This window comes from Streptomyces sp. NPDC058308, from assembly GCF_042880275.1.
Classification (GTDB): domain Bacteria; phylum Actinomycetota; class Actinomycetes; order Streptomycetales; family Streptomycetaceae; genus Streptomyces.
On record NZ_JBHVZA010000040.1, the window covers coordinates 1 to 53,892 of the forward strand.

The following is a 53,892-nucleotide window of genomic DNA, read 5'->3' on the forward strand; positions in this document are numbered from 1 at the left end:
GCCCGGTTACATTCCGAACCCGGAAGCTAAGCCTCACAGCGCCGATGGTACTGCAGGGGGGACCCTGTGGGAGAGTAGGACGCCGCCGAACTAATCTTGATAAGAGCTGGTCCCTGAACTTCGGTTCAGGGACCAGCTCTTTTTTGTTTTGCGTCACTTGCCGTTCACGTTGTGCAGCCAACATCCGAAGGCATGGGGACAGTTGGAATGTTGCGCGCCGCGGGTGTCGGTGCCGGTGACGAGGTCGTCGTGCCGGCCTATGGGAACGCCGAGGTGGCCGAGGACGTGGTCCTCGCCGGTGCGGTGCCCGTCTTCGCGGACATAGATCCGGCCTCGTACTGCCTCGACCCGCAGGCCGTTGCCGCCGTGGTGAGTCCGCGTACGGCCGCCGTCGTCGTCGTGCACCGCTTCGGGATCCAGGCCGATGTGCGCCGCCTGCGGGAGCTGGGGCAACGTCACGGACTGCTCGTCCTGGAGCAGGCCGAGTCGGAGACTTCCCCGCTGGACGGGCCGCTGGACGGACTGACGCTCCGGCGGGCCCATGCCGCGTATCTCAGCGGTCGTCTCAGCGGCGTCGTGACGCCGGACGGCGGCGAGGGGCACAGCTACGAGCAGTACGTAGTGCGGGTGCCCGGGAACGGGCGGCCCGACCGGGACGCCTTCGCGCGCGCCGTACGGGCCAAGGGAGTTGACTGCCGGGTGCCGGTGAAGACGCCTGTGCACCGCATGCCGCGGTTCTGGCGGGACATACAGCTGCCCGAGACCGAGCGGGCCGCGGACGAGACGCTGGCGCTGCCGGCGGGCGCGGCGATGTCGCGGCGCGATCTGCAGCGCGTCGTCTCCGCGTGCAACGCGCTCGGCGGACTTCTCCAGCCGGCGTTCTGATACCTACGGCGCCTTCCTGGTGTGGGACTTGAAGAATTCCCACATGGCGTCCGTCGCATTGATGCCTGCCGTCGGGTCCGACATTCCACCGCCCGCGCCGTTCGGCCAGGAATGGCCCATGTGGGCCAGCCGGTAGACGACCACGTCCGAACCGTCGCGGCAGGTCGAGGTGGTCTTCTTGATGTCGTTCTTGAGCCTTGCGGTCCCTCCTGCCTTGCAGGACAGCCGCTGTTGCCATGTCTTGACGCCTTCATCCAGCGCGGTGTGGTGTTCGTCGAGGGCGCCCAGGAATGTGATCACCGAGACCGGGGTCTTCGGTATGTAGGAGGGGTCTTCCGCGGCGGTGCCGAGATAGCCGCCGCTGACCGGTGCGATGGCCGCGAAGGTGCCCGGGAGTTCCACGGCGAGTTTGTACGACATGTCGGCGCCGTTGGAGATGCCGGTGGCGTAGACGCGGTTCCGGTCGGCGTTCCATGTGCCGGTGAGCCGCTTCGTGATCGTACGCATGAAGCCCACGTCGTCCTCGGTGCCGCAGCAGAGCAGGGCGTTGAAGCCTTTGTCGAGTCCGTCGGGATAGGCGACGAGGAAGTTCTCCTCGTCGGCCTTCGTGTCGAGGCCGCTGATGGCGGCCGCGGCTTTGCCGTCGCCGGGGTAGGGGTGCAGGGCGATGACGAGGGGGAGTTTGTCGGCGGGGGTGAATCCAGGTGGGGCGTGGACGGTGTAGACGCGTTTCTCGCCTTTCCAGGGGATCGTGATCCGCTGATTTCCGGGGTGTGGGGCCTCTGTGGCTGTGGGCTTCCTGGTGGGTGTCCGGTGCTCGGTGCCTTCGTCGGAACCGCAGGCCGCCAGGGGGAGAAGGAGGGCGGCGACGGTCAGGGGAAGGGCATACCGCGTAGGCGTACCGGGGCTGGTCGGCATGGGCGCAGCGTGGCAGTGCGTGCGAGGGCGGTCCAGAGGGCGGGGCGGTTCGAGGCACCTTCGATTTCGGGTATGATCTATTCCGTTGCCGCGGGGAAAACCCCCGAAGGGCAGCAGGCCCCTATAGCTCAGTCGGTAGAGCGTCTCCATGGTAAGGAGAAGGTCAGCGGTTCGATTCCGCTTGGGGGCTCAAGTAATGAAGGCCTCCGCCCAGTTGGGCGGAGGCCTTTGTCGTTGTGAGGTGAAGTCCGGGGCACCGAGTGGTGCCCCGGGACTTTTCAGTCCTTCTGCAGGCCGGGCACGCGCATCGCCAGGATCGCCATGTCGTCGGAGGGCGCGTCCGTCGCGAAGCGCTCCACCGCGCGCATGATGCGCGCCGCGACCGCGCCCGCCGTGAGGCCGGTGCAGGTGGTGAGGACGTCCGCGAGGCCGTCGTCGCCGAGCATGCGGGTGCCTTCGCGGCGCTCGGTGACTCCGTCGGTCACGCAGAGCAGGACGTCGCCCGGGTCGAGCGTCATCGTCTGCTCGTACAGTTCGAGGTCGTCCATGACGCCGAGCAGCGGCTGCGGTTCCGCGTACGGCTCGACCGTGCCGTCCTGGCGCAGGCGCAGCGGCAGCGGGTGGCCGGCGCAGACGACCTTCAGGACCGCCGAGCCGTCTTCCTGGGGCCACAGCTCGCCGTACAGGAGCGTCAGGAAGCGGCTGCGGGCGCCCTCGTCGAGGATCGCGGCGTTGAGGCGCTCCAGGACCGCGGGGCCGCCGAAGCCCTCGCGGGCAAGGAGACGCAGGGCGTGGCGGGCGAGGCCCGTGACGGCCGCGGCCTCCGGGCCCGTGCCGCAGACGTCGCCGATCGCGAAGCCGTACGCGCCGTCGCGGATCGGGAAGAGGTCGTAGAAGTCACCGCCGACTTCGTTGCCCTCGCCGGCCGCGCGGTAGATGACGTCGACCTCGACGCCCGGGATCTGCGGGAGCCCCGGCGGCAGCAGGCTGCGCTGCAGGGACTGGCTGATCGCCATGCGCTCGGAGTAGAGGCGGGCGTTGTCGAGGGCCAGGGCCGCTCGGCGGGATAGATCTTCGGCCAATTCCAGGATCTCTTGGCGGAAGTGTTCATCGGCGGGCTTACCGAGCGTGAGCATGCCGATGACGCGGTTGCGGGCGACCAGGGGGAGGACGACGGTCTCGCCGCCCACCGCGGAGGCGGTGGAGAGTGTCGTGCCGATGCCCGAGCCGAGGGTCATGGGCTCGCCGAGGCCCAGGCTGCGCATGGAGGTGCGCAGGGCGGCCTGGTGCGCGGCTTCGGAGGGGGCCGCCCAGATGCGGGCGCCCGGAGTGGGGACCGGGTCCGGCGGGGCGATCTTGGAGAGCAGGGCCTTGAGGCCGTCGATACGCTCCTCGTCCTCGTGCAGGACGTACGAGAGGTAGGGCTCGGCCGACTGGTCCGCGATCGTGTAGACGGCGCACCAGGTGGCGAGCGTCGGGACCGTCATCTGGGCCATGAGGGCCAGGGTCTGGTCGCGGTCGAGGGTGCCCGCGAGAAGGTCGGAGGCCTCGACGAGGAAGGAGAGCGAGCCGCGGCGGAGCCGTTCCAGCTCTCCGAGGCGCGCGGACTCCACGGCGAGGGCGATGCGGTCGGCGGCGAACTGGAGGCGCAGGGCTTCTTCGTTCGAGTACCGCCCGGAGGCCTCGGCGGCGACGCCCAGGGAGCCGGTGAGGCGGCCCTCCACCTTCAGCGGCACCGTGACGACGGAGCGCATGCCCGTGCCGGCGAGCAGGGGGACCGCGCCGGGGACGACCGTGAGGTCCTCGTGCACGGCCGGCATGCGTGCGGAGCCGTAGCGTCCGGGGGCCGACTCGACCTGGACGCGGGCGAAGCGCTGGCGGGCCGACGGCAGGCCCGTGGAGGCGCGGACTTCCAGTTCCGTCTCGTCGTCGGTGGCCAGGAGCAGGAAGGCCGCGTCGCCGTCGAGCATGTCGCGGGCGCGCTCGACGGTGCGCTGGAGCAGGCCGTCGAGGTCGTCCGGGGCGGGGGAGCCGATGAACACCTCGAAGGGGTCCGTGGCGTGCGGCTCGCTGCGGGTGCCCGGCTCGGGGGGTGCGCCGCGCAGCGGGGTCTGCAGCACGGCGCGCTCGTCGTCGCGTACGAGCAGGCAGACCGTGGAGGGTTCACCCTCGGCGTCGCGGACACGCAGGTGGGAGGCGTAGACGGGGGTCACGCGGCCGTTGGCGCCGCGGACGCCGTAGCTGCCTTCCCAGCGGGAGAGCTGGAGCGCCTCGGCGATGCCGGTGCTGGTGCCCGGGGTGTGCGGCCAGGCGGCGAGGTCGTTGAGAGGCTTGCCCATGACCTGCTCGGCGACGTACCCGAAGAGGTCCTCGGCGTCCTCGTTCCAGGCGGAGATGGCGCCCAGGCGGTCGATCTGGATGACGGCGACGCGGACTCTGCCGTCGGCGATGGGCAGGAGGGCGGCGGGCAGCGAGGGGCCCGCGGTGCGGGTGCCGACGGGGCGGTGGGGCAGGTCGAGCTGGAACCAGACCTGCTTGTGGGTGGGGGTGTAGTCGACGCCCCAGCGGGTGGCGAGTGCCGCGCAGAGCTGGAGTCCGCGGCCGCCCTCGCGGTCGGGGCTGCCCATGTTGACCGAGGACTGCTGGAGCGGGATCTCGCGCTCCGGGTAGTGGTCGGAGACTTCGATGCGTACGGCGTCGTCGCTGCGCAGACACTCGACGTCGGCGGCCGTGCCGGCGTGCACCACGGCGTTGGTGACCAGCTCGCTGGTGAGGACGACGGCGTCGTCGACGATGTCCGAGAAGCCCCAGCCCTGCAGGGTGTCGCGTACGAAGGAGCGGGCCGTCGCGACGGAACGCCCGACGGGTTCGAAGGTCGCAGCCGCGCGCGCGGTGATCACAGCACTCCTCGTACGAGTATCGACAGTGTCGACTGTATCGACGCCCAGTTCTCCCGAACCCATGGTGACGGCCGCCCCTCCGATGCCCGCTTGTTCGTGTACCACCGCCCTGGCCGGGCAGGACCGGGGTGGTTGGACAGCCGGATGCAAGGTTACTTACCTTCGCCGTCCATGCTGATGCCGGTCGTCAGTGTTTCCGCCCGGAGGGTGTGCGGACGGTGTGCGAAGCTGCCGAACTGTTATGGCCTGGTTCGGCCATGGTGAAACACTGGGCAAGCTTCATGGGGACAGCCCAGAGAAACCCGAGCAGTACCGGTCGACCCTTGCGGGAGGGACACAGTGGAGTCTGGCGCAGCGACGCGGGGCACTAAAACGCGCGCGAAAGACGGACAGTCCCTGAACAAACAGCGCAAACCGCGCAACGGGACGACGGCTTCAGTGGATGCGGCGGCTCTGAACAGGCTGCTCGCAGCCCTGGTGGCGATGCGGGACGGCAACTTCCGCAAGCGGCTCACGGTCTCCGGTGACGACGTGATGTCGGAGATCGCGGCTGTTTTCAATGAGGTGGCCGACCGGAATCTGCACCTGACCGGTGAGCTTTCGCGGGTGCGGCGGATGGTCGGACGTGAGGGAAAACTCACGGAGCGCCTTGAGGCGGGAGCGAGCGAGGGCTCGTGGGCCGCGGCGATCGACGCGTCGAACGCGCTCGTCGACGATCTCGTGCGCCCCGTGTCCGAGGTCGGCCGGGTTCTCTCCGCGGTGGCGGAGGGCGACCTGCAGCAGCGGATGGAGCTGCGGGCGCAGGGGATGGACGGGAACGGCCATCCGCTGCGCGGGGAGTTCCTGAAGGTCGGGCGGACGGTCAACAACCTCGTCGACCAGCTCTCCACCTTCACGGACGAGGTCACGCGGGTGGCCAGCGAGGTCGGCACCGAGGGCAAGCTCGGCGGGCAGGCCAGGGTGCGCGGGATGTCCGGGTCGTGGAAGGACCTCACGGACTCCGTGAACACGATGGCGTACCGCCTGACCGCTCAGGTGCGGGACATCGCGCTGGTGACGACGGCGGTCGCCAAGGGCGATCTGTCGCGGAAGGTCACCGTCCACGTCGCGGGTGAGATGCTGGAGTTGAAGAACACCGTCAACACGATGGTGGACCAGCTCTCGTCGTTCTCCTCCGAAGTGACGCGCGTGGCCCGCGAGGTCGGTACGGAGGGTGAGCTCGGCGGCCAGGCGCAGGTGCCGGGTGTGGCCGGCGTGTGGAAGGACCTCACCGATTCGGTGAACCTGATGGCGGGCAATCTCACCGCCCAGGTGCGCGGGATCGCCCAGGTCACGACGGCGGTCGCGAACGGCGACCTGTCCCAGAAGGTGACGGTGAGCGCGCGCGGCGAGGTCGCCCAGCTCGCCGAGACGATCAACCAGATGACCGAGACGCTGCGTACGTTCGCGGACGAGGTCACACGGGTGGCGAACGAGGTCGGTGCCGAGGGGCAGCTCGGCGGCCAGGCCAATGTGCCGGGCGCGGCGGGCACCTGGAAGGACCTCACGGACTCGGTCAACACGGTCTTCCGGAACCTCACCACGCAGGTGCGGGACATCGCGCAGGTGACGACGGCGGTGGCCAACGGTGACCTGTCGCAGAAGGTCACCGTGGACGTCGCGGGCGAGATGCTGGAGCTGAAGAACACCACGAACACGATGGTCGACCAGCTCTCCGCCTTCGGTTCCGAAGTGACGCGGGTGGCGCGGGAGATCGGTGTCGAGGGTGAGCTCGGCGGTCAGGCGCAGGTGCAGGGCGCGGCCGGTACGTGGAAGGACCTCACCGACTCGGTGAACACCGCGTTCCGCAACCTCACGGGGCAGGTCCGCAACATCGCGCAGGTGACGACGGCGGTGGCCAACGGTGACCTGTCGCAGAAGGTCACCGTGGACGTCTCCGGCGAGATGCTCCAGCTGAAGAACACCGTGAACACGATGGTCGACCAGCTGTCGTCCTTCGCCGACCAGGTCACGCGGATGGCGCGCGACGTGGGCACCGAGGGCCGGCTGGGCGGTCAGGCGCGGGTGGACGGCGTGAGCGGTACGTGGAAGGACCTCACCGACTCCGTCAACTTCATGGCGGGCAACCTGACGTCGCAGGTGCGCCAGATCGCGCAGGTCACCACGGCGGTGGCGCGCGGTGACCTGTCGCAGAAGATCGAGGTCGACGCGCGGGGCGAGATCCTCGAACTGAAGAACACCATCAACACGATGGTCGACCAGCTCTCCGCCTTCGCGGACCAGGTGACCCGGGTGGCCCGCGAGGTGGGCACGGAGGGGCGCCTGGGCGGTCAGGCACAGGTGCCCGGGGTGGCCGGTGTGTGGCGCGATCTGACGGACTCCGTGAACGGCATGGCCGGGAACCTCACCGCGCAGGTCCGCAACATCGCGCAGGTGGCGACGGCGGTGGCCCGCGGTGACCTGTCGCAGAAGATCGACGTGGACGCGCGGGGCGAGATCCTCGAACTGAAGAACACCCTGAACACGATGGTCGACCAGCTCTCGGCCTTCGCGGAGCAGGTCACGCGGGTGGCCCGCGAGGTGGGTACGGACGGCATCCTGGGCGGCCAGGCCGAGGTCCAGGGCGTCTCGGGCACCTGGAAGGACCTCACGCAGTCCGTGAACGGCATGGCGAACAACCTCACCCTGCAGGTGCGGAACATCGCCGAGGTCACGACGGCCGTCGCCATGGGCGACCTCTCCAAGAAGATCACCGTCGACGCGAAGGGCGAGATCCTCGAACTCGTCACGACCGTCAACACGATGGTCGATCAGCTGTCGTCGTTCGCCGAGCAGGTCACGCGCGTGGCCCGCGAGGTGGGCACCGAGGGCCAGTTGGGTGGTCAGGCGCGCGTGCCGGGTGTCACCGGCATCTGGAAGGACCTCAGCGACAACGTCAACCTGATGGCCAACAACCTGACCAGCCAGGTGCGGAACATCTCCCAGGTCTCGGCCGCGGTCGCCAACGGCGACCTCACCAAGAAGGTCACGGTCGAGGCGCGCGGCGAGGTCGCGCAGCTCGCCGACACGGTCAACACCATGGTGACGACGCTGAGTTCGTTCGCCGACGAGGTCACTCGGGTGGCCCGTGAGGTGGGCACGGACGGCATCCTCGGCGGTCAGGCGCGCGTGCCAGGTGTCTCCGGTACGTGGAAGGACCTCACCGAGTCCGTGAACTCGATGGCGTCCAACCTGACCGGTCAGGTCCGCAACATCGCGATGGTCACCACGGCGATCGCCAAGGGTGATCTCACCAAGAAGATCGACATCGACGCCCGGGGCGAGATCCTGGAGCTCAAGACCACCATCAACACGATGGTCGACCAGCTGTCGTCGTTCGCCGAGCAGGTCACCCGGGTCGCCCGCGAGGTGGGTACGGAAGGCCAGTTGGGCGGCCAGGCACGCGTGCGTGACGTCGACGGCACGTGGCGGGACCTCACGGAGTCCGTGAACGAGATGGCCGGAAACCTCACCCGGCAGGTGCGCGCCATCGCCAAGGTCGCCACCGCGGTGACCCGCGGAGACCTCAACCTGAAGATCGAGGTCGACGCGGCGGGCGAGATCCAGGTCCTGCAGGACAACATCAACACCATGATCGCGAACCTGCGCGACACGACCCTCGCCAACAAGGAACAGGACTGGCTCAAGGGCAACCTGGCGCGGATCTCCGGTCTGATGCAGGGCCGCCGCGATCTGGAGGACGTCGCCTCGCTGATCATGAGCGAGCTGACGCCGGTCGTCTCCGCGCAGCACGGGGCCTTCTTCCTGGCGCTGCCCACGGACGACGGCCAGGACCTCGGGGGCGATCACGAGGACGCGTACGAACTGCGCATGCTCGGCAGTTACGGCTACTCCATGGGGTCCATGCCGACGTCCTTCCGGCCCGGCGAGACCCTCATCGGGACGGCTGCCAAGGAGCGGCGCACGATCCTCGTGGAGAACGCGCCCTCCGGCTACCTGCGGATCGCGTCCGGGCTCGGTGAGGCTCCGCCGGCGCAGGTCATCGTGCTCCCGGTGCTCTTCGAGGGGACCGTGCTCGGTGTGATCGAGCTGGCCGCCTTCCAGCCCTTCACGCAGATCCAGAAGGACTTCCTCAGCCAGATCGCCGAGATGATCGCCACGAGCGTCAACACGATCAGCGTCAATACGAAGACCGAGGTGCTGCTGAAGCAGTCGCAGGAGCTGACCGAGCAACTGCGGGAGCGTTCGGCCGAGTTGGAGAACCGGCAGAAGGCGCTTCAGGACTCGAACGCGGAGCTGGAGGAGAAGGCGGAGCTGCTCGCCCAGCAGAACCGTGACATCGAGGTCAAGAACACCGAGATCGAAGAGGCCAGGCAGGTCCTGGAGGAGCGCGCCGAGCAGCTCGCGGTCTCGATGCGCTACAAGTCGGAGTTCCTCGCGAACATGTCGCACGAGCTGCGCACGCCGCTCAACTCCCTGCTGATCCTCGCCAAGTTGCTCGCCGACAACGCCGACGCGAACCTCACCCCGAAGCAGGTCGAGTTCGCCGAGACGATCCACGGCGCGGGCTCGGACCTGTTGCAGCTGATCAACGACATCCTCGACCTGTCGAAGGTCGAGGCGGGCAAGATGGACGTCTCCCCGACGCGCATCGCCCTGGTCCAGCTCGTCGACTACGTAGAGGCCACTTTCCGCCCGCTGACCGCGGAGAAGGGGCTCGATTTCTCCGTACGGGTGTCTCCGGAACTGCCCGCGACGCTGCACACGGACGAGCAGCGGCTCCTCCAGGTGCTGCGCAACCTCCTGTCGAACGCGGTGAAGTTCACCGACTCCGGAGCGGTCGAGCTGGTGATCCGGCACGCCAACAACGACGTGCCCAACGCCATCCGCGAACAGCTCCTGGAGGCGGGCTCGCTGCGGGACGCGGACGCCGACTTGATCGCCTTCTCGGTGACGGACACCGGCATCGGCATCGCGGCCAGCAAGATGCGGGTCATCTTCGAGGCGTTCAAGCAGGCCGACGGCACGACGAGCAGGAAGTACGGCGGCACCGGTCTCGGGCTCTCGATCAGCCGGGAGATCGCGCGGCTGCTCGGCGGTGAGATCCACGCCCAGAGCGAGCCGGGCCGCGGCTCCACCTTCACGCTCTATTTGCCGCTGCACCCGAGCGAACTGCCGCCCCAGGGCTACACGCAGCTGGCGCCCGCACCCCAGCCGCGCGAACTGCCCGCCCTGGAGGAGGCGCCCGCGTCCGACGGCACGGCGCAGCAGGAGGCCGCACCGGCGCGCCACGAGGCGTCCGCGGGGCCTGCCGCGCTCTTCCGCAGGCGGCGCCGTTCCGCGCCCGCGCAGGAGCCCACGGGCCTGCCGGGGCAGTCGCCCGCCGGGTCCGCGGAGCAGCGCACCCAGGAGCAGCGGCCGCCGGAGCAGTGGCCGTCCCTGGGGCAGGAGACGCCGGCCGCGGCGCGGCCCGGATTCCACTTCGGCGGCGAGAAGGTCCTGATCGTCGACGACGACATCCGCAACGTCTTCGCGCTCACCAGCGTCCTGGAGCAGCACGGCCTCGCGGTGCTGTACGCGGAGAACGGCCGGGAAGGCATCGAAGTGCTGGAGCAGCACGACGACGTGACGGTCGTTCTGATGGACATCATGATGCCCGAGATGGACGGGTACGCGACGACGACGGCGATCCGCAGGATGCCGCAGTTCGCCGGGCTGCCCATCATCGCTCTCACCGCGAAGGCGATGAAGGGCGACCGGGAGAAGGCGATCGACTCCGGAGCGTCCGACTACGTCACGAAGCCGGTCGACCCGGATCACCTGTTGTCGGTGATGGAGCAGTGGATGCGCGCTCAGTGACCGAGAACCGGCTTCGTCACACGCAGTTGCTGACAGAGTGTGGCCGAGGTCGTGTAGAACGGCGGTATTCGGGGAACCTTCTGGTCTCCCACCGCGTTTCTGCTACGTGCACAGTGACATCGCGGTGACAGGGTGTGGCGACAGGCGGGGTGCGGCTACCATGACCGGCACAAGGACGGGCGACGCTAGGGAGTCGTCCTCTGGGGCGGCGCCCGGTGTTTCGCCGGGGCGAGGAGGGCGGGCCATGGTGCAGAAGGCCAAGATCCTCCTGGTCGATGACCGGCCGGAGAATCTGCTGGCGCTGGAGGCCATCCTCTCTGCGCTCGATCAGACACTGGTACGGGCATCGTCCGGGGAGGAAGCGCTCAAAGCACTACTCACGGACGACTTCGCGGTGATTCTGCTGGACGTCCAGATGCCGGGAATGGACGGTTTCGAGACCGCCGCGCATATCAAGCGGCGGGAGCGGACACGGGACATCCCGATCATCTTCCTCACCGCCATCAACCACGGGCCGCATCACACCTTCCGCGGCTATGCCGCGGGCGCGGTGGACTACATCTCCAAGCCTTTCGACCCGTGGGTGCTGCGCGCGAAGGTCTCGGTGTTCGTCGAGCTGTACATGAAGAACTGCCAACTGCGTGAGCAGGCGGCTCTGCTGCGCCTTCAGCTCGAAGGCGGCGGCAAGGCCGCGGCCGGCGACGCGAAGGAGCCCGCAGGACTCCTTGCCGAGCTCTCGGCGCGGCTCGCGGCGGTCGAGGAACAGGCCGAGGCGCTGTCCAAGCAGCTGGACGACGAGTCGGCGGACGCGGCGGCGGTCGCCACCGCCGCCCATCTCGAACGCAAACTGACCGGCCTGCGCCGGGCCCTTGACGCCCTGGAGCCGGGCACCGGCACCGGAGCTCCCTCGGTCCCCTCGCAGAACTGACGCGGCACGGAGCCTCACTGACGAGGTTTCGTGTCGCGTGAGCGCGGTGAACCCCCGTCAGTTACGCGCCACCGCAAGGGCGACACAAACGGGTGAAGCAGTGGGCACACGTGTCCGCAGAGGTCGACAACGGTAACCTCACACCCATGGCCTCACGTCAGTCCGCAGCCAAGAAGACGCCCGCGAAGAAGGCGGTCGCGCCGGCGAAGGCTCCGGCGAAGAAGGCCGTTGCCAAGCCGCCCGCGAAGAAAGCCGTGGCAAAGAAGGCGCCCGCGAAGAAGGCGCCCGTCAAAAAGGCCGCGGCGAAAAAGCCCGCGCCCAAGCCGGCGCCCAGCCCCACGGGGGGCCTGTACCGGCTCGTTCGCGCGCTCTGGCTGGGCGTCGCGCACGGCGTCGGCGCGATGTTCCGCGGCATAGGGCGCGGCGCCAAGGGCCTCGACCCGGCGCACCGCAAGGACGGCCTGGCGCTGCTGCTGCTCGGTCTGGCGCTGATCGTCGCCGCGGGCACCTGGTCGAACCTGCGCGGCCCCGTCGGCGACCTCGTCGAGGTCCTGGTCACCGGCGCCTTCGGGCGCCTCGACCTGCTGGTGCCGCTGCTGCTCGGCGCCATCGCCGTACGCCTCATCCGCCATCCGGAGAAGCCCGAGGCGAACGGCCGGATCGTGATCGGCCTGTCCGCCCTGGTCATCGGGGTCCTCGGACAGGTCCACATCGCGTGCGGCTCGCCCGCCCGCAGCTCCGGCATGCAGGCGATAAGGGACGCGGGCGGACTGATCGGCTGGGGCTCCTCCACACCGCTGATCTTCACCATGGGCGAGATCCTCGCGGTTCCGCTCCTGGTGCTCCTCACCGTCTTCGGGCTGCTCGTCGTCACGGCGACGCCCGTCAATGCCATTCCGCAGCGGCTGCGGCTGCTCGGCACCCGGCTCGGACTGCTCCAGCCGGAGCCCGAGGCCGACGCGTACCCGCACGACGACGAGCGCTACGACGAGCAGTGGCGCGAGGCGCTGCCCGCGCGCCCCGTGCGCCGGCGCACCCCCGCCCCCGACGCCTACGGCCCCGACGCGTACGGCTCCGACCAGGCGGAGGATGACGCGCTCTCCAAGCGTCGCAGGCCCCGCAGGACGCCGGTGCAGCCGGACATGGACCGGCCGATGGACGCCGTGGACGTGGCGGCCGCCGCGGCCGCCGCCCTGGACGGCGCCGTACTGCACGGCATGCCGCCCTCGCCCCTGGTCGCCGATCTGACGCAGGGCGTCTCGGGGGAGCGGGAGGAGCGCGGACAGCGCGAGGAGCAGGGGCACGCGGCGCCTGTACCGCCCGCGCGCGCCACGGACGCCCCGGTGCCCGGCAAGCTCAGGAAGAAGCCGCAGGAGCCTGCTCAGAGCGTCGTGCAGGACCTCACCAAGCCCGCTCCCGAGCCCGCGCGCGAGCTGCCGCCCCGCGCCGAGCAGCTGCAGCTCTCGGGGGACATCACGTACGCGCTGCCCTCGCTCGACCTCCTGGAGCGCGGCGGGCCGGGCAAGTCCCGCAGCGCTGCCAACGACGCGGTCGTGGACTCGCTGACGAACGTGTTCACCGAGTTCAAGGTCGACGCATCCGTCACCGGCTTCACGCGCGGCCCGACGGTCACGCGGTACGAGATCGAGCTCGGCCCCGCCGTGAAGGTCGAGAAGATCACGGCGCTGGCCAAGAACATCGCGTACGCGGTGGCGTCCCCGGACGTCCGGATCATCTCGCCCATCCCCGGCAAGTCCGCGGTCGGCATCGAGATCCCGAACACCGACCGCGAGATGGTCAACGTCGGTGACGTGCTGCGCCTCGCGGACGCGGCCGAGGACGACCACCCCATGCTGGTCGCGCTCGGCAAGGACGTCGAGGGCGGTTACGTCATGGCCAACATGGCGAAGATGCCGCACATCCTGGTCGCCGGAGCCACCGGCTCCGGCAAGTCGTCGTGCATCAATTGCCTGATCACTTCGATCATGATAAGAGCGACGCCCGAGGACGTCCGGATGGTCCTCGTCGACCCCAAGCGCGTCGAGCTCACCGCGTACGAGGGCATCCCGCACCTGATCACGCCGATCATCACCAACCCGAAGAAGGCCGCCGAAGCGCTCCAGTGGGTCGTCCGCGAGATGGACCTGCGCTACGACGACCTCGCCGCCTTCGGCTACCGGCACATCGACGACTTCAACCAGGCCGTCCGCGAGGGCAAGCTCAAGACGCCCGAGGGCAGTGAGCGGGAGCTGCAGGCGTATCCGTATCTGCTGGTGATCGTCGACGAGCTCGCGGACCTGATGATGGTCGCGCCGCGCGACGTCGAGGACTCGATCGTGCGCATCACCCAGCTCGCCCGCGCGGCCGGCATCCACCTGGTGCTCGCCACCCAGCGTCCCTCCGTGGACGTCGTGACCGGCCTCATCAAGGCGAACGTGCCCTCGCGGCTCGCCTTCGCGACCTCCTCGCTCGCCGACAGCCGCGTCATCCTCGACCAGCCCGGCGCGGAGAAGCTCATCGGGAAGGGTGACGGACTGTTCCTGCCGATGGGCGCGAACAAACCCACCCGTATGCAGGGCGCCTTCGTCACCGAGGACGAGATCCACGCGGTGGTCCAGCACTGCAAGGACCAGATGGCGCCCGTCTTCCGCGACGACGTCACCGTCGGCACCAAGCAGAAGAAGGAGATCGACGAGGACATCGGCGACGACCTCGATCTGCTGTGCCAGGCCGCTGAACTGGTGGTTTCCACCCAGTTCGGGTCCACCTCCATGCTGCAGCGCAAGCTGCGCGTCGGGTTCGCGAAGGCCGGCCGGCTGATGGACCTGATGGAGTCGCGCTCGATCGTCGGGCCCAGCGAGGGCTCCAAGGCTCGTGACGTTCTTGTGAAACCTGATGAGCTGGACGGCGTGCTCGCCGTGATCCGCGGGGAGGCTCACCCATAAGGCCGGACCAGGCTCACCCGTAAGGGATCGGCGGGCAACCGTTTCCCCTCGACACACGTCAAGTTGAGGGAGAGAAGAGCACGATGTCCCACCATCAGGATGTCCGGCCATTCTGATGGCGTACAAAGTCCGTCCGTCCGGTTGCCCCACCCTTTCAAGACCCCCCTAAACTGAACCTCCGGCAGGTGGCTACACGCTCGAAAGGCGCCCCCGTGTCCATCGGCAACTCCCCTGAAGACGACCGAGCTTCAGACGACCGCCTCGACCGCCCCGACCGCGTCGCCGACGAGAGCCCGGCAGACGAGACGCAGGCCGCCGACCGCCAGGCCGACGCCCGGCTCCCGATCGGCCGTGTCCTGCGGCAGGCCCGCATCGACGCCGGCCTGACCGTCGACGAGATCAGCACCTCCACGCGAGTGCGCATCCCGATCGTGCACGCGATCGAACAAGACGACTTCTCCCGGTGCGGCGGTGACGTGTACGCCCGCGGCCACATCAGGACCCTGGCGCGCGCCGTCGGTGTCGATCCGGCCCCGCTGCTCGCGCAGTACGACGAGGGACACGGCGGACGCCCGCCCGCGCCCACCCCGGCGGCGCCCCTCTTCGAGGCCGAGCGCATCCGCTCCGAGCCGCGCCGGCCGAACTGGACCGCCGCCATGGTCGCCGCGATCGTCGCGGTGATCGGCTTCGTCGGTTTCACCGCGTTCAGCGGCGGCGACGACAGCGACAGCTCGAAGTCCGTCGCCGAAGGCTCCACCCCGGCCAACACCAAGCCCGCCGAGAAGCCGAAGCCCACCAAGCCCGCCGACCCCAAGCCCGACCCGTCGGACAGCGCCATCGCGGGCGTCCCGCGCGACAAGGTCACGGTCAAGGTCGTCGCCCCGGACGGCCGCAGCTGGATCTCCGCCAAGGACCACAGCGGCCGCACCCTCTTCGACGGCGTCCTCGAACAGGGCCAGGACAAGACCTTCCAGGACAAGCAGAAGATCGATCTGGTCCTCGGAGACGCGGGCGCGATCGAGCTGTACGTGAACGGCAAGCAGGTCGACAACGAATTCGAGCCCGGCCAGGTGGAACGCCTCACGTACACGAAGGGCGACCCACAGGCCGGCTGACCGACCCCCTACGGGGCGCCTGACCAGCGACGCTCCGCGGGGCGCGGGGTCGGCCTGGTGACGGGCCGGCGACCGTGGGCCGACCGCGCGGTAACCCTGGCGGCCGGTGCCGGGACGGGGACGAAGTAGTCTTGAGACCATGCCCGAACGCCGCACCGTCGCCCTTGTCACTCTTGGCTGCGCCCGTAACGAGGTGGACTCGGAGGAGCTCGCAGGCCGCTTGGAGGCGGACGGCTGGGAGCTCGTCGAGGACGCCGAGGACGCGGACGTCGCCGTCGTCAACACCTGTGGCTTCGTCGAAGCCGCCAAGAAGGACTCTGTCGACGCCCTCCTCGAAGCCAATGACCTGAAGGGTCACGGCAAGACCCAGGCCGTCGTCGCGGTCGGCTGCATGGCCGAGCGCTACGGCAAGGAGCTCGCCGAGGCGCTGCCCGAGGCCGACGGCGTACTCGGCTTCGACGACTACGCCGACATCTCAGGCCGCCTGCAGACCATCCTCAGCGGTGGCAGCGTCGAGGCCCACACCCCCCGCGACCGGCGCAAGCTGCTGCCGATCAGCCCGGCCGAGCGGCAGGACGCCCAGGCGGCCGTCGCGCTCCCGGGCCACGCTGCCGCAGCGCCCGCCGTGATCCCGCAGGACCTGCCCGAGGGTGTGGCGCCCGCCTCCGGACCGCGCGCGCCGCTGCGCCGCCGCCTGGGCTCCAGCCCGGTCGCCTCGGTGAAGCTGGCCTCCGGCTGTGACCGGCGCTGCTCGTTCTGCGCCATCCCGTCCTTCCGCGGCTCCTTCATCTCGCGCCGCCCCTCCGACGTCCTCGGTGAGACCCGCTGGCTCGCCGAGCAGGGCGTCAAGGAGGTCATGCTCGTCTCCGAGAACAACACCTCGTACGGCAAGGACCTCGGTGACATCCGTCTCCTGGAGACGCTGCTTCCCGAGCTGGCCGCCGTCGACGGGATCGAGCGGGTGCGCGTCAGCTACCTGCAGCCCGCCGAGATGCGACCCGGCCTCATCGACGTACTCACGTCGACGGAGAAGGTCGCCCCGTACTTCGACCTGTCCTTCCAGCACTCCGCGCCCGGCGTCCTGCGCGCCATGCGGCGCTTCGGCGACACCGACCGCTTCCTTGAGCTCCTGGACACCATCCGGTCCAAGGCGCCGCAGGCCGGTGTGCGGTCCAACTTCATCGTGGGCTTCCCCGGCGAGAGCGCCTCGGACGTCGACGAGCTCGAACGGTTCCTGACGGGCGCCCGCCTGGACGCCATCGGCGTCTTCGGCTACTCCGACGAGGAGGGCACCGAAGCGGCGACCTACGACGCGAAGCTGGACCAGGACGTCGTCGACGAGCGCCTCGCGCGCATCTCCCGGCTGGCCGAGGAGCTCACCTCGCAGCGCGCCGACGAGCGGCTCGGCGAGACCGTCGAGGTCCTCGTCGAGTCCCTGGACGACGAGGAGGGCCCGCTCGGCCGGGCCGCGCACCAGGCCCCCGAGACCGACGGCCAGATCCGCCTGACAGGCGACATCGGTGGGGACGGCCTGCAGGTCGGCCGTATGGTCGTGGCGAAGGTGGTCGGCACGGAAGGCGTCGACCTGGTGGCTGAGTGTCTCGAGGAGGCCGGCAGATGACAGGAGTCCCGGCACCCGCGGGCGGCTCCGGCGCGCAGGGCGCTTCGAGCGCCAAGCCGGTGCGCGGCGGGAAGCTGGGCGCCGCGGCGGTGAATCAGGCCAGCCTGTGGAACGTCGCGAACCTGCTGACCATGATCCGGCTGCTGCTCGTGCCGGGCTTCGTGATGCTGCTCCTCGGCAACGGCGGGTACGACCCGGCCTGGCGCTCGTTCGCCTGGGCCGCCTTCGCCGTCGCGATGATCACCGACCTCTTCGACGGGCACCTCGCCCGCACGTACAACCTGGTCACGGACTTCGGCAAGATCGCCGACCCGATCGCCGACAAGGCGATCATGGGGGCCGCGCTGATCTGTCTGTCCTGGCTCGGTGACCTGCCCTGGTGGGTGACCGGGGTGATTCTCGGGCGTGAGCTGGGGATCACTCTGCTGCGGTTCTGGGTGATCCGCTATGGCGTCATTCCGGCCAGCCGCGGCGGGAAGATGAAGACGCTCGCGCAGGGCACGGCCGTCGGGATGTACGTTCTGGCACTGACCGGACCGCTCGCGACGCTGCGGTTCTGGGTGATGGCCCTCGCCGTGGTGCTGACCGTCGTGACCGGGCTCGACTATGTGAAGCAGGCCATCGTGCTGCGCAGGCAGGGCATGGCCGAGGCGCGTGCGGCGGCGGAGTCCGCTCGGGAGGCGGCGAAGTGACGTCCCCCGGGCTCTCGGCCGGCGAGGCACCGGTGAGCGGGCTGCTGCGGATCCTGTCCGCGCGCGGCGAGACGCTCGCCGTCGCCGAGTCGCTGACCGGGGGCCTGGTGGCCGCCGAGATCACGGCGACGCCCGGGGCCTCGAAGGTCTTCCGGGGCTCCGTGACCGCGTACGCCACCGAGCTGAAGCGGGACGTGCTCGGGGTCGACGGCACTCTGCTGGACGAGCGCGGGGCCGTGGATCCCGAGGTCGCGCGGCAGATGGCGGCCGGAGTGCGCGAGACGCTCGGCGCGGACTGGGGGATCGCGACCACCGGGGTCGCGGGGCCCGACGCCCAGGACGGGCAGCCTGTGGGGACCGTGTACGTGGCGGTCTCGGGGCCGGATTTCGAAAGCATGCGCGGTTACGCCGATGGCGGAGCCCATGGGAAAGTGGCCGCCCTGCGGTTGAACGGTAGCCGTTCGGAAATCCGTAGGGAGAGTGTACGGAGCGTGCTCGCGCTGCTCCTCGAGCAGCTCTCCGGAGAACGTGCCGAGAATGGGCGGGCACAGGATACGGAACACAACGGGGGGAATTGATGTTTGCAGCCCTGAGTGAACACGACATCGCTCCCCGCACGGCCGCCGCGCGAGGCGGTACGGTGGGGCGTGAAGGATGCGGCTACGCGGTCCGAGGAGGGAGCCACCGATGATTCTGCTCCGTCGCCTGCTGGGTGACGTGCTGCGTCGCCAGCGCCAGCGCCAGGGCCGTACTCTGCGCGAAGTCTCCTCGTCCGCCCGAGTCTCGCTCGGCTATCTCTCCGAGGTGGAGCGGGGGCAGAAGGAGGCGTCCTCCGAGCTGCTTTCCGCGATCTGCGACGCGCTTGACGTACGGATGTCCGAGCTCATGCGTGAAGTCAGCGACGAGCTGTCGCTCGCCGAGCTGGCTGAGTCCGCGGCAGTCCCCGAGCCGGTGCGTGCACCGGTTCGCTCGATGCTCAATTCCGTCTCCGTGGCCGGTGTGCCACCGGAACGGGTCACGATCAAGGCGCCCGCGGAGGCGGTCGACGTCGTCGCGGCGTGACGCTGCGCTGTTCCAGCAGCAGCCCCCAGAAGTGTGTGGAAGCCCCGGCCGGGTACCCGGTCGGGGCTTCTGTGTTGTCCGAGGTGAGCCCCACATGACCGCGCATTCGCGAATCGACCTATTTGGCGCTTGTATGACATGGTTGGTGGGGATTTACCTCATTCGCTCGTGAGTTGGAGGAGACAGATGTACGTCGTGAAGAGCCCGCTGTCCGATGCGGATCTGAAGACGGTCTCGGAGGCCCTGCAGGGCGCGCTCGTGGACCTGGTCGACCTGTCGCTGGTGGCCAAGCAGATTCACTGGAATGTGGTCGGCCCGCGCTTCCGCTCCGTGCACCTGCAGCTGGACGAGGTCGTGGACACGGCCAGGCAGCACTCCGACACCGTGGCGGAGCGCGCCTCCACGCTCGGCGTCTCGCCCGACGGGCGCGCGGCGACCGTGGCGCAGCAGACCGGGATCGGGGCGGTCCCCGACGGCTGGGTCAAGGACGTGGACGCCGTGGGGGCGCTCGTGGACGCGCTCGGCGCGGTGATCACCCGGATGCGTGCACGTGTCGAGTCGACCGGTGAGGCGGACCCGGTCAGCCAGGACATCTTCATCGGGATCACGGCCGACCTCGAGAAGCACCACTGGATGTTCCAGGCGGAGAACGGCTGACCGGCCGATACGTCCGGGCGCCCGGACGTCCCGGCCGAAGGTGGCCGAGGCGCACCGAGGGGCGCTGCCCACGGGTCGGTGTCACTGTCCGTGCGCCGTGCTGCTTCCGGTGACGACGGTGCGCCCTCCCGTGGGGTGAACCCCGGCGCTTAGCGTCGGCCTCGCGTTGGGCGGGAGGTGGCATCGATGGCAGCCGTGAGCGGGTCGGTCGTGCCGTGGCGGTACATACGCTGGGCGCCCGCCCTGGCCTTCGGGGCGCTGTGGTGGTGGGGCGTGCTGCGCCTCGCCCTCGCGCCCGACGCGGGGGCCTTCGAGGGGGCGGTCGCCGCCGGAGGGTGGGGACTGAGCGTGCTGCCCGTGCACTGCGTGTCGAAGGCGCGGGCGCAGGGTGTGGCGGGAGCGGGGGCCGGGGGGCCTCGGCGGGCGGGGAAGCGTACGGGGCCGGTGCGGTGGGGGCGTGGCGCGGCCGTGATGCCGGGGCGGGCACGGGGGCCAGAATTCAAGGCGCGGGCTACCACGGCATGGCGACGCCGCCGTTCGGGCGGAGGATCTGGCCCGTCGTGAAGGACGCGGCGTCGGACGCCAGGTGCAGCACGGCGTGAGCGATGTCGTCCGCTTCGCCGACGCGGCCGAGGGGTGACATGCGCACCATGATCTTCTCCGTGTGGGCCTGGGTCTCCGCGTCGTGCCGGGTCGTCATGGGGGTGCGGATCCAGCCCGGTGCGACGGCGTTGACGCGTATGCCGTGCGGCCCGACCTCCGTCGCCAGGGTCTTGGTGAGCTGGACGACGGCCGCCTTGGCCGCGCCGTAGCAGAGGAGCCCCGGGCCGCCGGTGTCGACGGCGCCCGATGCCATCGTGACGATGCTGCCGCCGGAGCCCGCGTCGATCATGGTGCGGGCCGCGGCCTGGCACGCGTACAGCACGCCCTTGAAGTTGATGTTCAGGACGCGGTCAAGGTCCTCGTCGCGGGTCTCCAGGACCGGGCTGCTGTGCATGACGCCGGCGATGGCGGCCGTGATGTCGAGGCGGGGGTGGGGGCGGGTGCCTGCCGCCGAAGGCCTCGGTGCTGGTGCTGGTGGGGGTGCGGGTGCGGGTGCCGGTGTCTTTGTCGTTGCGGCTGTCGTTGCCGCTGCCGTTACGGCCCGGTCCACCTGTGCTCTGTCGGCCACGTCCAGGGTGTACGTGTGCGCGGTGCCGCCGACCGCCTTGATGAGGGTGGCGGTCTCATGGAGTCCCTGTTCGTCGCGGTCGGCACAGTGGACGGCGGCGCCCGCCTCGGCGAGGAGCAGAGCCGAAGCGCGGCCGATGCCGCTGGCGGCGCCGGTGACGAATGCGGTGCGTCCGGTGAGGTCGTACGCCTTGACGGGCATGACGGGACGGTACGACCGGAACTGACGGGGCGTCAACTGGGCGGGTACGGGGCGGAGTCAGGGTGTTGGGCCCTGTTGGCAGCTGGGGCACCAGTAGGTGGGGCGGCTTCGTGAGCCGTCGCCCTGCTCGCCGCGGCGGACGGGGGTGCCGCAGCGCAGGCAGGGGCGGGGTGCGCGGCCGTAGACGAAGAGGCGCTGGCCGGTGAGGTCACGGCCGGTGGTGGTGCGGTCGGACCGGTGACGGTTGGCTTCCAGGAGCTTCTTCGAGAGGGCAGGGAGGCGGGCCGCGGTCTCCTCGGAGAGCTCGCCGATGGGGAGCCATGGGGTGACGCCCAGGATGAAGCAGACCTCGCTCTTGAAGACGTTGCCGATGCCCGCGAGATTGCGCTGGTCGAGGAGGGCTTCGCCGAGGGGGCGCTCAGGTGCTGCCAGGAGGTTGTTCAGGGCGCGCTCCGGGTCCCAGTCGGGGCCGAGGAGGTCGGGCCCCAGGTGCCCCACGGCCTTTTCCTCGTCGGTGGTGCGGAGCAGTTCGAGGACGGGCAGGCGGTAGCCGACGGCGGTGCGCTCGGTGTTCCCGAGGATCGCCCGGATCTGATGCCCGGGGCCGCCCCGCCAGCGCTCGTCGGGGCCGTAGATCCGCCAGGAGCCGTCCATCCGCAGGTGGGAGTGGAGGGTGAGACCGCCCTCGATGCGGGTGAGGAGGTGCTTCCCGCGCGCGGTGACGTCCAGGACGGTGCGTCCGGTGAGATCGGCCGTCGCGAACTTGGGCACGCGGAGGTCGGAGCGCGTGAGGGTGTGTCCGGCGAGGGCGGCATGCAGGCGCTGGGCTGCTTGGTAGACGGTGTCACCTTCGGGCATGGGTCCAGGGTGGCACGGAGAGGGGTGGGGAGACGGGTGGGCGGGCGCGGGGGCTCGGCCGTAGGGGGCGTGGAGCGCGGACGGCGTGGGTGTCCGTGGCGCGACAGGCGTACGTCGCGCCGGTGCCGGTGGCCGGTACCTGGTGGTCGGTACGCGGTGGCCGATGCCCGGTGCCCGGTGCCCGGTGCCCGGTGATCGGTGATCGGTTCATGGCGCCCGGTACCTGGCGCCCGGTGCCTGGTGATCGGTGCCGTCATGCGCGAAGGCGCAGGCCGCGCGGGGTGGCGTGGAAGCCGGCTCCTTCCAGGAGAGGGGCGAAGGGGGAGGTCAGGGCGGCGGTGCCGTTGACCCGCTCCACTGTGACCGTGCCGAGGGAGCCCGCTCGGGCTGCGCCGGCCAGGGCCTCGGCGGCGGCGTGCAGGCGCGGGTCCTCGCTGACCGGGTCCTCCGGAGAGGCGGGCCACGCCAGGAGGGTCTTGCCGCCGCGCTCCATGTAGAGCGTCAGTTCGCCGTCGACGAGGACGACGAGGGAGCCCGCCTTGCGGCCTGGCTTGTGCGTCGTGTCGTTCGGCGGCTCGGGCCAGGGCAGCGCGGCCCCGTACGCGTTGGCGGGGTCGGCGGCGGCGAGGACGACTGGGGCCTGCGCGTCGGAGGGGCGCGAACCTTCCGTGCGCTCCCGGGTGTTCGCGGTGGCGCGCAGTCGGTCCACCGCGCCGTCCATCGCGAACTGGGCGGCGCCCAGCCCCTCGACCACATAGCCGCGGCGGGCCTGGCCGCTGTCCTCGAAGGCCGACAGGATGCGGTACGTCGCCGAGAAGCCGCCCTCGACCCCCTCGGCCGCCACCGCGCCGCGGGTCACCACGCCGTGCCGGTCCAGGAGGGTGCGGGCCAGCGCGTGGGCGCGCAGGGTCGGGTCGGGCTCGCGGTCGGGGAGCAGTGACCAGCGGCCCGCGACCGTCGGGGGGCCGGTGCGGGACGCCGTACGGGCTGCCGCGGTCAGGGTGCCGTACCGCCCGCGCGGCATGTTGCGCTTGGCGCGGTGGGCCGTGGCTCCGGCGGTGCGGCCCGAGCCGAGGAGCGAGCGCATCGGGGTGAGCGTGTCGTTGGTCAGCCGGCCCGACCAGGCCAGTTCCCAGATGGCGTCGGCCAGTTGAGGGTCCAGGGCCTCCGGGTGGGTGGTGGCGCGGACCTGGTCGGCGATCTGGCGGAAGAAGAGTCCGTACCCTCCGGAGAGGGTGTCCAGGACGGACTGGTGCAGGGCGGTCAGCTCCAGCGGGTGCGCGGGAGGCAGGAGCAGGGGTGCGGCATCGGCCAGGTAGAGGGATACCCAGCCGTCCTTGCCCGGCAGGGACCCGGCGCCGGCCCAGATCACCTCGCCGGCCGCGGTCAGTTCGTCGAGCATGGCCGGGTTGTAGCCCGCGACGCGCGACGGCAGGACGAGCTTCTCGAGCGCGGAGGCGGGGACGGTGGCGCCCTGCAGCTGCTCGACGGCGCGCACCAGACCGTCGATGCCTCGCAGGCCGTGTCCGCTCAAGTTCTGCCACTGGGGCAGGAACTGGGCGAGGGCGGCCGGAGGAACTGGCTCCAGTTCGTGCCGCAGGGCCGCGAGGGAGCGGCGCCGCAGGCGGCGCAGGACCGCTGCGTCGCACCACTCCTGGCCGATGCCCGCCGGATGGAACTCTCCCTGCACCACGCGGCCGTTCGCCGCGAGCCGCTGCAGCGCGCCCTCGGTGACCGCCGCTCCGAGGCCGAAGCGGGCGGCTGCCGTGGCGGACGTGAACGGGCCGTGCGTGCGCGCGAAACGGGCCAGCAGGTCACCGAGCGGGTCCTTGACCGGCTCCATGAACGCCTCGGGGACGCCGACCGGCAGGGCGGTGCCGAGGGCGTCGCGCAGGCGGCCCGCGTCCTCGATGGCCGCCCAGTGCTCCGCGCCCGCGACGCGGACCCGGATCACGCGGCGGGCGGCGGCGAGCTCCTCGGCCCACTCCGGCTCGGCGCCGCGCTCCGTCAACTCGGCCGTGGTGAGCGGGCCGAGGAGCCGCAGCAGGTCGGCGACGCCTTCGGCGTCCTTGACGCGGCGGTCCTCCGTACGCCACTGAAGCTCCTGCTCCAGTTCCGTCAGGACGTCCGCGTCGAGCAGCTCGCGCAGCTCCGCCTGGCCGAGGAGCTCGGCGAGGAGCCGGGAGTCCAGGGAGAGGGCCGCCGCGCGCCGCTCGGCGAGGGGGGAGTCGCCCTCGTACAGGAACTGGGCCACGTACCCGAACAGGAGGGAGCGGGCGAAGGGGGAGGGCTCGGGGGTGGTGACCTCGACGAGGCGGACGCGGCGGGACTCGATGTCGCCCATCAGCTCGGTGAGCCCCGGCACGTCGAAGACGTCCTGGAGGCACTCCCTGACCGCTTCCAGGACGATCGGGAAGGAGCCGAACTCGCTGGCGACCTGGAGCAGCTGGGCGGCGCGCTGGCGCTGCTGCCACAGGGGCGTGCGCTTGCCGGGGCTGCGGCGCGGCAGCAGCAGCGCGCGGGCGGCGCACTCGCGGAACCGTGAGGCGAACAGCGCCGAGCCGCCCACCTCGTCGGTGACGATCTGATTGACCTCGGCCTTCTCGAAGGTGACGTCGCCCGCGCCCACCGGGGCCTTCTCGGCGTCGTACTCCACGGGGGGAGCGGTGGGCTCCTGGTCGAGCAGGTCAAGGCCCATCAGGTCGGCGTCGGGCAGCCGCAGCACGATGCCGTCGTCCGCGTGCATGACCTGGGCGTCCATGCCGTACCGCTGGGTCAGGCGGGCGCCGAGAGCGAGGGCCCACGGAGCGTGCACCTGGGCTCCGAAGGGGGAGTGCACGACGACCCGCCAGTCGCCCAGCTCGTCACGGAACCGCTCGACGACGATCGTACGGTCGTCCGGGATGTGCCCGCAGGCCTCGCGCTGTTCGGCGAGGTACGCCAGGACGTTGTCGGCCGCCCAGGCGTCGAGTCCCGTGGCGAGCAGACGCCCGCGCGCGTCCTTCGGCGAGAGCGCGCCGACCTCCCGGAGGAACGCGCCCAGCGCGCGGCCCAGTTCGAGCGGGCGCCCCAGCTGGTCGCCTTTCCAGAAGGGCAGACGCCCCGGGACGCCGGGGGCGGGGGAGACGAGGACACGGTCGCGTGTGATGTCCTCGATGCGCCAGGAGCTCGTGCCCAGCGTGAAGACGTCGCCCACCCGGGACTCGTACACCATCTCTTCGTCGAGCTCACCGACGCGGCCGCCGCCCTTCTTGGGGTCGGCGCCCGCGAGGAAGACTCCGAAGAGGCCGCGGTCGGGGATCGTGCCTCCCGAAGTGACCGCGAGACGCTGGGCGCCCGGGCGCCCGGTGACCGTGCCCGCGACGCGGTCCCAGACCACGCGGGGGCGCAACTCCGCGAAGGCGTCGGAGGGATAGCGCCCGGCGAGCATGTCCAGGACGGCTGTGAACGCCGACTCCGGGAGGGACGCGAAGGAGGCCGCCCGCCGGACCACCGTCAGCAGGTCGTCGACCTGCCAGGTGTCGAGCGCGACCATCGCCACCAGCTGCTGGGCCAGTACGTCCAGGGGGTTGGCCGGGACGCGCAGGGACTCGATGGCGCCGGTCCGCATCCGCTCCGTGACGACAGCGGCCTGGACGAGGTCTCCCCGGTACTTGGGGAACACGACACCCGTGGAGACAGCGCCCACCTGGTGGCCCGCACGGCCCACGCGCTGCAGCCCGGAGGCCACGGACGGCGGCGACTCCACCTGGATGACCAGGTCGACCGCTCCCATGTCGATGCCGAGCTCCAGGCTGGACGTGGCGACGACGGCCGGCAGCCTGCCCGCCTTCAGGTCCTCCTCGACCTGGGCGCGCTGCTCCTTGGAGACCGAGCCGTGGTGGGCGCGGGCCAGGACCGGCGGGGCACCCTTGGCGGCGCCCGACTCGGCCATCAGCTCCGCGGGGGAGTGGTCCTCGGGGAGCGCCTCGCCGGTCGCTCTCTCGTACGCGATCTCGTTGAGGCGATTGCACAGGCGCTCGGCCAGACGGCGGGAGTTGGCGAACACGATCGTCGAGCGGTGCGCCTGGACGAGGTCGGTGATGCGCTCCTCGACGTGCGGCCAGATCGACGGGCGCTCCGCCTCGGCCCCCGGCCCGTCACCGGAATCACTGACCGGGGAGCCGCCCAGCTCGCCGAGGTCCTCCACCGGGACGACCACGGAGAGGTCGAACTCCTTGCCGGAGGGCGGCTGGACGATCTCGACCTTGCGCTTGGGGGAGAGATAGCGGGCCACCTCGTCCACCGGGCGCACCGTCGCCGACAGGCCGATGCGGCGGGCGGGCTTCGGCAGCAGCTCGTCGAGCCGCTCCAGGGAGAGGGCGAGATGGGCGCCGCGCTTGGTGCCCGCGACCGCGTGCACCTCGTCGAGGATCACCGTCTCGATGCCGGTGAGTGCCTCGCGCGTCGCGGAGGTGAGCATCAAGAACAGGGACTCGGGTGTGGTGATCAGGATGTCCGGCGGCCGGGTCGACAGGGCCCGGCGCTCGGCGGGCGGGGTGTCGCCCGAGCGGATGCCGACCCGCACCTCCGGCTCGGGATGGCCGAGGCGCACCGACTCCTGGCGGATGCCGGTCAGAGGGCTGCGCAGATTGCGCTCGACGTCGACCGCGAGGGCCTTCAGGGGCGACACGTACAGCACCCTGCAGCGCTTCTTCGGGTCGGCGGGCGGTGGTGTCGAGGCCAGCTGGTCGAGCGCCGCGAGGAAGGCGGCCAGGGTCTTTCCGGAGCCGGTGGGCGCGACGACCAGCACGTCGGAACCCTCGGAAATCGCCTGCCACGCGCCGGCCTGGGCGGAAGTGGGCGCGGAGAAGGCCCCCGTGAACCAGCCGCGGGTCGCGGGGGAGAATCCGTCTAGGGCGCTGCGGGCGCCGTGGGCACTGGACGCGGAGCTGACCATGCCCCCATCGTGCACCCCGCCACTGACAACGGCGCCGACCTGCGCGTTCGGGGTTTCGCGCCGGTCGTGGGCGGGGGTGTGGCACGCACCGGGGCTGTAGCGGGGAGTGCGGCTTGCGGGGGCGCGTGGCGTGGGCTGAGCCCGACGCGGCACCAGGAGCCAGGCCCACATCCTGCGCTGCCGCCCCGCCCCGACGCCAGGCCCACATCCTGTGCCATCGCCCCGACCTAACGCGGGCCCACATCCCGTGCCGTCGCCCCGACCCAACGCAGGCCCACATCCCGTGCCGTCGCCCCGACCCAACGCAGGCCCCGCTCAGTGCATGAGCGGAACCCGCGCCGCCGGTGCCTCCGCCACCCCCAGTCGGCGCGCTGTCGCCTCCGGGCGGCAGAACACCGCCGCGAGCGTGCCCGCGCTCACCAGCAGGCCCGCGGTCAGCAGCCAACCGCGCTCGTAGCCCGCCGGCACGGTGGCCGCCCGGTCCACCATGCCGCCGAGGACCAGCGGCGAGAGGATGCCGCCGAGTGCGTAGACGAAGGTCAGCACGCCCAGGACCACGCCCCGCTGGGCGGGCGGCGCCATGCGCGCGCAGGCCGTCGTGGCGACGGTGAGCGAGACCATGGCCAGGGCGATGGGACCCATCATCAGCGGCACCTTGACCCAGACGGAGCCCGTCGTGCCGAACACGGTGACGGCACAGCCCGAGACCACCATGAGCAGCCCCGCGCCCGCTCCCACGGGCAGCTTCGCGGGATCGGTGCGCCGGGCGGAGCGCTGGGCGAGCAGGCCGTGGGCGAGCAGCACCGCGCCGTTGGCCAGGGCTCCCACGCCCACCAGCGTGCCCGCCCGGTGGAGGTCCCAGCCGACGACGCTCTCCAGGTAGTCGGGCATCCACGTGAGCATGGTGCTCATCAGCCAGTACGCCGCGAAGGCGCCGAAGGCGGCGGTCGCGAAGGAGCCCGAGAGCAGGATGGCGCGCAGGGGCACCCCTTCCGATGCCGGACGGTCGTCCATCGGCACTGCGGGCGCTGCGTTGCCGCCCAGGGGCGGTGCGTGCGGCCCCTCCGCCCCCCAGATCCGCCAGGCCACCGCCCATGCCAGGCCCGCCAGACCCACCACACCGAACGACCAGCGCCACCCCCAGACGGTGATCACCCAGCTCAGCACAGGGGACGCCACAGCCACCCCGGCCGCCGCCCCGACCAGCAGGATCGCCGTCGGCAGGGCCCGCTCCCGCTGCGCGAACCAGCCGTGGACGTGGTGCATGGCCACGGGCGCCGATGGCCCCTCGGCCGCGCCCAGCAGCACCCGCGTGGCCAGGAGCGTGCCGAACCCGGCCGCGCCCCACACCATCGGCAGCTGAGCGGCCGTCCACAACAGCGCGAGGACGAGGAGCAGCGGGGTCGTGCGCACCCTCCGGGTCAGCACGGAGATGCCGAGCGCCGCCACGGAGAACAGCGCGAAGAACGCCGCCTGGGCGATGCCGAACTCCTGACGGGTGAGGCCGAGATCGGCTCGGATCTCCGGACCCGCGAGTCCGAGAACGGCCTTGTCGGCGAAGTTCACCACCATGAAGGCGAGCAGCAGCCAGGTGGTGCGCCAGGCCCCGGTCATCAGCAGCAACCGTCCTCGTCGTCGACCACGCCCACGCTGATCGCCCCGTCGGCACGCCGTCGCCCTTCGGGAGTGCGCGTCAGCTCCGTGGCCACATCGGTCCCCCGCGCGAGCGCCGCCGATTCGGCGGACGCCCAGTTGAAGACGCCGCGTGCCATGGTCGACGTCTCCTTGAGCGCACGGTGGGCGTACACCTCGGCACGCACGCGTGCCACCTCGGTATCGGTGGGAGCCGCCAGGGCCGCCGTCTCCGCGAGGTGCGCGGCCAGCCGCAGCTTTCCCTCGGCCAGCAGTTCCGTGGCCCGTCGGGCGAGCTTGAGAGCGCCGCCCGCCTGCCCGGCGAACTCGGCGGCGACCGCCGCCTCCGGCGCGGGCTTCAGGTTCGCCGGGTTCTGGTCGTACCAGCCGCCCCACAAGCGCCAGAGGTTGCGCACGACGAACTCCGGCTCGTCGTAGGCGGGATGCAGGTAGGGCTTGGCGAGGAGGTCCTGGGGGACCTCCACTCCGTGGATGACGGCGTCGAGGCGGTGGCCCGCGTTCATCAGCGCCCTGGTCTGCTCGCACAGGGTCTCCAGGAGCCGCGCGGTGTCGTCGAGCGCCTGGTGCACGCGTTCCTTGCCCACGATGGGGACGCCGTGCCCGGGGAGCAGCAGTTCGGCGCCGAGTTCCTGCATGGCACGCAGGGCCCGAGCCCACTCCTCGGGATAGCGCTGCGCCTTCTGGGGGTTGCCCGCGTTCGGTGTGTTCCAGATGAAGAGATCGCCCGTGCACAGGGTCTTGAGCTCCGGTATCCACACGTAGGCGTGGTCGTCGGTCTCCCCGCGCGCGTGGATCAGCTCAAAGGTCAGGGTGCCGCGGCGCACGGTGAGGCGGTCACGGTAGACGGTGTCCGGGTAGCGGTACGTGGTGGGCCACTCCAGGGAGGGCACGCCGAACTGCTTGCGGTTGATCCAGGAGTTGTACCCGGCGGTCCGGACGTAGCGGTCGAAGCGTGCGGTGACGGCCTCGTGCGCGATCACCTCGGGCCGGTCGGTGCCCGTCGCCGCCGCCTCCTGGTCGAAGGGGAAGACTCCGAAGACGTGGTCCACGTGCCCGTGGGTGTACACCAGGGACCGCACCGGGCCGGCGCCGAATCGTTTCACCGCGGTGTGCAGTTGCTGAGCCGTACGGAAGTCGCCTGAGTCAACGAGGACCACGCCGTCGTCCCCCGTGTCGAACACCGCGACGTTCGAGAAGGCGGGGAAGAAGCCCACGCGGTCGCGCAGCCGCACGAGGTCGTCGCCGGTGTACGCGCCGGAGAGGTGGGCGAGCAGTGTCTCCTCGCCCCGCCAGACCCGGTCGATGTAGCTCGGATAGTCCACTGCCTTGTGCTCGGTCATCGCGGCGGCTCCTCGAATGCGACGGGGTGTTGCGCGGTACGGCTTGTTCCACCACGAGTTTCGGCCGTGACACGGCACCGGAACACCGCCCCGCGTCACACCTCGGACGCATGAGTAATGTGACGCGTCACAGTCGCGGTCCTCCCGGAGTGCCGTGGATGAGGCCCGCCCTCCGAGAGGACAAGCCGTCATGTTGTCGCCCGAAGCCAGGTCGCTGGCGGCCCGCTGCGAGCCTCGGGTCAACGAACTCGCGCGCCGGATGGCCCGCGAGTCTTTCGAACAGGCGCCCGGCTATGCCGAACTGCCCGACGAGATGAAGGACCTGGAGGTGGCGGCGACCGTACGCCACGGTGTGCGCCTGTTCCTGCGGCGCGTCACGGATCAGCCCGGGGGGCACCGGTTCTTCCGCGAGCGGGCCGCACAGCGGGCGGAAGAGGGCATGCCGCTGCACCTGCTCCTGCGCACCCACGCCCTCGGCCTCTACGTCCTCTGGCAGGCGCTGCGCGAGGAGACCCGGCCCGGCGAGGAAGCGGCCCTCGCCGAAGTCGTGGACGTCCTGCTCCAGTCGCACCCGGGTGTCATCGGCGCGGTGACGGAGACCTACCTGGACGAACGCTCCGCGCTGGAGGCCGAACGGCAGTCCGGGCACGGCTCCCTGGTGCGCGCGCTGCTCGACGGGATGGTGCCGCCCGGCCACGCCCTGTGGGACCAGCTCGGACTCGTGGGCCCGACCCTGGTCCTCGCGGTCGGCTTCGACGAAGTGCCCGCCGACAGCACGGTGGCGGTACGGCGTCGGCTGCGCCGCGTACAGACCACGCTGGACCACGCCTTCGAAGGGGACATGTTCGCCCTCCTCGAGGCCGACGGCGGCCGGGTCGTGGTCCCGGGGGGACGGCGGCCTCCGGAAGACCTGCCCGGCCGTCTGAGCAAGGCGGCGAACCTCCCCGCGCGCGTGGCGGTGGTCGACGCCGCGGCGCCCGAAGCCGTGACCGACGCGGCGCGGACCGCCCTCGAAATCGTGCGCATCACGCGCGCGTGCGGCATACCCCCGGGGCTGCACCGCATGGATGACGTCCTGCTTGAGTACCACCTCTCGCGCCGCAACGAGAGCAGCCACCGCATCGCCGCACTGCTCGACCCGGTCGCCGACCGCCCCGAACTCATCGAGACGCTCCGTACGCACCTGGCGCGGCAGCAGGAGCGCAGGGCGACCGCCGCGGCCCTGGGGCTGCACCCCAACACCGTGGACAACCGGCTTGCCAAGATCGTCGAGCGGACCGGCATCGACCTGGCGACGCCCCGCGGCACGGCCCTGGCCATCGCGGCCCTCCTCCTGCGGGACGCCGAGAACGCTCCGTCAGCCGATGGGCCGCCCGTACGCCCGTAGCGTGCGCAGCGCCTCGATGGTGACGATCGGGCGTGCCTCCAGAGCCGTGCCCGGCGCCCACTGCCGCCACCGGAGCGGCCAGCCGCCGTCCCGCTGCTGCTCCCGCTCCAGGAAGTCCAGCGAGCGCTGCATCTCGGCGTCCGTGAACCACGCGCGTGCCAGCGATTCGGGCGTCTTCGCGAAGTCGTGCGCGAAGTGGTGTTCCCCCGGCGCGTATCCGGGCGACACCGGATACGCGCCCAGGTCCTGCGGATCCAGCGCGGCGATCCGCTGCTCGCGCACGAGGCGCCCGAGGCGGTCGGCGGCGGCCTGCGCGCGGCGGCGGTCGGGAGCGCCGTCCAGGAAGGCGACGGCCGCTTGGACCTCGTACGGATGGGACTTCTCCAGCGATTCGACGGCCGCCCAGCAGAAGTCCGTGGCCCGGAAGAGCCAGGCGTGCCACACCTCGTTGCGGTGCAGCAGGCCCACTACGGGTCCGGTGGCGAGCAGCTCGCTGGGCGGGTCGTCCACGATCGGCACGAACGGCGCCGAGGGGTAGCCCCGCTGGCTGGGATGGATCGCAGGGAGCGCCCCCTCGGGTGTCGACACGGAGGTCAGATACCGGCATACGCGCTCCACCCGCTGCCCGCCGCAGCGGTGGATCGCGTCCAGCACGCGCAGCGCGTGCCCGGCGTGCAGCGGCTGGCTGACGGGGCCGCGCAGATCGGGTTCGAGCGCGTAGCCGTAGCCGCCGTCCCCGGTGGCGTACGAGGTCAGGGCGGCCTCGACGGCGTCCGCTGCCGGGTCGCCGCCCGCGCCGTCGAGGAAGTGGTACGCGAACCGACGCTGCTCGAGGACGCGCGCGGTGAGCCAGACGAAGTGCTCGGCGCGGGTCACCGGGGAGGGCGCCGCGCCGGGGGAGGGTGCCGCGCCGGGGGAGGGCACTGGGTCGGGGGATGCTCCGGTTTCGGCCATGCTCCGACCGTAGGCCGCAAAGCGTCGTCCGTGAGGCCCCTCTGCCCGGCTGCACTCTCAGGGGCGTGATGCTGGAGGCATGCGGTTGACGGTCTTCTGCGACCTGACGGCCCGTGACGCGGGCCACTGCCGGGGCAGAGGTCGATCGCGGCCGGCTGGTCGACGACGACCGGACGGTGCCGGACTTCTCGCGGAGCTTGGTGAAGAGCTGCCTCGGCTCCGCGGGCGCGCATGCGCGGTCGGCAAGCGAGCGCGGCCTGCTCCCGAACGCCGCACGAGGCGTGCCGGGTTGGGGCATGCTGGGATACGCCCAGGCGCTCTACTTCGGTGGCAGGAGGCCGGTCGGTGTTACGCATTCACTTCACGCCGGAAGACCTTGCCCGGACACGGGTGGCCCCGACGGTCGGCGTCGCAGCGGAGGTCTACTTCAGCCTCGAACTGCTGAGGGAGAACCGGGAGCGTCAGCACTTCCGCTCGTGGCGGTCAGCGGTCGCGGGCCGGATGGGAGCCGACACGCGTCCCTTGACGTCCCTGGTTCCGGTGCGTGGTCCCGGGCTTGACCTGCTGGCCCTGATGGGCGATGTGCCCTCTCTGGACCACGCCGTGGACAACCTGCTGCACGCCCCGGTGTCCCGGATGCGACGAGAGTTCGAGGGTCTCGACTTCCACCCCGGACACCTGCCATGGGCCCGACGGGTGTCCGAGGGTGACCGCGAAGCGCGGCGCGAGCTCGCCGAGGCCGTGCGCGCCTGCCATCGGGCGACCGTGGAGCCCTACTGGCATCGAGGGCGTTCCGAACTGGTCGCGCTGTCCACCCGTTGCGCGAACCTGGTGTTGGAGGGAGGTGTCGATCTGCTGCTGCGGTCGGTCTGCGCGCCACTGGTCCGCTGGCGTCCGCCGGTGCTCGAAGCTCCCTACCCGCGCCGGGTCGAGGTGCGTCTCCAGGGAAGGGGACTGATCATCACGCCCACGGTCTTCGCGAAGCGCCCGGTGAGCTTTCTGTGGGACCCGCTCGATACCGCCCTGCCACCCCGGCTGACCGTGCCGGCGCTCCGCCGGCCGCTTGCCGGTACCGGTCCTGCGGAAGCGGACGGCTGCGCCGTGCGGAACCTGGAGTCGCTGCTCGGCCGCACGCGGGCTGCCGCTCTGCGGGTGACAGCGGAAGGCTGCACGACGAGCGAACTGGCCCGCCGCCTCAACGTCACTGCCGCGGCGGCCAGTCAGCACGCGACCGTACTGCGGAACACGGACCTCATCACCACCAGCCGCCGAGGCGGGTCCGTGCTGCACCTCATCACCCCCCTCGGACTGGCCCTGCTGCGGACCGGTGTCCCGACGGAACCGTGAGGCCCGGGGGCGCGGTGACGTCGGACCGGTGAGCGCGGTGCCGACCTGCGTGGGTGCCACCGGCCACTCGCGCCGAGCTGGTGAGGCTCGCCGCGCCTGCCGTCCCTCCCCTTTAAGCCGTGACTTAAGAGGTGGGCCACAGGTGGCCGTCCGGCCCAGGATGTGAAGCCGCAACCGACTCATCCCATCCTGGAGATCGCATGAAGACTCACCTCGCCGCCGCGCTCGGTTCCGTCGTGCTGACCGCGGGCGCCTTGCTGGGCGCTCCGGCCGCCGGCGCCCAGACCGCGCCCGCCTATCCTCCCCCCAGTGAGTTCACCATCAATTTCGGTGCCACGTGGACCAAGGGAACCGTCACTTGGTACAACCGGTCGGTCCGACTCGTCGGGCAGCACAGGTCCGCGGTGGCGGACAGTGCGCTCACGTGCCGGACCACGTGGGCCTACACCCTCCAAGGGGACCGTGGTGTGATCGGCCGGGGCGGCGGCTTCCCGATCGCCTGCGGCACCATCGAGTCCTACGACTTCGTCGTTCCCGCGGACCAGCCCGGCGGCGCCGCATACGTCAGGGTGTGTCTCGATGACGGGAACCTCAAGGACCTCGAGTGCCTGCGCATCCCCAGGCCGCTTTCGTAGGCCGCTTCCGTAGGCGAGCTGAGGCCGGCTGGAACGAACCGGCTCATCCCCTCCTGGAGACCACATGAACACTCATCTCGCCGCCGCGCTCGGTTCGGTCGCGCTGACCGCGGGCGCCTTGCTGGGCGCTCCCGCCGCCGGCGCGCAGACCGCCGCCTACCCGGTCACCCCTTTCGACGTGACATCCGGTGGCGGCCACCTCCGTGGCACCCTGACGTGGTACGACCGGTCCGTAGGAGTCGATGGAACACTCCGGGCCGTCGGCTGCCACAGCGCGTGGTTCGGCGCGTACGGTGCCTCTGGCCAGGAGCTCGGCTCCTGGGGCACCGGCACTCAGTGCGACGTGACCTTTCCGTTCAAGGCCGCAATTCCTGCGAATGCGCCCGGCGGAGCCGCGTACGTCAGGGTCTGTATCGCCGATGTGAACGTGAATTCGAGCAAGTGCGTACGGTACAACCGGCCCTGACCCACCGACTCCGACCTGCCGGAAAGTGGCGTAGCCACACCAGTTCCGGGGCGGAACACCACGTGACGCCCCGGAAGCTCACCTTGCCGTCCCACGAGGCAACCTGCCCGGTGGACGACCGCTACCGGGGTCCTTTACAGGAACGGCAGGACGAAGTCGTAGCCGGCCATGTAGTGCGCGGCGCCCGCCGGGCAGACGCCGTTGGTGGGGTAGCCGTAGAAGAAGAGCCCGTAGCACTTGTTGCAGAAGCGCCAGTTCCGCTGGGAGTTGGCAGTCGGCGGGATGTCGTGCGGCAGGACGAAGTCGTAGTCGCCCGCGGCCTTCCCGTGGGCGTCGCCCGTGGGGCAGCGGCCATTGGTCGGGTATCCGTAGAAGTACATGCCGTAGCACTTGGGGCAGAAGCGCCAGTTCCGCTGTGCGGTGGGGGTCTCCGGGACGTCGTGCGGCAGATTGAAGTTGTACCCGGCTGAATCGTGACCGCTGCCCGCCGGGCAGGCGCCATCCGCGGGGTAGCCCCGGAAGAACAGGCCGTAACACTTGGTGCAGAAACGCCAATCCGACTGACTGGCGCGGATCGCCTTGGACGTCCGGGTGGCCGCGTGCGCTTCTGCCTGGCCCGCGGTCACAGCCGCGCAGGCCACGCCGACAGTGGCGCCGACCGCCCTGACCAGCCAAGCCCGACGGCCCGGGTCGTCCACCGCACTCCGTCGCGGCCTGCCTTCTGGCGCCTGCGGTACGTCCATGTACTGCTCCTCTCCGATGGCGAGCCCTGCAGCAGGACTCCCGCCGAAATTGCGCGCGTACCACGCCAAGTGTTCAATTGATCGCCGTCTGCAACAACAATTGTGCAGAAATAGGCCGAATCAGGCCGGTGCCCGGCAGATTCAGCAAGTCAGCGGGCTGTGAGCCCACCAGCCAGCGCTGATGGGGGCCGATGCTTCACCCGTCGTGCCGGGTGAGGAGCGCGGCATCGACCGTGCCCTGCAAGACCTGGCGAGCGATCTCGGTGAGCCGTGTCTGGTGATCGCGTGCGTAGCGGCGCATGAGGGTGAACGCCTCTTCCACGTCGAGGTCGTGACGGTTCGCCAGGTAGCCCTTGGCCTGCTCGATGATGATGCGGCTGTCCAGGGCGGTCTGCAGTTGTGCGGTCACCGCCATCTGCTCACTCACCGCCCGCTGTTGCAGGACACCGATGGTGGCCGTGTCCGCCAGCGCCTGCCCCAGCCGCACATGGGAGCCGTCCAGTGGCCCTGGCTGGTCCTGGAAGAGGTTCAGGGCCCCGATCACCTGGTTGTTCAGCCGGAGCGGGGCCGCCACGACCGAGGTGAAGCCGGCTTCCACGGCCCGCGGCGCGAACAGGGGCCAGCGCGTCCTGGCGGCTTGCGTCGCCAGAGGTACGTCGGGAACCTGCTCCTTGGTCCGGAAGCAGTCCTGGCAGGGGCCCTCGTCCCACTCGACGCTGGCCAGTACAAGACGGCGGGTGCGCTCGTCCGAGGCCGCGGCGTCCACCAGCCGGCCGTCCGCAGAGGCGAGCAGGACCCCGGCTGCTGCCACATCCAGCAACTTCACGCAGTGCTCGGCCAGCGAATACAGGAAGCCGACGACGCCGAAGTCCTGCACCAAGGTGTCGGCGAGATCGACGAATGCGGCCGCCAACTGCTCCTCACGCGGAAGCTCAGGCATGACCCTTCACCTCCAAGGGATGATCCGGGAACAGGTTCCCACGGGATGCCGTCTCCCGCTGCCACTCGGACGCAAGTGCCCCGCCGCCGCGCCCCCTTGTCCTCCCGGCCCGACTCGGCCTCACTCCGTACACGTCGTGGCGGTGGCCATCAGCCGCATGGCTTCGGCTTCGTCGGTCCCGGGCGGTACGACCACCAAGTCCCACCTGCCCCTGCCGGGCGCGAGCAGACAGACCGTGGCAGGGGCGTGCAGGCCGGTGGCGCGGTGCAGGTGCAGCACGTGGTTGGCGATGAGCATCCGCCCCGGGAAGTCGGACCACAGGGCGCCGTTCACAGTGACGTGAATGATCCGCGACCAGCTGTGCGGCAACGCGCGGAGCAGGACGGGCAGTTCGGCGACCAGTTCATTGGTGCGGGGCCACCAGGCGCCGTCGATGCGATGAGGTCCGCCTTGCGGCGGCGTCAGACGCAGACGGACGAGGGGCAGGAGTGGGGAAGGCGAGGGGGGCGAAGGGGGCGGAGGAAGAAGCGTGGTCATGTCGTTCTCCTGGGCGATCTCCTGCGAAGGAGTGGGGATGCCGATGGGTCAGGTGCGTCGGGCGGCGATGCGGTCGGGAGCGGGCCAGCGCACGTCGCGTACCAAGCCGAGGCGTTCGAGAAGGCGGATGAGGGCGGCGGAGGGGTCGATCTGGCCGCGGTCCACGCCGTGACGGGCGCTGGTGGGGTCGGCGTGGTGGAGGTTGTGCCAGCTCTCTCCGAACGAGATCAGGGCCAGGGGCCACAGGTTGGTGGCCCGGTCGTGACGCCGGGTGCGGAAAGGGCGCTGTCCGATCACGTGGCACAGGGAGTTGACGCTCCAGGTCACGTGGTGGAGCAGCGCGATGCGCACAAGGCCCGCCCACAGCAGAGCCGTGACGGCGTGGACCCAGGTGCCGCCGATCGCCCAGCCGAGCGCGAAGGGCAGGGCCAGGGTGAGGACGCACAGGGCGGGGAAGGCCCGGGAGACGGCGCGGATGTCGCGGTCGGCGAGCAGGTCGGGTGCGTAACGCTCGGCGGGAGTGGGGTCGTTGCGGAACAGCCAGCCGACATGGGCGTGGGCGAGGCCGCGCAACTGGCCGCGCAGGTGGGTGCCGTAGCGGTAGGGGGAGTGCGGGTCGCCGGGGCGGTCGGTGAAGGCGTGGTGGCGGCGGTGGGTGGCGACCCAGCCGATGACGTCGCCCTGAAAGCTCATCGACCCGGCCACCGCGAGCACGATCCGCACGGGGCGAGCGGCCCGGTACCCGCCATGGGTCAGGCCGCGGTGGAAGCCGACCGTGACGCCGAACCCCGTGACCGCGTAGAGCGCGAGGGCGAGCAGGACGTCAGTGGGATGGATGAGGCGTCCCCACAGCAGCCAGCCGGCCAGGCCGAGTGCGAGGAAGGGCAGGGTGACGATCAGGGCCGTCACTGTCACGTACAGCCGCTCGGCGCCGCTACGGGTCGGCTCCCGGCAGTCGTCGTCGGGAAAGGGCGCCGTCCCGTCGTATTTCTGGGATGTGGCCACGTCCTGGGATGTGGCCACGTCGTGCGGCGGGGCCAGGGCTTCGGAAAGGGCGGAACTGGCGGAACTGGGGGGCATGCAGACTCCTTGACCTCGGTCCGGAGGGGGAGGCCGGGGTCCGGGGCCAGGGATTCCGTGCTGGGCGGCCTGAGGGTCAGGCCATTGCGTCGATGTGGGCGCGCCGTGCCTGCGCGCGGCTGTTGGGTGCGGCCATGGCGCCGCCCTCCGCCTCCCACGCCTCTGATTGAGAGCGAGCCGTAGAGCCTGTCTCGGCCGGGGCTGTGGGGTGCCGGTCCCGCTCGTCGGCGATGAGCGCGCTGCCCGTTCGGACGGTCAGAGGATCACAGGCTGCGGCCATGAGCCGTGCGGCGGCTGCCGCACCGGTCTCCGGCGGGATGATCAGCAGGTCCCAGCGCCCGACGTGGTAGGAGAGCAGCAGGAGCTGGTGCGGGTCCTGCTCGGCGCGGAACCAGCCCACGTTGACCACATGGCCGTTGACCGGAACCTTGCGCGGTACGGTCGGCCAGTACGTCGGATTGACCGTGACGCGCGTGATGCGTCCCCACAGCGGGTCCAACAGGTCGGTCAGAGCGGGAAGTTCACGAGCGAGGTCCCGGGAGCGCGGCCACCAGGCGCCGTCGAGCAGCCCGGAGGGCAGGCCCGGAGGCCTGACGGACAGCCGCAACGGCGAGTAGTCCGAAGACTCGGCGATCGGCGTGGTGGGCGGGGGTCGTGCGGTGAGCACCGTCATGGTGTCGACCTGTCCCCGGACCCTGGCGTGCCAGGGCCCGTGTTGTCGCCCCGAGAGAGATACCGACATGGAAGCCGGTCAGGGAATGCCCTCGGTACTGCCGAGGGTACTCCTGCGGCAGCCCTGACCACGACTGTCCGGAGCGAGTGGAACAGGCCATCCCGACGGGGCGCCCGACGGGGCGATGGTGGGCGCGGTGCCGTCACGTAGCGCTGAACCCGGCCGACGTCCTTTGAGACGCTGGACCCGGCCGCCGTCCTTTGAGACCGGGCGGCTTCCGGCCGCCTTCGGCCGCGCGATGGGGACTACCCTGGAGTAAGGACGTCCTGGACCCCGGCGGACCTGTCGCTCGACCCAGATGGCTGCGGGGACCGGACCCTTCGTCCGACTCACCTGGCGCATCCCCTGGAGGGAACGGGGCGGGCCCTCTGTCCCCCTGGACAGATCGCCGGACCGTCCGTTCGCGGCCTCCGCCGAATGAATTCCACTGTCGGCAGCACCCGTGGACGAGCCGGTGGTCCGGCCACATCTCATGGCTCTGCCCGGCAGGTCTCTGGAACGAGGCGTCATGCCCCTGCCCCCGTTGAACATCTACCGGCACGACAGAAGGACCCGGGCCCTGATCACCCTCGTCGGCGAGATCGACCTGGAGACGGTGCCACCGATGCGCACGACCCTGGAGCGGTGCCTGCGCGAGGGCATGCGCACCATCGACGTCGACCTCACCCCCGTCACCTTCTGCGACTGCAGCGGTCTCAGCGCCTTCATCGACGCGTTCCTGCGCACCGCCGCGGCCGGCGGGACGCTGTGCCTGCACCATCCGCCGCCCATGCTGGCCTGGATGATCGAGCTCACCGGTGCCGACTTCTTGCTCCTGGGGCCGTCGGCCGTTCCGGGCCCGGGTTCTCGCCCTGCCGTCCCCCTCGCCACCGCACCGGACCCGCTTCCCACGGGCTTCGAGATGTCGCACCGGCTGGTAGCGGCCCTCCCCGCTGTGGCGGGCGGTGTGCTGTGACGGCCTGGCTCCGGCGGGATCCTCCGCGGGTGCCCGTCGGCGGCGAGTCGTCCGACCTGGCCGGGGTGCGGCTGCGGCGGGTGAACCGCTGGCTGGCGGAGGACATGCGCCAGGATCTGGCGGATCTGTACGTGGCTTTCTGCGAGACCGAGCCCGAGGAGGCGTACCGCAACCGCGGTCGGGAGGAGTTCCTGGGCCGTCTGGCCGGTGACATCCGCCGACCGGGGTTCGCCATGGTGGTCGCCGAGACGGATGGTCTGGTGGGCTGTGCCTTCGGATTCCCGGTGCGCGGCGACGGTTCCTGGTGGCACGGCTTCGACGGTGCGCTGCCGCGCAGCATCGGGCAACTGACCGAGTCCGGTGGTGTTTTCGCGGTCACCAACGTCCTGGTCCGCCCGCATCCGCTGGACCAGGACCTGGCCCGACGTCTGCAGGAACGACTGCTCGCCGACCATCAGGCATCACTCGGGGCCACCTTGGTGGACCCGGCCGACCGCCCGGCTCTGAGTGCCTTGTGGTCCTGGGGGTGGCAGGACATCGGAGAGATGTGGCGGCCGGGCCTGCCCACGATGTTCCGCGTGCTGGTGCTCCCCCTCGGCGAGCGCACCGTGGAGCGGCTGGAAGGACTGGGTCAGCACGCCTGGACCCGGTGGCCGGGATGACACTCAACAGCCGGTCGTCCCGGATCCGCGTACTGGTCGCCGAACAGGCGGCCCTGCGTGGTGCCCGGGTCGGCGTGCTGGACGTGTGCACCGCGGCGGTGACCTCGCTGCCGGTCGGCGGGGCCGGGATGTCGGCGATGTCCCGTACCGCGGCGAGCTATCCGCTGTGCAGTACCGATGACACCAGCGAACGGCTGGAGGAGCTGCAGCTCACACTGGGCGAGGGGCCGTGCGTGGACGCCTTCACGCACGGCGCGGCCGTCCTGACGCCCGACCTGCGGACCGGCGAACTGCGGGACTGCTGGCCCGTGTTCGCCGATGCGGCTCTGGAGACCGGAGCATGCGCGGTCTTCGCGCTGCCCCTGCGGATAGGAGCGATCAGTCCCGGCGTCCTGGATCTCTATGCCCAGGACCCGGTCCGGCTGAACGCGGAGGAAGTGGCCGACGCACTGGCCTTCGCCGAGTTCGCGACGCTGGTCCTGCTCGACGCCCGGATCGACGCGACGGGCGTTCCACTCGACGACGGCGCAGCCAAAAGGCACATCGAGGACCTGGGCGGGTACCGGGCGGAGATCTCCCAGGCCACCGGCATGCTCACCGTCCAGCTCGGTGTCGGTGTCGACGAAGCCTTCGTCCGGCTGCGCGCCTACGCCTACGCCCAGGGGCACCGGCTCACCGTCGTGGCCGCCGACGTGGTGGCCCGCCGGCTCCGCTTCTCCCCGGACACGGACCCGACCAGGACCGACGAGGACGCCTGATGCCCTCGTCGGTCCGAGCAGCGAGGACGCCGGGCCGACCCAGGTTTTACTCTGCGTACGTATACACACTTCATGCCTGATGCAGGGACGCGGGGCCGCGCCGCCATGGATGCTTGGACCGACGGGGCGGCGCACTCCCTGGAGACCCCCCGGACAGGAACGTGTGCGTGCAAAGGGCAGAGAATATGCAGGTCAGAGTGAGTGTGGAGCAGATTGCATGCGGTTGACGGTCTTCTGGCAGCGGATGGCGGCGCACTTCGGCGCGGGGTACGCCGACTCCTTCGCGCGCGATCATGTGATGGCGGAGCTGGGCGGCCGCACGGTCCACGAGGCGCTGGACGCGGGCTGGGACGCCAAGGACGTCTGGCGCGCGGTGTGCACGGCGATGGACGTGCCGCCCGAAAAGCGCTGACCACGGACGGCTCGTCGACACCGGAGCACCTACGGCGAGGTGTCACGCGCGCGTACGTCCGTCCCAGGATGTGAGGGTGGCGGCCGATTGTCGGCGGCGTGGGCGAGACTGGCTCCGTGGCACCGACAGACGAGACCGCACAGGTCACCCAGAACTCCGCTCCCCTCGGCACGACGCCGCCGGCACAGCCCCCTGCCGGGGCCGAGGCAGGGCAGGGCGCCCGCATGCCGCGCTGGCTGCCGCGCGCCATGGTGCTCGCCCTCGCGCTCATCGCCTGTTTTCAGCTGGGCAGTTGGGCGTTCCACCAGCTGACCGGGCTGCTGATCAACATCCTGATCGCGTTCTTCCTGGCGCTCGCGGTCGAACCGGCGGTGAGCTGGATGGCGGCGCGCGGGCTGCGCAGGGGCTTCGCCACGTTCCTGGTCTTCCTGAGCGTGGTGATCGTCAGCGCGGGGTTCATCACGCTGATGGGGTCCATGCTCGCGGGCCAGATCGTGGACATGGTCGAGGACTTCCCGGACTACCTCGACAAGGTCATCAGCTGGATCAACCAGACCTTCCACACGGACCTCTCCCGCGTCGAGGTCCAGGACAGCCTGGTCCACTCCGACTGGCTGCAGAAGTACGTGCAGAACAGCGCCAGCGGCGTCCTGGACGTCTCCGCGCAGGTCCTCGGCGGTCTGTTCCAGCTCCTGACGATCCTGCTGTTCTCGTTCTACTTCGCGGCCGACGGGCCGCGGCTGCGGCGCGCGCTGTGCTCGGTGCTGCCGCCCGCCAGGCAGGCAGAGGTGCTGCGGGCCTGGGAGATCGCGGTCGACAAGACCGGCGGCTACCTCTACTCGCGCGGCCTGATGGCGCTGATCTCCGGCATCGCGCACTACATCCTGCTGCAGGTGCTTGGCGTCCCCTACGCGCCCGTGCTCGCCGTGTGGGTGGGCCTGGTGTCCCAGTTCATCCCCACCATCGGCACGTATCTGGCGGGCGCCCTGCCGATGCTGATCGCCTTCACGGTCGACCCCTGGTACACGCTCTGGGTGCTGGTCTTCGTAGTCGTCTACCAGCAGTTCGAGAACTACGTGCTGCAGCCCAAGCTCACCGCCAAGAGCGTGGACATCCACCCCGCGGTCGCGTTCGGTTCGGTCATCGCGGGCACGGCGCTCCTCGGCGCGGTCGGGGCGCTCATCGCCATCCCCGCCGTCGCGACGCTGCAGGCCTTCCTCGGGGCGTACGTGAAGAGGTACGACGTCACGGACGACCCCAGGGTGCACGGGCGCAGGCGCACGGCCGGGGCGCCCCTCCTCGCGCGCGTGCGGAGCGGGTTGCGCGGGCCGAACAGGCCGGAGGCGCCGCCGGCCTCCGATGCCCGCCCGAAGCCGGACGGGCATCAGTAGGAGGGGGCGACTCGCCGCCGCCTCGGGGGACGGCTACTCCCGCGCCACGTGGAACATCGCGTACATGTCCTCCGGACCCGGCGGGCGGTGCCACGGGCGGGTACGGAAGGTGTGCAGGCTGCCGTGCCGGAGGGCGAACCGTGGCAGCCCGAGGCCGAACTCGTCCGCGAGGGCCGCCAGGGCGCGCCGCTCGCCCAGCCGCCCCTTGCCCAGCCGCTCCTCGTCCGGTGCGTCCTGTGGGAAGAGCCGGTCCGGATCCAGCGAGCCGGGCACGGCACCCTGCCTGCCGGTCGTGGTCCCGCGGACGGTGAATCCGTACGCTTCCTCGCCGTTCTCCGCGACGGACAGATGGAAGACGGCGGGGCGGCGACCGTTCGAGGGTTCGCTCCACACCGTCACCGCCCGGGTGCCCGCGGAAGCGGCGATGCCCGGGGAGACGAACCGCCGCTCGTGGAAGCCCCCGACCGGCCGCGGCTCGAAGGCGAAGCTCCAACCTGAACCCGCCCGGCCCACGGAGGCCAAGGCCCCCTCCTCCCACGTCGCGCCGCTCCCGCCGCCGTCCCCGGGAAAGCGTGTGCGCGCTTCCCACCACTGCGCGGGTCGGTTCAGACCGGCGGATTCATCGGCGCCGATACGGCCGGGCAGCTCGTGCGGCTCAACCCCTTCCACGAGGAGGAAGCGGTACGGCTCCGGGTTGTCGTCGGAGTCCTCCGCCAGCCATGCCAGGCCCGGCGCATCCAGGTCGACCGGGGGAGCCGGGGCGTCGCCCCGCTGCCCGGCGCGGGGCGTGGCCAGCAGCTCACGGCCGCGCTCCGGGGTGATCAGGGGGCCGAGGAGCGGGTCGGCGAACAGGCCGACCGGGGCTATGTGGTCGGGTCCGAGCGGCCGCCACTGTGGCAGGGCGGCGCACAGGGTGCGCCAGGCCGCGTCCGTCCCGCCCCAGCGCGCCATCTCCCGGGCCTCCTCCAGGGCGCGGCCGAAGGGGCCCCCGGCGGTGTAGCGGAAAGTGCCTTCACGCACGCGCGACAGGAGCTCGTCCACCGCCGCCTCGTGCACCGCGTCGGAGGCGTTCCTCATGAGGTGGGTCGACGATCCGCCGCCCCGATGCCAGGTCTCCAGGACGGGCAGGACCTCCGGTGCGTACAACGGGTCGGCCGTGAGCCCGTGGAAATACACCATGTAGGTCTCCCCGAGCAGCCGGCGGATCTGGTCGCGCAGACCCGCGGCCCGGGGCCTGCCGTACGCGAGAGCCTCGGCCAGGGCGGTCGAGGCGCGTTCGTACCGTCCGCCCAGCGCGTCCAGCCTGGCAGCCTCGACGGCCGCGTCCTGGGCCCGTGTCGTCGCGTTGACGAACTCCCTCCCCGCCCGCTCCGAGCGGTCCACCTGCAGAAGGTGGAACTCCCGGTACATCGCCTCCATGAACGTGCGGAACGAAGCGTGCCGTTCGGGCGGGCTCGCGCGCCACGACGCGTAGCTGTACACGGCCCACTCTCCGGAGTCGTCGACGTCGCCCGGGTCCAGCAGGACGTGGACGGCGTCCGACTCCACACTCAGTCGCAGCGCCCGCGCCCACATCCCCGCGAGCAGCGCCTCCTCGGGCGTGGAGTCGTCGTCGAGCTCTCCGGGGAAGAACTCGGAGAGCTCCCCCTCGTCCTCGTGCCACCGGGCCTCGTCGGTGCCGGCGAGCAGCCAGACGAAGCCGCCCGCGTGCCGCCAGCCGTCGCTCACCGCCAGGAACGAGCGGTACGAGGGCGGCAGCCGGCACCCGAGCCGCTTCTCCAGGACCCGGATCTTCTCCTCGGGCGCGGGCGGGAACCCCAGCCATCGCGTACGCAGGGGTTCTTCGTCCCGGAGGTGCCCCTCGTCCGCCGTGGGGCCGAGGGCCGGGCCGGGGTCCTGTGCGTCCGCCCATTCCTGGCTCCAGCGCACCAGGAAGGAGCGCCAGTCGTCGCTCGTGTCCGTCATGTCACGTGATGCTGCCAGCCGCCACCGACAGCGCCGGGCCTGCGGCGTGCCCTGCTTGACAGTCAAATCGAACATCCATTCTCATGGGTGTCCGGCGGCGGTTTCCCGGGGGTGTGGCAGAGGATTCCCGGGACGCTTCAGAGGATTTCGGCGAGGGCCGGCCTCGAGTTATCCACAGGCTGGACGGGCGTCGGGGCGGATTGTCAGTGGCAGGCGTTAGCGTCTTTGACGTGAAGCGATCGACTCAAGCAAATCGGGTGGAACCCATGGCAGGAACCGACCGCGAGAAGGCGCTGGACGCCGCACTCGCACAGATTGAACGGCAATTCGGCAAGGGCGCAGTGATGCGCATGGGCGAGCGGCCGAACGAGCCCATCGAGGTCATCCCCACCGGGTCGACCGCGCTCGACGTCGCGCTCGGCGTCGGCGGCATCCCGCGCGGCCGTGTGGTGGAGGTGTACGGACCGGAGTCCTCCGGTAAGACGACCCTCACGCTGCACGCCGTGGCCAACGCCCAGCGGGCGGGCGGCGCGGTGGCCTTCGTGGACGCGGAGCACGCCCTCGACCCCGAGTACGCGAAGAAGCTCGGCGTCGACATCGACAACCTCATCCTGTCCCAGCCGGACAACGGCGAGCAGGCCCTCGAGATCGTCGACATGCTGGTCCGCTCCGGCGCCCTCGACCTCATCGTCATCGACTCCGTCGCCGCCCTGGTGCCGCGCGCGGAGATCGAGGGCGAGATGGGCGACTCGCACGTGGGTCTCCAGGCCCGCCTGATGAGCCAGGCGCTCCGGAAGATCACCAGCGCGCTCAACCAGTCCAAGACCACCGCGATCTTCATCAACCAGCTCCGCGAGAAGATCGGCGTGATGTTCGGCTCGCCCGAGACCACGACCGGTGGCCGCGCGCTGAAGTTCTACGCCTCGGTGCGCATGGACATCCGCCGCATCGAGACCCTCAAGGACGGCACGGACGCGGTGGGCAACCGCACCCGCGTCAAGGTCGTCAAGAACAAGGTCGCGCCGCCCTTCAAGCAGGCCGAGTTCGACATCCTCTACGGCCAGGGCATCAGCCGCGAGGGCGGCCTGATCGACATGGGCGTCGAGCACGGCTTCGTCCGCAAGGCGGGCGCCTGGTACACGTACGAGGGCGACCAGCTCGGCCAGGGCAAGGAGAACGCCCGCAACTTCCTGAAGGACAACCCCGACCTCGCCAACGAGATCGAGAGGAAGATCAAGGAGAAGCTGGGCGTCGGTGTGAAGCCCGAGGCCCCGGTCGACGAGCCGGTCGCCGACGAGGCGGTCGTGGCTCCGGCCGACGACGCCAAGACGGTGCCCGCGCCGGCGGCGAAGGTCACCAAGTCCAAGGCCGCGGCGGCCAAGAGCTAGTCCGTGACACGACGAACCGACTGGGCGGACCACACCGCCCCCGAAAGCCGCACCGGCCCCGCCGGGCGGGGCCACGGGGACGGTGCGGATCAGTACGGCACAGGCCGGGACGGCAGTCGCGGCGACAGTTTCGAGGAGGGTGACGGCAGCAGGCCCGGGGACGGCGGCCGTCAGGACGGTGACGGTCGCGGCCGAGGGCGACGGCGACGGCGAGGCGGATTCGGCGACCACCAGGACAGCGGTTCCCCTTCCTCGTCGAGGGCCGAGAAGGGGGAGCCGCCGACAGGGGATCCGGCGGAGCGGGCGCGGGCGATCTGTCTGCGTCTGCTCACCGGCACCCCGCGTACGCGCAAGCAGCTCGCGGACGCGTTGCGCAAGCGGGAGATCCCCGACGACGTGGCGGAGGAAGTGCTCTCCCGCTTCGAAGAGGTCGGTCTGATCAACGACAGCGCCTTCGCGGACGCCTGGGTGGAGTCCCGGCACCACGGCCGGGGCCTGGCGCGTCGCGCGCTCGCGCGGGAGCTGCGCACCAAGGGCGTGGACTCCACGCTGATCGACGAAGCGGTGGGGCAGCTCGACCCGGAGCAGGAGGAGGAGACCGCGCGTGAGCTCGTGGCCCGCAAGCTCCGGTCCACGCGAGGCCTCGACCGTGACAAGCGCCTGCGCCGCCTCGCGGGCATGCTCGCCCGTAAGGGATACGCGGAGGGCATGGCGCTCAGGGTGGTCCGGCAGGCCTTGGAGGAAGAGGGCGAGGACACCGAGGACTTGGGGTACGGGGCGTTCTGAGCGGGCCGCTCCCACGGGGGTGGGGCGGCAGCCGGAGCGATCCACGTACCCCAACCGAGGCTCCGCAGGGTGGGGTTGTCCCCCCTGCGGAGACGCCGGTCCACCACAGTGCACAGAGCCCTGTGCACAGACGACTGTGTACGCATGGCACAGGAACCCGGCACGACCGGCCCGGCTCAGGGCGATGACCGGACCGACCAGCATCCTGCCCCGCCCCACGCCTCGGGCCGGGCCCCGCAAGAGCTGAGCGATCTCCGCGTACTGAAGGCACTCGCGCAGCCCCGCCGGCAACAGATGCTGCAGCACCTCACCGTGCACGGCCCGGCCACCTCCGCGACCCTCGCGAGGGCCCTCGGCCTCAACACGGGGGCGACCAGTTACCACCTGCGTGAGCTCGCCCGTTACGGCTTCGTCGAGGAGACGCCCGGCCCGGAGCGGGGGCGTGCGGGGCGAGGGCATCCGGGGAGCGGCGGGCCGGGGCACGGGCGTGAGCGCTGGTGGCGGGCCGTCCCGGGCGACCGGCGCTTTCCCCCGCGCAGTCGGCAGAGCCCCGAGACGCGGCTCGTCATGGACGAGCTCCACCACCTCTCGTACGCCGCCGACCTGGAGCTGTTCGCGCGGCTGCAGCGGCAGAGCGGCGGTGAACTCGGCGACTGGTACGACGCGTTCCTCTCCTCGCGCGGCACGATCCGGCTGACGCTCCCCGAACTCACCGAGTTCTTCGAGGAGTACATCGCGCTCCTGAACCGGTACAAGCGCCCCGACGCCGACACCCCGGCCGCCGCCCGCACCGTCCTCACACGCTTCCTGGCCTTCCCCGCGCCCGCCGACGACCGAGAAGAGGCCGATCCCTCATGATGCTGCGCTACGCACTGCAGACGGTCAGGGACCGCAAAGGCGGGTTCCTGGGCGCCTTCCTCGCGCTGATGTGTGCCGCAGCCCTCATCACGGCCTGTGGAACCCTCCTGGAGACCGGACTTCGCGGCACGATCAAGACCGAGCGCTACGCCGCGGCCCCTGTGATCATCTCCGCGGACCAGAACGTGCACCGGACCACGGTCAAGCACAAGAAGGGCAAGACCAAGGTCAAACACAAGGCGAAACCGATCGCCGAGAGGGCCTGGCTGCGGGCCGCCGACGTCGAGGAGAGGCTGACGAAGTCCCCCGGCGCCCCGGGCATCGCAGCCATCATTCCCGAACTCACCTTCCTCGCCGAGCCATTGACGCCCGCCGCCGCCCGCGACGTGGACAGACCCTCGTACGGACACGCCTGGGAGTCGGCCGCCCTCACCCCCTTCCGGCTCGTCGAAGGGCGGGCGCCGCGCACGGCCCATGACCTCGTCGTCGACCGTGACCTCGCCGACCGCGCGGGGCTGAGGCCCGGTGACCGCCTCACCGTCCAGTCGACGCAGAGCCCGCGCGCCTACCGCATCACCGGTGTCGCCGCACCCGAGAGCGGCGCGCTGACCCACCAGACCTCGCTGTTCTTCTCCTCCGCCGAGGCCGAACGCCTCGCCGCGCACCCCGGAAGAGTCACCGCCATCGGTGTCGTACCGGACGGGGGCACCACCGTCGCGGGCCTCAAGGAGACCGTCTCGCGGGCCCTCGACGGTACGACGGCGCAGGTCAGTTCGGGGGACGAGCGCGGGCCCGTGGAGTTTCTCGACGCGGCGGGCGCGCGCGTCAAGCTCGTCAGCATGGGAGGCGCCATGGGCGGCACGTCCCTCCTCGTCGCCATCCTCGTGGTGGTCGGCACCTTCGCCCTCTCCGTCCAGCAGCGTCACCGCGAGCTCGCCCTGCTGCGCGCCGTCGCCGCGACCCCGAAACAGATCCGCAAGCTCCTCGGCCGCGAGGCACTTGTCGTCGGCGCCGCCGCGGGGGCCGTCGGGGCGCTCGCCGGAATCCCGCTCGGCGGCTGGCTGCACGGCCGGTTCGTGGCCACCGGAGCCGTACCCGCCACCCTTGAACGCGCCGTCAGCGTCTTCCCGCCCCTCGTCGCCGCAGGTGTCACCGTGCTCGGCGCCTGGGCCGCAGCCCGCATCGCCGGACGCAAAATCGTCAGGATCCGCCCGGCGCAGGCTCTCGCCGAGGCGCGGGTCGAGCGGCGTCGGCCTGCCTGGGGCCGTATCGCCGCGGGCCTGGTGCTGCTCGCCGGTGGCGCTGTGCTGGTCGCCGTGCTGAGCGTGCTGCGGACCGAGGCGGCGTCGACTCCCGTGACCTTCCTGGCCGTTGTGGTCTTCGCCTGCGCCCTCGCGCTCCTCGGGCCGGTCGTGGTCCGGGCGGCGGCGGTGCTCCTGCGGGGCCCGCTCCGGCTGGCCGGGCCCGGCGGAAAGCTCGCCCACGCCAACCTGCGCGGTAACGCGGCCCGGCTGGCTGCCGCCGTCACTCCGCTCGCCCTCCTCACCGGCATGACCTGCACCGTCCTCTTCGTCCGGCCCACCCTCGACGACGCCGCCCGTACGCAGGCCCGCCAGGGCGTCGACGCGGACTGGGTGCTGGCCGCGCAAGGGCCGGGCGTCCCCGCGGAGGCGGCACGGAAGCTGCGTACGACCGACGGCGTCGAGGCGGTCACCGAGGTCGTCCGCACGACGGTGCGCGTCGGGCTCGACAAGTACCCCGCGCAGGGCGTCACTCCGCAGGGCCTCACCCGGACCTGGGACCCGGACGTCACCGCCGGATCGCTCAGGAGCTTCGACGCGGACAGCGTCGCCGTCAGCGAACTCGCCGCGGACCGGCTCGGCCTGCGGCCCGGCAGCACGCTCAAGTTCACCCTGGGAGACGGCACGAAGGCCGAGCTCACCGTCCGCGCCGTGTACGCACGCGGGCTCGGGTTCGGCGATCTGACCATGGCGCACGATCTGGTCGCCCGCCACGTCGACAACCCGCTCGCCGCCACGGTCCTCGTCAAGAGCGACCGTACGAGAGAACAACTCGCGGCGGACGTCGAGAAGTTCCCGTCCGTGCGGGTGCTCACCCCGGCCGCGGCCGACGGCCGCCAAGCCGAGCTGCGGCAGGCCAACGCCGAGGTCAACCTCCTGGCGATGGGGCTCGTGCTGGCCTTCACCGCCATCGCCGTCGTCAACACCCTCGCGATGTCGGTCTCCGAGCGCATACGGGAGTTCGCGATGCTGCGCCTCGCCGGCGCCACCCGTCGACAGGTCCTGCGGATGCTCCGCACCGAGGCGCTCTCCGTCCTGCTCATCGGAGTCTCGCTCGGCAGCGGCGTGGCGCTCGCCGTCCTGACCGCCTTCAGCATCGGTATGACCGGCAGCGCGGCGCCGACAGTCGTGCCCCTGGTGTACGTGTCGGTGGTCGCCGTGGCCGGGCTGCTCGCGCTGGCAGCGACCGCGCTGCCGGGCCGCGCCGCCCTGAGGCCGCTCCCCGTCGCCGTGGCGACGGCCAAGGAGTGAGGACCAGTACGCAATGGAGGGTGCCCCTTACCGACTTCCCTGCCGAAGCGCATGGGACATCGGCAAGGGGCACTCAGCACTCACGCGGACCTGCTCACGTCTCGGCAGCCACCACCGGCAGCCCCGCCGCCCGCCACGCCTGGAAGCCGCCGACGAGATCGGTGGCGTGGCGCAGGCCCAACTGGTGCAAGGAGGCGGCCGCGAGACTGGACGCGTACCCCTCGTTGCAGATCACGACGGCGCGCAGACCATGTCCGGTGGCCTGTGGAGCGCGATGACTGCCCTGGGGGTCGAGGCGCCACTCCAGCTCGTTGCGTTCGACGACGAGCGCTCCGGGGATCAGTCCGTCGCGCTCGCGCAGCGCGGCATAGCGGATGTCGACCAGGAGGCCACCGTCCTCGGCAACCTCGTACGCCTCCTTCGGAGTGAGCCGGTCGAGACCGAGACGTACGCGCTCAAGCAACTCATCGATGCCGACGGGACGTTCACCGGCCTGCCCCGCGGCACCTGCACGCTCGACGCCTTCGCGGTCACTCACTGCCAGTCCTCCGGGCGCTCCACGGACTCGAGGCGGAGCACGTCGCCGCTCCGGCTGTAGCGGCGGATCCGCGGCAGGGGAGGGTAGTAGGCGTGCACGGAGACGGCGTGCTCGGTCGGCGACTGGTTGAGCACCTCGTGCACGTGGTTCGTGCCGAAGGCGCGGCCCTCGCCGGTCGCCAGTTCCCGTTCGCGGTCGACGTCGTCGGAGAGTTCCAGGGTCTTCCAGCCGTCGGTGGGCAGGCGCGCGGCGAGCGAGTTCTCCTTGAGGGTGCCCGCCGCAGTGAGGAAGGCGCCGACCGACTCGGCGTGGTCGTGCCAGCCGGTGCCGGTGCCGGGCGGCCAGCCGATCAGCCACGCCTCGCTGCCGCCGGGGCCTTGCAGGCGCACCCAGGTGCGGCCCTCGGGGTCGAGCGGCAGGGAGGCGATGAGCTCGGTGTCGGCCGCGGTGCGGCGGACGAAGGCGAGGAGTTCGGCGGCGGTGGGCGCCGAGGAGCGCCCGGGCGCGGGCGCGGTCGAGGTAGGGGCAACAGACACGGGTACCGTCCTGGAGGTTCGCGGAAGAGCGCGCGAGACGACCCGGAGCGGGGGCTCAGCGCGCGAAGGAGAAAAGGCGAATTCAGCAGGACGGGTGACACACGCAGCCTGCGTAGCGGAGGAGGTCCATGTGGACCCTCCGCCACAGGCGTACATCGGTGTCGGTCACGATTCGGAGTAGACCACGGGGGTCTGGGCCGGTCAACTCTGGCTCAGCATGCGGTCAGCCGGGCTCGCAGCGTGGGAGAGCGGACCCCGAGCGCGGCCCGAACGGGCTCCGGTGCGCGGCCCGGCCGGGCTCCTGGCGTGGGCGACGCGCGCCCCGGGCGGCGGGCCCGAAGTCTGCTTACGCGCACCTCCGACCGACGACCCGGCGCCTCCTTACGAGCACTCCTGACGACCCAGAGTCTCCTTACGCGCGCTCCCCATGCCCCAGAGTCTCCTTACGCACGCTCTCGACCGCCCCGTCACGCCCGCGGCCGCCCGGCCCCCGCGGCGCTCTCCTCCTCGCCCGCCCGGCCGGGCCGCCCCGCTCCGTCCCCGCGTCCCGTCGGCGCGGAGCCGCCCAGCGCGGCCTCGGCCGCCGCGTACAGCTCGGCCGGGCGCACCCCGCAGAGCGCGGTGACCAGATGGCCGTCGGGCCGCACGAGCAGCAGCGAGTGGGCGGCGGCCCCGGGATAGCTCTCCGCGACGAGCAGCTCGGCGGGGTGCGGCAGGGCCGCGACGGCGGCGGCGAGCCGCGGCATGATCCCGGCCGTCACCCAGTGCCGCCGTTCCCACACCACGGTGCCCGGCGCGACGAGGACGACGATCAGCTGCCCGAGCCCGAGCCGGTCCCGCAGCGGGACGAAGGACCCGTCGGGCGCGGTGACCTGCACATCGGCGACCGGAGCCCCGGGCTCCGTACCCACCGGCGTGACGGACTCGGAGGGCGCGGGCGCCAGCGGCGACTCGGCGTATGAGGAGGGCGCGCCGAGCGGGCCGCGCCCCACATGGCCGTCCGTGAGGAGCGTGTCGTGGCCGCGCGCCGTCCCCGGCACGTACGAGCGCAGGCCCTTGCCGCCCCGCAGCGCGGGCAGCGCCTGGTCGGCAGCGCGCAGCCGTGCGGCCACCCCGGCCCGCCGCTCGACCTGATAGCTGTCGAGCAGCGCTTCGCGCGGACCGTGATGCCAGGCCAGCGCCAGCTTCCAGGCGAGGTTGTCGGCGTCCCGCAGCCCCTCGTCGAGCCCCTGGCTGCCGAGCGCGCCGAGCAGATGCGCGGCATCCCCGGCGAGGAAGGCACGACCGACCCGCCACCGTCGGGCGAGCCGGTGGTGGACGGTGTGCACCCCCGTGTCGAGCAGCTCGTACGGCGGTGTGGAACCGCCGCACCAGCCCGCGAGGGTCTCCCGGATGCGCAGGACGAGCGCGTCGGGCGTCACGAGCTCGCCGCGCGGCGGGAGCAGCCAGTCGAGCCGCCACACCCCGTCGGCGAGCGGACGGCCCGTCACCTCGGCGCCTCCCCCGCGCCACGGAGGCATCCGATGCAACAACGCCCGGCCCGGCCAGGGAAGTTCCGTGCGCAGCGAGGCCACGGCGTGTCGCTCGACGGCCGTCCGCCCCGGGAAGCGGACGTCGAGGAGTTTGCGCACCGTGGAACGGGCCCCGTCGCAGCCCACCAGGTAACTGCCCCGCCACCACGTGGCCTTGGGCCCCCGCGTGTGCGCGGTGAGCCCGGCGGGGTCCTCCTCCAGGGAGTCGAGCTTGCTCTCCACCGCGACCTTGACGAGCCGCTCGTCGGCGATGGCCTCGCGCAGCGCGGCGGTCAGCACGTGCTGCGGCAGATGCAGCGGAGCGGGGATCTCGCCGCCGAAGTCGAGCTCCTGCATCAGCTGCTTGCGCCGTACGGAGCGCCAGCCGGTCCACCGGGCACCTGACTCCGAGTCACCGAACGAGTGACCCGCGAGCCGCTCCACGAACGCCGCAGTGTCCTCACGGAGCACGACGGTCCGCGCGGGCCGCTGCTCGTCCTTGCCGGGGCCCTCGTCGAGGACGACGGTGGGCACCGAGTTGCGGGCCAGGGCGAGGGCGAGGGCGAGCCCCACGGGCCCCGCGCCGACAACGATCACCGGGTCCACGGCGCACACCCTCCGGCCCGGCGGGCTCCGAGGGTCCGGGCTGCCCGGAAGCGCTGGACGTACGTACAGGAACTGGCAGTTGGAGCCCGGTGCACGATCACAGAATGTATGCAACCCATTGCTTGTGCTTGCGTCAAGCGACGGTGGCGCCGACGCGACCACCCCCGTCACCGCCATGTCCGATCGTCCCACCAATCGCCGGCTCGCCTCGTCGGTCCGTCGGGGTGGACCGATGCAAAGGGAGGCAGCGGCCCGCGGCCGCTGCCTCCCCTGACTCCGTGGACCCGGTTCCCGGACCGACGCGCTCCTAGGCCCTGTCGTCAAACTCCCGTCTGCCTCGCGGCGTCTGGCACGCACGCTCGCCGCGTTGTCGGGCTCATCCCGGTACGCCCAGTACCGGGATGACCC

At 71.2% G+C, this 53,892-nt stretch carries 41 protein-coding genes, 1 tRNA gene and 1 rRNA gene; 25 read left to right on the top strand and 18 right to left on the bottom strand.

Annotated features, from left to right (window positions below):
- Positions 1-91, top strand: a 5S ribosomal RNA gene (rrf, locus tag ACFVYL_RS34405); the annotation flags it as partial.
- Between the two features lie 116 nt (positions 92-207).
- Complete coding sequence (locus tag ACFVYL_RS34410) at positions 208-885, top strand: DegT/DnrJ/EryC1/StrS family aminotransferase (protein WP_389723157.1); 678 nt, start codon at positions 208-210, stop codon at positions 883-885.
- 3 nt (positions 886-888) lie between these two features.
- On the opposite strand, the gene ACFVYL_RS34415 is transcribed toward ACFVYL_RS34410, so the two are convergent.
- Positions 889-1,803 (bottom strand): alpha/beta hydrolase family esterase, encoded by a 915-nt coding sequence (locus ACFVYL_RS34415; protein ID WP_389723049.1) that lies wholly within the window; start codon positions 1,801-1,803, stop codon positions 889-891.
- A 117-nt stretch (positions 1,804-1,920) separates the two neighbouring features.
- On the opposite strand from ACFVYL_RS34415, the gene ACFVYL_RS34420 reads away from it, so the two are divergent.
- Positions 1,921-1,993 (top strand) — tRNA-Thr (locus ACFVYL_RS34420).
- Between the two features lie 88 nt (positions 1,994-2,081).
- Here ACFVYL_RS34420 and ACFVYL_RS34425 read toward each other — a convergent pair.
- Positions 2,082-4,703 (bottom strand): SpoIIE family protein phosphatase, encoded by a 2,622-nt coding sequence (locus ACFVYL_RS34425; protein WP_389723052.1) that lies wholly within the window; start codon positions 4,701-4,703, stop codon positions 2,082-2,084.
- A 339-nt stretch (positions 4,704-5,042) separates the two neighbouring features.
- Here ACFVYL_RS34425 and ACFVYL_RS34430 point away from each other — a divergent pair, with 339 nt between their 5' ends.
- The 9 genes from ACFVYL_RS34430 to ACFVYL_RS34470 all read left to right on the top strand — a co-directional run bounded on the left by ACFVYL_RS34430 (position 5,043) and on the right by ACFVYL_RS34470 (position 19,582).
- Entirely contained in the window at positions 5,043-10,562 is a 5,520-nt protein-coding gene (locus ACFVYL_RS34430; protein ID WP_389723055.1) for a HAMP domain-containing protein, read from the top strand.
- Positions 10,563-10,806: 244 nt separating this feature from the next.
- A complete protein-coding gene (locus ACFVYL_RS34435; RefSeq protein ID WP_055564115.1) occupies positions 10,807-11,490 on the top strand; it encodes a two-component system response regulator in 684 nt (227 codons plus the stop codon).
- Positions 11,491-11,636: 146 nt separating this feature from the next.
- Positions 11,637-14,435, top strand: coding sequence for a DNA translocase FtsK (locus tag ACFVYL_RS34440; protein ID WP_389723058.1), 2,799 nt, complete (start codon positions 11,637-11,639; stop codon positions 14,433-14,435).
- Positions 14,436-14,647: 212 nt separating this feature from the next.
- Entirely contained in the window at positions 14,648-15,550 is a 903-nt protein-coding gene (locus ACFVYL_RS34445; RefSeq protein ID WP_389723061.1) for a helix-turn-helix domain-containing protein, read from the top strand.
- A 139-nt stretch (positions 15,551-15,689) separates the two neighbouring features.
- Complete coding sequence (gene rimO, locus ACFVYL_RS34450; RefSeq protein ID WP_389723064.1) at positions 15,690-17,171, top strand: 30S ribosomal protein S12 methylthiotransferase RimO; 1,482 nt, start codon at positions 15,690-15,692, stop codon at positions 17,169-17,171.
- Positions 17,168-17,863: a CDP-diacylglycerol--glycerol-3-phosphate 3-phosphatidyltransferase gene (gene pgsA / locus ACFVYL_RS34455; protein ID WP_389723067.1), complete on the top strand. Its 696-nt coding sequence runs from the start codon at positions 17,168-17,170 to the stop codon at positions 17,861-17,863. Before rimO ends, pgsA begins: the two co-directional genes overlap by 4 nt.
- A gap of 32 nt (positions 17,864-17,895) precedes the next feature.
- Complete coding sequence (locus ACFVYL_RS34460; protein ID WP_389723070.1) at positions 17,896-18,441, top strand: CinA family protein; 546 nt, start codon at positions 17,896-17,898, stop codon at positions 18,439-18,441.
- Positions 18,442-18,550: 109 nt separating this feature from the next.
- A complete protein-coding gene (locus tag ACFVYL_RS34465) occupies positions 18,551-18,925 on the top strand; it encodes a helix-turn-helix domain-containing protein (protein ID WP_055564110.1) in 375 nt (124 codons plus the stop codon).
- A 186-nt stretch (positions 18,926-19,111) separates the two neighbouring features.
- Positions 19,112-19,582: a Dps family protein gene (locus ACFVYL_RS34470; RefSeq protein WP_389723073.1), complete on the top strand. Its 471-nt coding sequence runs from the start codon at positions 19,112-19,114 to the stop codon at positions 19,580-19,582.
- Positions 19,583-20,093: 511 nt separating this feature from the next.
- Here the strand turns inward: ACFVYL_RS34470 and ACFVYL_RS34475 are convergent.
- The 5 genes from ACFVYL_RS34475 to ACFVYL_RS34495 all read right to left on the bottom strand — a co-directional run bounded on the left by ACFVYL_RS34475 (position 20,094) and on the right by ACFVYL_RS34495 (position 29,744).
- Positions 20,094-20,954, bottom strand: a complete 861-nt coding sequence (locus tag ACFVYL_RS34475) for an SDR family NAD(P)-dependent oxidoreductase (protein ID WP_389723076.1) — start codon at positions 20,952-20,954, stop codon at positions 20,094-20,096.
- A gap of 57 nt (positions 20,955-21,011) precedes the next feature.
- Positions 21,012-21,812: an Fpg/Nei family DNA glycosylase gene (locus tag ACFVYL_RS34480; RefSeq protein ID WP_389723079.1), complete on the bottom strand. Its 801-nt coding sequence runs from the start codon at positions 21,810-21,812 to the stop codon at positions 21,012-21,014.
- 253 nt (positions 21,813-22,065) lie between these two features.
- On the bottom strand, positions 22,066-26,751 hold the full coding sequence (locus ACFVYL_RS34485; protein ID WP_389723082.1) for an ATP-dependent helicase: 4,686 nt from the start codon (positions 26,749-26,751) through the stop codon (positions 22,066-22,068).
- Between the two features lie 315 nt (positions 26,752-27,066).
- Entirely contained in the window at positions 27,067-28,365 is a 1,299-nt protein-coding gene (locus ACFVYL_RS34490; RefSeq protein ID WP_389723085.1) for an MFS transporter, read from the bottom strand.
- Positions 28,365-29,744 (bottom strand): alkyl sulfatase dimerization domain-containing protein, encoded by a 1,380-nt coding sequence (locus tag ACFVYL_RS34495; RefSeq protein WP_389723088.1) that lies wholly within the window; start codon positions 29,742-29,744, stop codon positions 28,365-28,367. The genes ACFVYL_RS34490 and ACFVYL_RS34495 overlap by 1 nt, the downstream gene beginning before the upstream one ends.
- A 190-nt stretch (positions 29,745-29,934) precedes the next feature.
- Between ACFVYL_RS34495 and ACFVYL_RS34500 the strand changes: the two genes are divergently transcribed.
- Positions 29,935-31,131, top strand: a complete 1,197-nt coding sequence (locus ACFVYL_RS34500; protein ID WP_389723091.1) for a PucR family transcriptional regulator — start codon at positions 29,935-29,937, stop codon at positions 31,129-31,131.
- Here ACFVYL_RS34500 and ACFVYL_RS34505 read toward each other — a convergent pair.
- Positions 31,102-32,085 (bottom strand): hypothetical protein, encoded by a 984-nt coding sequence (locus ACFVYL_RS34505; protein WP_389723094.1) that lies wholly within the window; start codon positions 32,083-32,085, stop codon positions 31,102-31,104. The two genes, ACFVYL_RS34500 and ACFVYL_RS34505, sit on opposite strands and share 30 nt — an antisense overlap.
- A 345-nt stretch (positions 32,086-32,430) precedes the next feature.
- On the opposite strand from ACFVYL_RS34505, the gene ACFVYL_RS34510 reads away from it, so the two are divergent.
- The 3 genes from ACFVYL_RS34510 to ACFVYL_RS34520 all read left to right on the top strand — a co-directional run bounded on the left by ACFVYL_RS34510 (position 32,431) and on the right by ACFVYL_RS34520 (position 34,533).
- Complete coding sequence (locus ACFVYL_RS34510; protein WP_389723097.1) at positions 32,431-33,432, top strand: ArsR/SmtB family transcription factor; 1,002 nt, start codon at positions 32,431-32,433, stop codon at positions 33,430-33,432.
- 200 nt (positions 33,433-33,632) lie between these two features.
- The gene (locus ACFVYL_RS34515; RefSeq protein ID WP_389723100.1) at positions 33,633-34,067 is read left to right on the top strand and encodes a hypothetical protein; all 435 of its coding nucleotides are present in this window, start codon (positions 33,633-33,635) and stop codon (positions 34,065-34,067) included.
- A gap of 64 nt (positions 34,068-34,131) precedes the next feature.
- Positions 34,132-34,533: a hypothetical protein gene (locus ACFVYL_RS34520; RefSeq protein WP_389723102.1), complete on the top strand. Its 402-nt coding sequence runs from the start codon at positions 34,132-34,134 to the stop codon at positions 34,531-34,533.
- Positions 34,534-34,667: 134 nt separating this feature from the next.
- Here the strand turns inward: ACFVYL_RS34520 and ACFVYL_RS34525 are convergent, their stop codons facing one another.
- The 5 genes from ACFVYL_RS34525 to ACFVYL_RS34545 form a co-directional block, all read right to left on the bottom strand.
- Complete coding sequence (locus ACFVYL_RS34525; RefSeq protein ID WP_389723105.1) at positions 34,668-35,276, bottom strand: hypothetical protein; 609 nt, start codon at positions 35,274-35,276, stop codon at positions 34,668-34,670.
- Between the two features lie 196 nt (positions 35,277-35,472).
- Positions 35,473-36,216 carry an ANTAR domain-containing protein gene (locus ACFVYL_RS34530; protein ID WP_389723108.1) on the bottom strand — a complete coding sequence of 248 codons (744 nt, stop codon included), beginning with the start codon at positions 36,214-36,216 and terminating at the stop codon, positions 35,473-35,475.
- Between the two features lie 120 nt (positions 36,217-36,336).
- Complete coding sequence (locus tag ACFVYL_RS34535) at positions 36,337-36,753, bottom strand: DUF5994 family protein (RefSeq protein ID WP_389723111.1); 417 nt, start codon at positions 36,751-36,753, stop codon at positions 36,337-36,339.
- 48 nt (positions 36,754-36,801) lie between these two features.
- Positions 36,802-37,833, bottom strand: a complete 1,032-nt coding sequence (locus ACFVYL_RS34540; RefSeq protein ID WP_389723114.1) for an acyl-CoA desaturase — start codon at positions 37,831-37,833, stop codon at positions 36,802-36,804.
- 76 nt (positions 37,834-37,909) lie between these two features.
- Positions 37,910-38,506: a DUF5994 family protein gene (locus tag ACFVYL_RS34545; protein ID WP_389723117.1), complete on the bottom strand. Its 597-nt coding sequence runs from the start codon at positions 38,504-38,506 to the stop codon at positions 37,910-37,912.
- A gap of 568 nt (positions 38,507-39,074) precedes the next feature.
- Here ACFVYL_RS34545 and ACFVYL_RS34550 point away from each other — a divergent pair.
- The 5 genes from ACFVYL_RS34550 (at position 39,075) to ACFVYL_RS34570 (ending at position 42,744) form a co-directional block, all read left to right on the top strand.
- Positions 39,075-39,521 (top strand): STAS domain-containing protein, encoded by a 447-nt coding sequence (locus ACFVYL_RS34550; RefSeq protein WP_389723120.1) that lies wholly within the window; start codon positions 39,075-39,077, stop codon positions 39,519-39,521.
- A gap of 29 nt (positions 39,522-39,550) precedes the next feature.
- Positions 39,551-40,183, top strand: a complete 633-nt coding sequence (locus ACFVYL_RS34555; protein WP_389723122.1) for a hypothetical protein — start codon at positions 39,551-39,553, stop codon at positions 40,181-40,183.
- Positions 40,180-40,941 (top strand): ANTAR domain-containing protein, encoded by a 762-nt coding sequence (locus ACFVYL_RS34560; RefSeq protein WP_389723125.1) that lies wholly within the window; start codon positions 40,180-40,182, stop codon positions 40,939-40,941. The genes ACFVYL_RS34555 and ACFVYL_RS34560 overlap by 4 nt, the downstream gene beginning before the upstream one ends.
- Before the next feature lie 217 nt (positions 40,942-41,158).
- Complete coding sequence (locus ACFVYL_RS34565; RefSeq protein ID WP_389723128.1) at positions 41,159-41,353, top strand: DUF3046 domain-containing protein; 195 nt, start codon at positions 41,159-41,161, stop codon at positions 41,351-41,353.
- A 116-nt stretch (positions 41,354-41,469) separates the two neighbouring features.
- Entirely contained in the window at positions 41,470-42,744 is a 1,275-nt protein-coding gene (locus tag ACFVYL_RS34570; RefSeq protein WP_389723131.1) for an AI-2E family transporter, read from the top strand.
- Positions 42,745-42,777: 33 nt separating this feature from the next.
- On the opposite strand, the gene ACFVYL_RS34575 is transcribed toward ACFVYL_RS34570, so the two are convergent.
- A complete protein-coding gene (locus tag ACFVYL_RS34575) occupies positions 42,778-44,709 on the bottom strand; it encodes an SMI1/KNR4 family protein (RefSeq protein ID WP_389723134.1) in 1,932 nt (643 codons plus the stop codon).
- 266 nt (positions 44,710-44,975) lie between these two features.
- Between ACFVYL_RS34575 and recA the strand changes: the two genes are divergently transcribed.
- The 4 genes from recA to ACFVYL_RS34595 all read left to right on the top strand — a co-directional run bounded on the left by recA (position 44,976) and on the right by ACFVYL_RS34595 (position 50,293).
- Positions 44,976-46,097, top strand: coding sequence for a recombinase RecA (recA, locus tag ACFVYL_RS34580; RefSeq protein ID WP_389723136.1), 1,122 nt, complete (start codon positions 44,976-44,978; stop codon positions 46,095-46,097).
- 3 nt (positions 46,098-46,100) lie between these two features.
- A complete protein-coding gene (gene recX, locus ACFVYL_RS34585) occupies positions 46,101-46,883 on the top strand; it encodes a recombination regulator RecX (RefSeq protein ID WP_389723139.1) in 783 nt (260 codons plus the stop codon).
- Positions 46,884-47,027: 144 nt separating this feature from the next.
- On the top strand, positions 47,028-47,741 hold the full coding sequence (locus tag ACFVYL_RS34590) for an ArsR/SmtB family transcription factor (protein WP_389723142.1): 714 nt from the start codon (positions 47,028-47,030) through the stop codon (positions 47,739-47,741).
- A complete protein-coding gene (locus tag ACFVYL_RS34595; RefSeq protein WP_389723145.1) occupies positions 47,738-50,293 on the top strand; it encodes an FtsX-like permease family protein in 2,556 nt (851 codons plus the stop codon). Before ACFVYL_RS34590 ends, ACFVYL_RS34595 begins: the two co-directional genes overlap by 4 nt.
- 94 nt (positions 50,294-50,387) lie before the next feature.
- Here ACFVYL_RS34595 and ACFVYL_RS34600 read toward each other — a convergent pair whose 3' ends face one another.
- The 4 genes from ACFVYL_RS34600 to ACFVYL_RS34615 form a co-directional block, all read right to left on the bottom strand.
- Positions 50,388-50,831 carry a rhodanese-like domain-containing protein gene (locus ACFVYL_RS34600; protein ID WP_389723148.1) on the bottom strand — a complete coding sequence of 148 codons (444 nt, stop codon included), beginning with the start codon at positions 50,829-50,831 and terminating at the stop codon, positions 50,388-50,390.
- Complete coding sequence (locus ACFVYL_RS34605; protein ID WP_389723151.1) at positions 50,828-51,367, bottom strand: cysteine dioxygenase; 540 nt, start codon at positions 51,365-51,367, stop codon at positions 50,828-50,830. Before ACFVYL_RS34605 ends, ACFVYL_RS34600 begins: the two co-directional genes overlap by 4 nt.
- Positions 51,368-51,449: 82 nt before the next feature.
- Positions 51,450-51,536: a putative leader peptide gene (locus ACFVYL_RS34610; protein WP_389723160.1), complete on the bottom strand. Its 87-nt coding sequence runs from the start codon at positions 51,534-51,536 to the stop codon at positions 51,450-51,452.
- Positions 51,537-51,834: 298 nt separating this feature from the next.
- Complete coding sequence (locus tag ACFVYL_RS34615; protein ID WP_389723154.1) at positions 51,835-53,484, bottom strand: FAD-dependent monooxygenase; 1,650 nt, start codon at positions 53,482-53,484, stop codon at positions 51,835-51,837.
- Positions 53,485-53,892: the final 408 nt, after the last annotated feature.

Coding starts and splice junctions, on each gene's coding strand:
- rimO (WP_389723064.1), top strand. CDS start 15,690: ATGCCCGAACGCCGCACCGTCGCCCTTGTCACTCTTGGCTGCGCCCGT.
- ACFVYL_RS34500 (WP_389723091.1), top strand. CDS start 29,935: ATGTTGTCGCCCGAAGCCAGGTCGCTGGCGGCCCGCTGCGAGCCTCGG.
- ACFVYL_RS34590 (WP_389723142.1), top strand. CDS start 47,028: ATGGCACAGGAACCCGGCACGACCGGCCCGGCTCAGGGCGATGACCGG.
- ACFVYL_RS34520 (WP_389723102.1), top strand. CDS start 34,132: ATGAACACTCATCTCGCCGCCGCGCTCGGTTCGGTCGCGCTGACCGCG.
- ACFVYL_RS34525 (WP_389723105.1), bottom strand. CDS start 35,276: ATGGACGTACCGCAGGCGCCAGAAGGCAGGCCGCGACGGAGTGCGGTG.
- ACFVYL_RS34470 (WP_389723073.1), top strand. CDS start 19,112: ATGTACGTCGTGAAGAGCCCGCTGTCCGATGCGGATCTGAAGACGGTC.
- ACFVYL_RS34440 (WP_389723058.1), top strand. CDS start 11,637: ATGGCCTCACGTCAGTCCGCAGCCAAGAAGACGCCCGCGAAGAAGGCG.
- ACFVYL_RS34435 (WP_055564115.1), top strand. CDS start 10,807: ATGGTGCAGAAGGCCAAGATCCTCCTGGTCGATGACCGGCCGGAGAAT.
- ACFVYL_RS34515 (WP_389723100.1), top strand. CDS start 33,633: ATGAAGACTCACCTCGCCGCCGCGCTCGGTTCCGTCGTGCTGACCGCG.
- pgsA (WP_389723067.1), top strand. CDS start 17,168: ATGACAGGAGTCCCGGCACCCGCGGGCGGCTCCGGCGCGCAGGGCGCT.
- ACFVYL_RS34540 (WP_389723114.1), bottom strand. CDS start 37,833: ATGCCCCCCAGTTCCGCCAGTTCCGCCCTTTCCGAAGCCCTGGCCCCG.
- ACFVYL_RS34495 (WP_389723088.1), bottom strand. CDS start 29,744: ATGACCGAGCACAAGGCAGTGGACTATCCGAGCTACATCGACCGGGTC.
- ACFVYL_RS34465 (WP_055564110.1), top strand. CDS start 18,551: ATGATTCTGCTCCGTCGCCTGCTGGGTGACGTGCTGCGTCGCCAGCGC.
- ACFVYL_RS34595 (WP_389723145.1), top strand. CDS start 47,738: ATGATGCTGCGCTACGCACTGCAGACGGTCAGGGACCGCAAAGGCGGG.
- ACFVYL_RS34415 (WP_389723049.1), bottom strand. CDS start 1,803: ATGCCGACCAGCCCCGGTACGCCTACGCGGTATGCCCTTCCCCTGACC.
- ACFVYL_RS34565 (WP_389723128.1), top strand. CDS start 41,159: ATGCGGTTGACGGTCTTCTGGCAGCGGATGGCGGCGCACTTCGGCGCG.
- ACFVYL_RS34505 (WP_389723094.1), bottom strand. CDS start 32,085: ATGGCCGAAACCGGAGCATCCCCCGACCCAGTGCCCTCCCCCGGCGCG.
- ACFVYL_RS34490 (WP_389723085.1), bottom strand. CDS start 28,365: ATGACCGGGGCCTGGCGCACCACCTGGCTGCTGCTCGCCTTCATGGTG.
- ACFVYL_RS34545 (WP_389723117.1), bottom strand. CDS start 38,506: ATGACGGTGCTCACCGCACGACCCCCGCCCACCACGCCGATCGCCGAG.
- ACFVYL_RS34475 (WP_389723076.1), bottom strand. CDS start 20,954: ATGCCCGTCAAGGCGTACGACCTCACCGGACGCACCGCATTCGTCACC.
- recA (WP_389723136.1), top strand. CDS start 44,976: ATGGCAGGAACCGACCGCGAGAAGGCGCTGGACGCCGCACTCGCACAG.
- ACFVYL_RS34410 (WP_389723157.1), top strand. CDS start 208: ATGTTGCGCGCCGCGGGTGTCGGTGCCGGTGACGAGGTCGTCGTGCCG.
- ACFVYL_RS34485 (WP_389723082.1), bottom strand. CDS start 26,751: ATGGTCAGCTCCGCGTCCAGTGCCCACGGCGCCCGCAGCGCCCTAGAC.
- ACFVYL_RS34575 (WP_389723134.1), bottom strand. CDS start 44,709: ATGACGGACACGAGCGACGACTGGCGCTCCTTCCTGGTGCGCTGGAGC.
- ACFVYL_RS34535 (WP_389723111.1), bottom strand. CDS start 36,753: ATGACCACGCTTCTTCCTCCGCCCCCTTCGCCCCCCTCGCCTTCCCCA.
- ACFVYL_RS34480 (WP_389723079.1), bottom strand. CDS start 21,812: ATGCCCGAAGGTGACACCGTCTACCAAGCAGCCCAGCGCCTGCATGCC.
- ACFVYL_RS34530 (WP_389723108.1), bottom strand. CDS start 36,216: ATGCCTGAGCTTCCGCGTGAGGAGCAGTTGGCGGCCGCATTCGTCGAT.
- ACFVYL_RS34550 (WP_389723120.1), top strand. CDS start 39,075: ATGCCCCTGCCCCCGTTGAACATCTACCGGCACGACAGAAGGACCCGG.
- ACFVYL_RS34560 (WP_389723125.1), top strand. CDS start 40,180: ATGACACTCAACAGCCGGTCGTCCCGGATCCGCGTACTGGTCGCCGAA.